The sequence below is a fragment of the Streptomyces sp. JH34 genome, assembly GCF_029428875.1.
Lineage (GTDB): Bacteria > Actinomycetota > Actinomycetes > Streptomycetales > Streptomycetaceae > Streptomyces.
The window spans coordinates 5694281-5750873 of record NZ_JAJSOO010000001.1 but is presented as its reverse complement, the minus strand read 5'-3'; the positions used below and the strand labels follow the sequence as shown (position 1 = coordinate 5750873).

Annotated in this window: 54 protein-coding genes (2 of these 54 cut by a window edge); 13 read left to right on the top strand and 41 right to left on the bottom strand. The window is 70.9% G+C overall.

Annotated elements, in window-relative coordinates; translation table 11 throughout:
• The 9 genes from LWJ43_RS25770 to LWJ43_RS25730 form a co-directional block, all read right to left on the bottom strand.
• Positions 1-345, bottom strand: the 5' portion of a protein-coding gene (locus LWJ43_RS25770) for a DUF6807 domain-containing protein (protein WP_277334582.1). Its footprint begins 480 nt before the window's first position; only the first 345 of its 825 coding nucleotides appear in the window; the start codon lies at positions 343-345; its stop codon lies off the left edge, out of view.
• On the bottom strand, positions 342-1514 hold the full coding sequence (locus LWJ43_RS25765) for a Gfo/Idh/MocA family protein (protein ID WP_277334581.1): 1173 nt from the start codon (positions 1512-1514) through the stop codon (positions 342-344). The genes LWJ43_RS25770 and LWJ43_RS25765 overlap by 4 nt, the downstream gene beginning before the upstream one ends.
• A gap of 73 nt (positions 1515-1587) precedes the next feature.
• Positions 1588-2505: a carbohydrate ABC transporter permease gene (locus tag LWJ43_RS25760; protein WP_277334580.1), complete on the bottom strand. Its 918-nt coding sequence runs from the start codon at positions 2503-2505 to the stop codon at positions 1588-1590.
• Complete coding sequence (locus LWJ43_RS25755; protein WP_277334579.1) at positions 2502-3440, bottom strand: carbohydrate ABC transporter permease; 939 nt, start codon at positions 3438-3440, stop codon at positions 2502-2504. Before LWJ43_RS25755 ends, LWJ43_RS25760 begins: the two co-directional genes overlap by 4 nt.
• A gap of 122 nt (positions 3441-3562) precedes the next feature.
• Entirely contained in the window at positions 3563-5308 is a 1746-nt protein-coding gene (gene araD, locus LWJ43_RS25750) for an L-arabinonate dehydratase (protein WP_277334578.1), read from the bottom strand.
• Positions 5305-6207: a dihydrodipicolinate synthase family protein gene (locus LWJ43_RS25745; protein ID WP_277335992.1), complete on the bottom strand. Its 903-nt coding sequence runs from the start codon at positions 6205-6207 to the stop codon at positions 5305-5307. The genes araD and LWJ43_RS25745 overlap by 4 nt, the downstream gene beginning before the upstream one ends.
• Positions 6208-6239: 32 nt before the next feature.
• Positions 6240-6896, bottom strand: a complete 657-nt coding sequence (locus LWJ43_RS25740; protein WP_277334577.1) for a GntR family transcriptional regulator — start codon at positions 6894-6896, stop codon at positions 6240-6242.
• 231 nt (positions 6897-7127) lie between these two features.
• Positions 7128-8312, bottom strand: a complete 1185-nt coding sequence (locus tag LWJ43_RS25735) for a hypothetical protein (RefSeq protein WP_277334576.1) — start codon at positions 8310-8312, stop codon at positions 7128-7130.
• Positions 8309-9268, bottom strand: coding sequence for a 5-dehydro-4-deoxyglucarate dehydratase (locus LWJ43_RS25730; RefSeq protein WP_277334575.1), 960 nt, complete (start codon positions 9266-9268; stop codon positions 8309-8311). The genes LWJ43_RS25735 and LWJ43_RS25730 overlap by 4 nt, the downstream gene beginning before the upstream one ends.
• 342 nt (positions 9269-9610) lie before the next feature.
• Here LWJ43_RS25730 and LWJ43_RS25725 point away from each other — a divergent pair, with 342 nt between their 5' ends.
• From LWJ43_RS25725 to LWJ43_RS25715, 3 genes are all read left to right on the top strand, one after another.
• Complete coding sequence (locus LWJ43_RS25725; protein WP_277334574.1) at positions 9611-10420, top strand: NAD-dependent epimerase/dehydratase family protein; 810 nt, start codon at positions 9611-9613, stop codon at positions 10418-10420.
• Positions 10421-10488: 68 nt separating this feature from the next.
• Positions 10489-10722, top strand: coding sequence for a hypothetical protein (locus tag LWJ43_RS25720; protein ID WP_277334573.1), 234 nt, complete (start codon positions 10489-10491; stop codon positions 10720-10722).
• A 64-nt stretch (positions 10723-10786) separates the two neighbouring features.
• Positions 10787-11992: a TerD family protein gene (locus LWJ43_RS25715; RefSeq protein ID WP_277334572.1), complete on the top strand. Its 1206-nt coding sequence runs from the start codon at positions 10787-10789 to the stop codon at positions 11990-11992.
• A 108-nt stretch (positions 11993-12100) separates the two neighbouring features.
• On the opposite strand, the gene LWJ43_RS25710 is transcribed toward LWJ43_RS25715, so the two are convergent.
• From LWJ43_RS25710 to LWJ43_RS25690, 5 genes are all read right to left on the bottom strand, one after another.
• Positions 12101-12331, bottom strand: coding sequence for a hypothetical protein (locus LWJ43_RS25710; RefSeq protein ID WP_014156926.1), 231 nt, complete (start codon positions 12329-12331; stop codon positions 12101-12103).
• Positions 12332-12410: 79 nt separating this feature from the next.
• Positions 12411-13991: a TROVE domain-containing protein gene (locus LWJ43_RS25705; RefSeq protein ID WP_277334571.1), complete on the bottom strand. Its 1581-nt coding sequence runs from the start codon at positions 13989-13991 to the stop codon at positions 12411-12413.
• A gap of 334 nt (positions 13992-14325) precedes the next feature.
• Positions 14326-15795, bottom strand: a complete 1470-nt coding sequence (locus tag LWJ43_RS25700) for an alkaline phosphatase PhoX (RefSeq protein ID WP_277334570.1) — start codon at positions 15793-15795, stop codon at positions 14326-14328.
• Between the two features lie 283 nt (positions 15796-16078).
• Positions 16079-17545 carry a hypothetical protein gene (locus LWJ43_RS25695; protein ID WP_277334569.1) on the bottom strand — a complete coding sequence of 489 codons (1467 nt, stop codon included), beginning with the start codon at positions 17543-17545 and terminating at the stop codon, positions 16079-16081.
• A gap of 296 nt (positions 17546-17841) precedes the next feature.
• A complete protein-coding gene (locus tag LWJ43_RS25690) occupies positions 17842-18480 on the bottom strand; it encodes a DUF4232 domain-containing protein (RefSeq protein ID WP_277334568.1) in 639 nt (212 codons plus the stop codon).
• A gap of 142 nt (positions 18481-18622) precedes the next feature.
• Here LWJ43_RS25690 and dapA point away from each other — a divergent pair, with 142 nt between their 5' ends.
• A complete protein-coding gene (dapA, locus tag LWJ43_RS25685; RefSeq protein WP_277334567.1) occupies positions 18623-19510 on the top strand; it encodes a 4-hydroxy-tetrahydrodipicolinate synthase in 888 nt (295 codons plus the stop codon).
• On the opposite strand, the gene dapD is transcribed toward dapA, so the two are convergent.
• From dapD to LWJ43_RS25670, 3 genes are all read right to left on the bottom strand, one after another.
• Positions 19507-20505 (bottom strand): 2,3,4,5-tetrahydropyridine-2,6-dicarboxylate N-succinyltransferase, encoded by a 999-nt coding sequence (gene dapD, locus LWJ43_RS25680; protein WP_277334566.1) that lies wholly within the window; start codon positions 20503-20505, stop codon positions 19507-19509. The two genes, dapA and dapD, sit on opposite strands and share 4 nt — an antisense overlap.
• Before the next feature lie 186 nt (positions 20506-20691).
• Positions 20692-21240 carry a TetR/AcrR family transcriptional regulator gene (locus tag LWJ43_RS25675; RefSeq protein ID WP_277334565.1) on the bottom strand — a complete coding sequence of 183 codons (549 nt, stop codon included), beginning with the start codon at positions 21238-21240 and terminating at the stop codon, positions 20692-20694.
• The gene (locus LWJ43_RS25670) at positions 21240-21560 is read right to left on the bottom strand and encodes a DMT family transporter (RefSeq protein WP_277334564.1); all 321 of its coding nucleotides are present in this window, start codon (positions 21558-21560) and stop codon (positions 21240-21242) included. The genes LWJ43_RS25675 and LWJ43_RS25670 overlap by 1 nt, the downstream gene beginning before the upstream one ends.
• Positions 21561-21715: 155 nt before the next feature.
• Between LWJ43_RS25670 and LWJ43_RS25665 the strand changes: the two genes are divergently transcribed.
• Positions 21716-22885 carry a DUF7847 domain-containing protein gene (locus tag LWJ43_RS25665; RefSeq protein WP_277334563.1) on the top strand — a complete coding sequence of 390 codons (1170 nt, stop codon included), beginning with the start codon at positions 21716-21718 and terminating at the stop codon, positions 22883-22885.
• A 77-nt stretch (positions 22886-22962) separates the two neighbouring features.
• Here LWJ43_RS25665 and LWJ43_RS25660 read toward each other — a convergent pair whose 3' ends face one another.
• The 10 genes from LWJ43_RS25660 to LWJ43_RS25615 form a co-directional block, all read right to left on the bottom strand.
• Positions 22963-23469: a hypothetical protein gene (locus tag LWJ43_RS25660; protein ID WP_277334562.1), complete on the bottom strand. Its 507-nt coding sequence runs from the start codon at positions 23467-23469 to the stop codon at positions 22963-22965.
• Between the two features lie 104 nt (positions 23470-23573).
• Positions 23574-24968 (bottom strand): hypothetical protein, encoded by a 1395-nt coding sequence (locus LWJ43_RS25655; protein ID WP_277334561.1) that lies wholly within the window; start codon positions 24966-24968, stop codon positions 23574-23576.
• Positions 24969-25184: 216 nt separating this feature from the next.
• Positions 25185-25523: a metal-sulfur cluster assembly factor gene (locus LWJ43_RS25650; RefSeq protein WP_014156915.1), complete on the bottom strand. Its 339-nt coding sequence runs from the start codon at positions 25521-25523 to the stop codon at positions 25185-25187.
• Positions 25520-25975: a Fe-S cluster assembly sulfur transfer protein SufU gene (sufU, locus tag LWJ43_RS25645; protein ID WP_277334560.1), complete on the bottom strand. Its 456-nt coding sequence runs from the start codon at positions 25973-25975 to the stop codon at positions 25520-25522. Before sufU ends, LWJ43_RS25650 begins: the two co-directional genes overlap by 4 nt.
• Before the next feature lie 18 nt (positions 25976-25993).
• Positions 25994-27262: a cysteine desulfurase gene (locus LWJ43_RS25640; protein WP_277334559.1), complete on the bottom strand. Its 1269-nt coding sequence runs from the start codon at positions 27260-27262 to the stop codon at positions 25994-25996.
• Positions 27259-28050 (bottom strand): Fe-S cluster assembly ATPase SufC, encoded by a 792-nt coding sequence (sufC, locus tag LWJ43_RS25635; protein WP_277334558.1) that lies wholly within the window; start codon positions 28048-28050, stop codon positions 27259-27261. The genes LWJ43_RS25640 and sufC overlap by 4 nt, the downstream gene beginning before the upstream one ends.
• Before the next feature lie 7 nt (positions 28051-28057).
• Complete coding sequence (locus LWJ43_RS25630; protein ID WP_014156911.1) at positions 28058-28375, bottom strand: bifunctional 3-phenylpropionate/cinnamic acid dioxygenase ferredoxin subunit; 318 nt, start codon at positions 28373-28375, stop codon at positions 28058-28060.
• Position 28376: 1 nt separating this feature from the next.
• The gene (sufD, locus tag LWJ43_RS25625; RefSeq protein WP_277334557.1) at positions 28377-29558 is read right to left on the bottom strand and encodes a Fe-S cluster assembly protein SufD; all 1182 of its coding nucleotides are present in this window, start codon (positions 29556-29558) and stop codon (positions 28377-28379) included.
• A gap of 60 nt (positions 29559-29618) precedes the next feature.
• Positions 29619-31040, bottom strand: coding sequence for a Fe-S cluster assembly protein SufB (gene sufB / locus LWJ43_RS25620; protein WP_277334556.1), 1422 nt, complete (start codon positions 31038-31040; stop codon positions 29619-29621).
• Positions 31037-31795, bottom strand: a complete 759-nt coding sequence (locus tag LWJ43_RS25615; RefSeq protein ID WP_277334555.1) for a helix-turn-helix transcriptional regulator — start codon at positions 31793-31795, stop codon at positions 31037-31039. Before LWJ43_RS25615 ends, sufB begins: the two co-directional genes overlap by 4 nt.
• A gap of 255 nt (positions 31796-32050) precedes the next feature.
• On the opposite strand from LWJ43_RS25615, the gene LWJ43_RS25610 reads away from it, so the two are divergent.
• From LWJ43_RS25610 to LWJ43_RS25600, 3 genes are all read left to right on the top strand, one after another.
• Positions 32051-32977, top strand: coding sequence for an ABC transporter ATP-binding protein (locus LWJ43_RS25610; protein ID WP_277334554.1), 927 nt, complete (start codon positions 32051-32053; stop codon positions 32975-32977).
• A complete protein-coding gene (locus LWJ43_RS25605) occupies positions 32974-33741 on the top strand; it encodes an ABC transporter permease (RefSeq protein WP_277334553.1) in 768 nt (255 codons plus the stop codon). Before LWJ43_RS25610 ends, LWJ43_RS25605 begins: the two co-directional genes overlap by 4 nt.
• 91 nt (positions 33742-33832) lie before the next feature.
• Positions 33833-34816 carry a COX15/CtaA family protein gene (locus LWJ43_RS25600; protein ID WP_277335991.1) on the top strand — a complete coding sequence of 328 codons (984 nt, stop codon included), beginning with the start codon at positions 33833-33835 and terminating at the stop codon, positions 34814-34816.
• A 90-nt stretch (positions 34817-34906) separates the two neighbouring features.
• Here the strand turns inward: LWJ43_RS25600 and LWJ43_RS25595 are convergent, their stop codons facing one another.
• Positions 34907-35272, bottom strand: coding sequence for a hypothetical protein (locus tag LWJ43_RS25595; protein WP_277334552.1), 366 nt, complete (start codon positions 35270-35272; stop codon positions 34907-34909).
• Positions 35273-35371: 99 nt separating this feature from the next.
• Positions 35372-36319 (bottom strand): heme o synthase, encoded by a 948-nt coding sequence (locus tag LWJ43_RS25590; protein WP_277334551.1) that lies wholly within the window; start codon positions 36317-36319, stop codon positions 35372-35374.
• A gap of 292 nt (positions 36320-36611) precedes the next feature.
• Between LWJ43_RS25590 and tkt the strand changes: the two genes are divergently transcribed.
• Genes tkt through pgl form a run of 5 tightly spaced genes read left to right on the top strand, consistent with a single transcriptional unit; the run spans position 36612 to position 43197 of the window.
• Positions 36612-38699: a transketolase gene (gene tkt / locus LWJ43_RS25585; RefSeq protein ID WP_277334550.1), complete on the top strand. Its 2088-nt coding sequence runs from the start codon at positions 36612-36614 to the stop codon at positions 38697-38699.
• 34 nt (positions 38700-38733) lie between these two features.
• Positions 38734-39852 carry a transaldolase gene (gene tal, locus LWJ43_RS25580; RefSeq protein WP_277334549.1) on the top strand — a complete coding sequence of 373 codons (1119 nt, stop codon included), beginning with the start codon at positions 38734-38736 and terminating at the stop codon, positions 39850-39852.
• Positions 39853-39857: 5 nt separating this feature from the next.
• Entirely contained in the window at positions 39858-41390 is a 1533-nt protein-coding gene (gene zwf / locus LWJ43_RS25575) for a glucose-6-phosphate dehydrogenase (RefSeq protein ID WP_277334548.1), read from the top strand.
• Entirely contained in the window at positions 41387-42418 is a 1032-nt protein-coding gene (opcA, locus tag LWJ43_RS25570) for a glucose-6-phosphate dehydrogenase assembly protein OpcA (RefSeq protein WP_277334547.1), read from the top strand. Before zwf ends, opcA begins: the two co-directional genes overlap by 4 nt.
• Positions 42415-43197, top strand: a complete 783-nt coding sequence (pgl, locus tag LWJ43_RS25565) for a 6-phosphogluconolactonase (RefSeq protein WP_277334546.1) — start codon at positions 42415-42417, stop codon at positions 43195-43197. The genes opcA and pgl overlap by 4 nt, the downstream gene beginning before the upstream one ends.
• A 67-nt stretch (positions 43198-43264) precedes the next feature.
• On the opposite strand, the gene LWJ43_RS25560 is transcribed toward pgl, so the two are convergent.
• The 12 genes from LWJ43_RS25560 to uvrC all read right to left on the bottom strand — a co-directional run.
• Positions 43265-44782 (bottom strand): PH domain-containing protein, encoded by a 1518-nt coding sequence (locus LWJ43_RS25560; protein WP_277334545.1) that lies wholly within the window; start codon positions 44780-44782, stop codon positions 43265-43267.
• Positions 44779-45282, bottom strand: a complete 504-nt coding sequence (locus tag LWJ43_RS25555) for a PH domain-containing protein (RefSeq protein ID WP_277334544.1) — start codon at positions 45280-45282, stop codon at positions 44779-44781. Before LWJ43_RS25555 ends, LWJ43_RS25560 begins: the two co-directional genes overlap by 4 nt.
• Before the next feature lie 3 nt (positions 45283-45285).
• Entirely contained in the window at positions 45286-46938 is a 1653-nt protein-coding gene (pgi, locus tag LWJ43_RS25550) for a glucose-6-phosphate isomerase (RefSeq protein WP_277335990.1), read from the bottom strand.
• Between the two features lie 155 nt (positions 46939-47093).
• Positions 47094-47429, bottom strand: a complete 336-nt coding sequence (locus LWJ43_RS25545) for an RNA polymerase-binding protein RbpA (protein ID WP_147962889.1) — start codon at positions 47427-47429, stop codon at positions 47094-47096.
• 109 nt (positions 47430-47538) lie between these two features.
• Positions 47539-47775, bottom strand: a complete 237-nt coding sequence (gene secG / locus LWJ43_RS25540) for a preprotein translocase subunit SecG (protein WP_031094498.1) — start codon at positions 47773-47775, stop codon at positions 47539-47541.
• A 137-nt stretch (positions 47776-47912) separates the two neighbouring features.
• Positions 47913-48689, bottom strand: a complete 777-nt coding sequence (tpiA, locus tag LWJ43_RS25535; RefSeq protein ID WP_277334543.1) for a triose-phosphate isomerase — start codon at positions 48687-48689, stop codon at positions 47913-47915.
• 6 nt (positions 48690-48695) lie between these two features.
• Positions 48696-49907, bottom strand: coding sequence for a phosphoglycerate kinase (locus LWJ43_RS25530; protein ID WP_277334542.1), 1212 nt, complete (start codon positions 49905-49907; stop codon positions 48696-48698).
• A 113-nt stretch (positions 49908-50020) separates the two neighbouring features.
• A complete protein-coding gene (gene gap, locus LWJ43_RS25525; protein ID WP_033303126.1) occupies positions 50021-51031 on the bottom strand; it encodes a type I glyceraldehyde-3-phosphate dehydrogenase in 1011 nt (336 codons plus the stop codon).
• A gap of 684 nt (positions 51032-51715) precedes the next feature.
• A complete protein-coding gene (gene whiA, locus LWJ43_RS25520) occupies positions 51716-52705 on the bottom strand; it encodes a DNA-binding protein WhiA (RefSeq protein WP_014156889.1) in 990 nt (329 codons plus the stop codon).
• The gene (locus LWJ43_RS25515) at positions 52696-53730 is read right to left on the bottom strand and encodes a gluconeogenesis factor YvcK family protein (RefSeq protein WP_277334541.1); all 1035 of its coding nucleotides are present in this window, start codon (positions 53728-53730) and stop codon (positions 52696-52698) included. The genes whiA and LWJ43_RS25515 overlap by 10 nt, the downstream gene beginning before the upstream one ends.
• Positions 53727-54692, bottom strand: coding sequence for an RNase adapter RapZ (gene rapZ, locus LWJ43_RS25510; protein ID WP_277334540.1), 966 nt, complete (start codon positions 54690-54692; stop codon positions 53727-53729). The genes LWJ43_RS25515 and rapZ overlap by 4 nt, the downstream gene beginning before the upstream one ends.
• Positions 54689-56593, bottom strand: partial view of an excinuclease ABC subunit UvrC gene (uvrC, locus tag LWJ43_RS25505; RefSeq protein ID WP_277334539.1) — the 3' portion only. 228 nt of this gene lie beyond the right edge of the window; 1905 of the gene's 2133 nt are visible here — the last part of the coding sequence; its start codon lies off the right edge, out of view; it ends in the stop codon at positions 54689-54691. The genes rapZ and uvrC overlap by 4 nt, the downstream gene beginning before the upstream one ends.

The window sequence follows — 56593 nt, the reverse complement described above, 5'->3', positions numbered from 1 at the left end:
CTCGCGCAGCAGCTCGGTGCCGTCGGCCTCCCAGCTGAGTTCCTCCACGAAGCCGTCCGGGTCGCGCAGCTTCCAGCCGAGGTGGCGCTGCGTGCCGTGGTTGTCGAGCTCGGTGGGGCCCTGGTCCCGGACGTAGGTGCGCCCGCCCCAGAAGTTGTGTCCGGCGACGTCGGGCACCGCGACGGAGGCGCCCAGGTGGTGGAGGTGGTCGGCCGGGCGTTCCTCGGTGACGGGTGTGCCGGCGAGGGTGGTGACGGGGTGCAGATAGGGCCGGCCGGCCGTCCCGGGCCGGTAGCCGTAGCGGCCGACGGGGCGTCCGGCGCAGCTGAGGAGTGCGGTGGTCATGGTGTGCTCACCTCGCTGGGGCGCGCCCAGGAGGCGCCTAGTTCGGAGAAGAGGGTGAGGGTGTCGGCCGCGGTGGCGACGGTCCCGTCGATGCCGTGCACGACGCGGCGTACGCCGTCGCCCCGGTCTGCGGGCCTGGTGTGCCAGGCGGTGGGGGGCAGCGCGGTCGGCTCGGGGGCCGTGCGCACCGCCTCCAGGACCCGCATGAACGCGCCGGTGCGCTCCGGTGGCACGAGGAGCGCGGTGCCGTGTTCCAGGTGGTCGACGAGGTTCTCCAGGAGGTCGGTCCGCCCGTGCACCGCCTCCTCGGGGCCGTGTCCGGCGCGCTGGACGAGGACCCGGTCCTGCTTGTACCAGAAGGTGATGCGGCCGCGGTCGCCGTGGACGATGACGTACGGCTCGCCGGCCTCCTCGGCGCACAGGGTGACGGCGGCGGTGACCGGCAGACCGCCGGTCGTGGTGATCCGGACGCAGCTGGTGTCGTCGGACTCGATGTCGTGGGCCCTGAACAGCTCGGTCTCGATGGACTGCACGTCCTCGGCCCTTCCCCGGCCGGCGAGTTCGAGTGCGGTGGCCACGGCGTGTGCGAGGGGGTTGGTGAGCACCCCGTCGACCACGTCGGTCCCGTTCATCCTGCGGCGCCCGGCCCAGGGCGCCCGCCGGAAGTAGGCGTCGTCGCGGACCCAGGCTCCGGCCGCGCCGACGCCCCGGACGGAGCCGATCGCGCCGGATTCCATGAGGTCCCTGACCGCCGCGACGGCGTGGGAGCCGAAGGACTGGAAGCCGACCTGGCAGGCGACGCCCGCCTCGCGCACCCCGTCCGCCATGCGGGCGTAGTCGTCCCAGGTGGCGGCGGGCGGCTTCTCCAGGAGCAGGTGGACGCCCCGGGCTGCCGCCGTCAGGGCCAGCGTGGTGTGCGTCGGGATGGGGGTGCAGATGATGGCGGCTCGCGCGCCTGTGGAGTCGAGGAGGGCTCCGAAGTCGGAGGACTGCTCCGGCATCTCCCCGGCGAACAGGTCCAGTTCGGCGTCGGTCAGCGGGTTCAGTTCACAGATTCCGGCCAGCCTGACGAGGCCCTGGTGCTGGAGTCGCCGGACGTTGGCGAGGTGCCAGCGGCCGTGGCCGCGGGCTCCGGCCAGGACGACGGGTACGGGGGTGGTCGCGCTCATCGGCCGGCCCTCCCCGCTCCGGACCGGCGGGCCGCGTCGGCGGCGCGGGGGCTCGGCTTCCGGGTCATGTCCGTCATCCCTTCACGGCGCCGGCGCTGAAGCCGGTGATGAGCCACTTCTGGATGAAGGCGAAGACGATCACCACGGGTACGGCGGCGATGACACCGCCCGCGGCCAGTGCCCCCAGGTCGACGCTGTCGGCGCCGATCAGGGTGTTGAGGCCGACCGGGATCGTCTGCTTGTCCTGTTCGCTGAGGAACATCAGCGCGAACAGGAAGTGGTTCCAGCTGTGGACGAAGGCGAACGAGCCGACCGCGATGAGTCCGGGGCGCAGGAGCGGCAGGACGACGGCGCAGAAGGCCTTGAAGCGCGAGCAGCCGTCCACCCAGGCGGCCTCCTCCAGGGAGACCGGCACGTTCTTGATGAATCCGCTGATCAGGATGATCGACAGGGGGAGCTGGAAGACGGTCTCCGCGATGACGACGCTCCCCAGGGAGTTGATCATCTGGAGGTTCTTGAAGATCTCGAAGAGCGGCACGAGCATCAGGGCGCCCGGGATGAACTGCGAGCAGAGCAGGGCCAGCATGAAGGCGCCCTTGATCTTGAAGTCGAAGCGGGCCAGCGCGTAGCCGCCGGCTAGCGCGACCAGGGTCGTGGCGATCAGCGTCGCGACGCCCACGATCATGCTGTTCTGGAAGAAGAGGGCGAAGCTGCGCTCGTTCCAGACCTTGGAGAAGTGGTCCCCCGTCATCGGCCAGGGCACCAGCGAGGTGGAGCCGGCGGGCCGTACGGCGAAGAGGAACATCCAGTAGAACGGGATGAGCGTGAAGAGCAGGTAGACGCCGAGCGGCACGTAGATCTGCCAGCGCGGTACGTCGTCGAAGGCACGCTCGCGCTTCGCGCGGCGGTGCGAGGAGGGCGGCGGGGCGGCGCTGCCCCGGGACGGGCCCGGCGTACGGGCGTCCTTCTTCTCCACGAGTGCGGCGGTCACTTGTTGTCGCCTCCGAACTTGCTCAGGCGCAGATAGACGATCGAGCAGAAGAGGAGGATCACGAAGGCGACGGTGGTGAGCGCGGACGCGTATCCGAAGTCGTGACCCTCGATGCCTGTGTTGGCGACGTAGAGCGGGAGGGTGGTGGTCTCGCCCGCGGGTCCGCCGCCTGTGAGGGTGTACAGCAGGTCGACGTTGTTGAACTCCCAGACCCCGCGCAGCAGGGTGGCCAGGATGATCGCGTCGCGCAGGTGCGGGAGTGTGATGTGGAAGAACTGGCGCAGCCGGCCGGCTCCGTCCACCGACGCCGCCTCGTACAGCTCCTTGGAGACGGACTGCAGGTCGGCGAGGATGAGGATCGCGAAGAAGGGGACACCGCGCCAGAGTTCGGAGACGGTCGCCGCCCAGAAGACGGTCCCCGTGTCGGAGAGCACCGAGGTGCCGTACTCACCGATCCCGGCGTCCGCGAGGTAGCGGCTGAAGCCGGTCGAGGAGTTGTAGAGCAGGATCCAGATGGTGCTGGTCAGCACACCGGAGACAGCCCAGGGCGAGAAGACCATGGCGCGGGATATGCCGCGGCCGATGAAGGTCTGGTTGACGATCAGCGCGAGGGCGAGGCCGAGGGCGAGCTGAAGGGTGACCTGGGTGAAGACCCACTGGGCGCTGAAGCCGAGCGTCGGCCAGAACTGCTCGTCCTCGGTGAAGATCCGGGTGAAGTTGTCCAGGCCCGCGAAGCCGTTCCGCCACGGCTTGGTGACGTTGTAGTTCTGCAGGCTGTAGTAGAAGACGCTGACCACCGGATAGGCGATGAAGCCCAGCATCAGCAGGCCCGCGGGTGCGATCAGCAGATACGGCAGGCGGCGGGGGGTGGCCGAGCGGCGCTTGGAGGCCTTGCCCTTGGGGGGCGGTGTGGCCACGGCTGCGGATTGGGCCATGACGCGTCTCCGTTCTCTGGAAAAGTGCTGGATGTGCCGTTCTTTCGGTGCATGGTGCAAGCGCTTACCGCATGCCGTTCGGTATTCCGGACGGGGCGGTGCGCTGAATCCTTTTCGCCCGGTCAGCCCGCGTACGGGTCGGGCACCTCTCCCTGTCGGGCGAGGAACGTGAAGTCGCAGCCGGTGTCGGCCTGGGTGATCTGGTCCTGGTAGAGCGCCCCGTAGCCGCGCCCGTAGCGGGCGGGCGGTTCGGTCCACCCGGCCCTGCGCAGCTCCAGCTCCTCGTCGGACACCTCGATGTGGAGGAGCCGCGCCTCGACGTCCAGCGTGATCAGGTCACCGGTGCGGACCAGTGCGAGCGGGCCGCCGACGAAGGACTCGGGTGCGATGTGCAGGACGCAGGCCCCGTAACTGGTGCCGCTCATGCGGGCGTCGGAGAGCCGGACCATGTCCCGTACGCCCTGCTTCAGCAGGTAGTCCGGGATCGGCAGCATGCCGTACTCGGGCATGCCGGGGCCGCCCTTGGGGCCGGCGTTGCGGAGCACCAGCACATGGTCCGGGGTGAGGGCCAGGGCCGGGTCGTTGATGGTGCGCTGCATCTCCTTGTAGTCGTCGAAGACGACCGCGGGTCCGGTGTGGCGCAGCAGGTGCGGTTCGGCGGCGATGTGCTTGATGACGGCGCCGTCCGGGCAGAGGTTGCCGCGCAGGACCGCGACACCGCCCTCCTCAGCCAGTGGGTTGTCGCGCTCCCGGATGACGTCGGAGTTGTGGACGAGCGCCCCTTCGAGCTGTTCGCGCATCGTTTCGTGCGTGACGGTGGGCCGGTCGAGGTGGAGCACGTCGGTGAGCCGGGCCAGGAATCCGGGCAGCCCGCCGGCGAAGTGGAAGTCCTCCATCAGGTACTTCCCACCGGGGCGGAGGTTGGCGAGGACGGGCACGGTGCGGGCGATGCGGTCGAAGTCGTCCAGGGTGAGCGTCACCCCGGAGCGGCCCGCCATCGCGATCAGGTGGATGACGGCGTTGGTGGAGCCGCCGAGCGCGAGGACGGTCGCGACGGCGTCCTCGTAGGCGTCCGCCGTGAGGATCTGCGACAGCTTCAGCTGCTGCCACACCAGTTCGACGATCCGGATCCCGGACTGTGCCGCCATCCGGTCGTGACCGGAGTCCACCGCAGGGATGGAGGAGGCTCCCGGCACCGTGACGCCGAGCGCCTCGGCGGCGGCCGTCAGGGTCGAGGCGGTGCCCATCGTCATGCAGTGGCCCGGTGAGCGGGCGAGCCCGTTCTCCAGCTCGCCCATCTCGCAGTCGCCGATCAGCCCGGCCCGCTTGTCGTCCCAGTACTTCCACATGTCCGTGCCGGAGCCCAGGACCTCGTCGCGCCAGTGGCCCGGCAGCATCGGCCCCGCGGGCACGAAGACCGTCGGCAGGTCGACGGAGGCGGCGCCCATCAGGAGCGCGGGCGTCGACTTGTCGCAGCCGCCGAGCAGCACGGCGCCGTCGACGGGGTAGGAGCGCAGCAGCTCCTCCGTCTCCATCGCCAGCATGTTGCGGTAGAGCATCGGGGTCGGCTTCTGGAAGGTCTCCGAGAGCGTGGAGACCGGGAACTCCAGCGGGAAGCCGCCCGCCTGCCAGACGCCCCGCTTGACCGCCTGCGCGCGCTCGCGCAGATGGACGTGGCAGGGGTTGATGTCGGACCAGGTGTTGAGGATCGCGACGACCGGCTTGCCCAGGTGTTCCTCGGGGAGGTAGCCGAGCTGCCGGGTCCGGGCGCGGTGGCTGAACGAGCGGAGGCCGTCCGTACCCCACCACTGGTGGCTGCGCAGCTCCTCGGGAGCGACGCGGCGCCCCTGCGTTCCGGTGCCGGTCACATCGACCACCCGGCGACCAGGCCGGCGACCTCTGCGCGCTGGTCCTCGGGGAGCTCCCGGCTCGGCGCGCGTACGTCGCGGCGGCAGAGGCCGAGGGAGGCCAGGGCCTCCTTGACGACCGTCACGTTGTTGGCGGACTGCCGGTCGGCGCGCAGGTCCTCGAAGCGGCGGATCTGCTCCCAGACCTTCATCGCCGCGAGGTAGTCGCCGGCGCGCAGGGCCTCCAGCATGGCGAGTGAGACACCGGGGGCGACGTTGACGAGTCCGGAGGTGAAACCGGTGGCGCCGGTGGCGAAGTAGGAGGGCGCGTAGAGCTCGGCGAGCCCCGCGACCCAGACGAACCTCTCCAGGCCGGCGTCCCGGGCGAACGCGCCGAAGCGGGCGGCGTCCGGGACGGCGTACTTCACACCGATGACGTTGGGGCAGCTGTCCGCGAGTTCGGCGAGGCGCTCGCCGGCGAGCAGCGGGTTGCGGACGTAGGGGACGACGCCGAGCCCGGGGACGGCCTCGGCGATGGCCCGGTGGTAGTCGACCCAGCCGTCCTGCGAGACGTAGGGGTGCACCGGCTGGTGCACCATCACCATCTCGGCCCCGGCCTCCCCGGCGTGCTCGGCGGCGGCCACGGCGGTCGGCACGTCGTGGCCGACCCCGACCAGGACCGTGGCACGGCCGCGGGCCTCCTCGACGGTCAGCTCGGTGACGGTGCGCCGCTCGTCGGGGGTGAGCGCGTAGAACTCACCGGTGTTGCCGTTCGGGGTGACGATGCGGACGCCGCCGTCCAGCAGCCGTCGCAGCAGGGCGCGGTGCGCCGGGACGTCGATGCTCCCGTCCTCGGCGAACGGGGTCACCGGGATCGCCACTACGTCTGCGAGGGCCGCCTTCAGCGGGGAGAGGTCCATGCGGACTGGCCTTTCGTCGAGGTGCTGGTGGTTCACGCCGTGTCACCCCCGTCTTCGTCGTCGGGGAAGGCACGGCGTACGAACGATGCGATGTGGTCGTGCAGGGCCGCCGCGGCGGCCGTGGCGTCGTCGGCGAGGGCGAGCCGCAGGATCTCCCGGTGTTCGGCCGCCTCGCGCTCCCAGGACGGGATCGCCGACCAGGCGACGGTCGACACGAGTGCGGCCTGGTCGCGGATCTCGTCGAGCATCCGGGCGAGCAGCGGGTTGCCGCAGGGCAGGTACAGCGCCCGGTGGAAGTCCCGGTTGGCGAGCGACCTGTCCGCCTTGTCGATCGCCGAGTCGGCGCGCTCCAGGGCCTCCTGGGCCGCCTCCAGCGAGACCTTGCGGGTGATGGAGCGACGCAGCGCCTCCGGCTCGAGGAGCAGGCGCACGTCGTACACCTCCCGGGCCATGGTCGCGTCGACGAGCCGCACGGTGGCACCCTTGTACTGGCTCATGACCACGAGCCCGGTTCCCGCGAGCGTCTTCAGCGCCTCGCGTACGGGCGTCTTCGACACCCCGAACTGGGCGGCGAGCTCGGTCTCCACGAGCGCCTGTCCGGGTCTCAGCTGCGCGGTGAGGATCGCGTGCTTGATCGCCTCCAGCACGTACTGGGTCCTGGACGGAATCGGGGCAGGCGCAAAGGTCATGGGTGAAGAGCTCTCGCATCTCGCGTATCGCGTCTCATATATGACGTACGAAGTACGACGCGATGAAGCTAGAGCGGTGGGAATGTTTCGTCAACGCTTCTGGCAAAAGAAGTTCGGCGAACACCGGGCCGGTGTGCCGCCGGGGCGGGCCCGCGCACCCCGAACGCGGCCGGCGCAGGCCCCCGGCGAGGGGCCGGGGACCTGCGCTTCGATGGTGGGAACTGCCCGGGATCAGCCGCCGCGGACCCCGGAGAGAGCCTTCGTGACGGCGCTCAGGTCCGGCCCGGAGGCCAGGCCCGCGTGGTAGAGGCGCAGTTGGTTCGCACCGAGCGAGGCGGCGTGCGAGGCGTCCCGCTCCAGGGTGCCGGGGCTGCCGCCCATGCCGCTCACCACGTTGAAGTTCGCGGCCACCACCCCGGGGAGACCCGCGAACGGCCCGAGCACCGCCTCGCGTGCCGCGTCCGCGCCGGTGCAGGGCAGTACGACGCCGTCGGCCGTGGACAGGATGTGGGCGGGGTCCGTCCCCACGTTGGCACCGGTGCGGTGGACGGCGGGGTCGGCGTGCAGCAGGACCTGGAAGTCCGGTCCCGCCGCCGCGGCCCGCACGGCGGCGACAGCGGCCTCCTGGAGGCCCCCGGCCACCTGGCGGCGCCACCGCAGGGTGGCGTCGGCGAGACCGGCGCCGAGCAGCTTCCGCACCCCGGCCCAGCCCTGCTCACCGGATCCGGAGGCGGACCAGACCGGCTCCAGGGCGCGGCGCACGGCGGCGCGCAGCTCCTCGGCGGCGAGCCCCGTCGAGTCGTAGCCGGCCCGGCAGTCGGAGCAGAAGCAGAGGGACATCAGATACTGCGCCGCGTCCCCGAGGGCGACCCCGGAGGTCTTGTCGTGGGCGTGCAGATGGGCGAAGCCGTACCAGCCGCACGACTCCAGCTCGGTACCGGACGTCCCGGGGCGCGCGGCGGCCTCGGCCGCCAGGTCCACCAGGTACTCCCGCACGGCAGGCCGGGCGATGCACGGCGCCCACGGGTAGCGGTCGCCGTAGGCGTTGACGACGGAGGTGTCCGGATGCTCGGCGCCCATGCGGGAGTTGTGCGCGAGGACCACCCAGGAGTGCACCTGGAGACCGGCGCCCGCCAGGGCCTCGGCCGCCTCGGCGTACGGGTCGTCCCCCGCCACCCAGGACTGGGCGTAGGGGCGCAGCTCCCGCCCCGCCCAGCGCGTGGCGTCGGGCGGGTAGAGCACCGCGGCGTGTTCCGCGGTGACGATCCGGCGGCCGGGGTGGCGCGGGGTCAGTGCCCGGGTGGAGTGGTAGGCGGAGGCGAGCGTCACCTGCTGGACGCCGGTGTCCGCGAGGCGGGCCGCGGCGTCCGGGTCCCCCACGACGTCCCAGGGGTACAGGAAGGCGGAGGCCTTCACCTGGCCTCCCCCGCGCGGTACTTGTCCAGCACCGCACGGCCGCTCGCGATGACCGAGGTGAGCTCCTCGACGTGCTCCGCCGGGGGCTCGGTGAGCGGGGTGCGCACCGGACCTACCTCCAGGCCCTCCAGCCGGACGGCCGCCTTCACGAGCGACACGGCGTAGCCGTGGCCCTTGGCCCGCAGTTCGACGAGCGGCCGGTAGAAGTGGTCGAGCAGCGCGTTGACCAGGTCGTCGTCGCCGGACTCCAGCGCCCGGTAGAAGGCCAGGGCGATGTCGGGGGCGAAGGCGAAGACGGCGGAGGAGTAGAGCGTGACGCCGATGCCCCGGTAGGCGAGCCCGGTGAGCTCCGCGGTGGGCAGCCCGTTGAAGTACAGGAAGTCCCCGCCGGGCAGCGCGCCGCGCACGGCGCTGACGGTGCGCTGCATGAGGTCGAGGTCGCCGAGGCCGTCCTTGAGGCCGATGATCCCGGGGGTCCGGGCCAGGGCCACCACGGTCTCCGGGGTGAAGACGGCGTTGTCCCGCTGGTAGACGACCGTCTCCAGCGAGGTTGCTGCGGCGAGGGCGGTGTAGTGGGCCAGCAGCCCTTCCTGGCCGGCGACGACGAGGTAGGGCGGCATGGCGAGGAGCCCGTCCGCCCCCGCCGCCTCGGCGAGCTCGGCGTACCGGATCGCGAGCGCCGTGCCGTAGCCGGCGCCGGCGACGACGGGCACCCGTCCCGCGGCCTCCTCGACGGCCGCCCGGACGACGAGCCGGTACTCCTCGGGGTCCAGCGCGTGGAACTCGCCGGTGCCGCAGCAGGCGAACACGGCGGCGGCACCGGCGTCGATGCCCTTGCGCACGTGCGCGCGGAAGACGTCGAGGGCGACGGCGCCGTCCGGCCCGTAGGCGGTGACGGGGAAGAAGAGCGGCCCGGCTCCAGTGGTGAGTCGGGCGGCAAGGGGGGCTGAGGTCACGGGCGCTCCCTGAGCAGATCCAGGCGTGCACAATTATGATCGGTGTCCATATTTCTGAACGCTGCCACGCTAAGGCAGCCGCGCGGCGCCGGTCAAGACACGAACACCCGACCCCGCGGCGAACCGGTCGGCACGCAGCGACACTTGACGCGGTCCGCCACCTCTTCCTAGCGTGTCCACGCATGTGAATGCCGTCCATGAATTTGAGGCATCGGGCGGTCGTGCGACCGCTGCGTGCCACGCGTACCTTGCTGTCCGTACGTCAGGCCCCACGCGGCTCAGACCCGCACCGTCCACGCACGCCGCGCCCGCGCCCTGCGCCCGCACCGAGGAGATCCACGTATGCCAGCTCCCCGCACCGTCCTTCTCACCGGCGCCGCCGGCGGCCTCGGCACCCTGATGCGGGGACTGCTCCCCGCGTACGGCTACGACCTCCGGCTCCTCGACGTCGCCCCCATCGAGGGCGAGCCGGACGCGGTCACCGCGGACCTCGGCGACAGGGCCGCGCTGCGGGAAGCCGTGCGGGGCGTCGACGCGGTGATCCATCTGGCGGGCATCTCCCTCGAATCCTCGTTCGACAAGATTCTGCGCTCCAACATCGAGGGCACGTACAACCTCTACGAGGCGGCGCGCGAGGAGGGCGTCCGGCGGATCGTCTTCGCCTCCTCCAACCACGCCATCGGCTACACCCCGCGTCCGCTCGCCGGTGACCCGCTGATCCCCGTCGAGACCCCCCGCCGCCCCGACACCTTCTACGGCCTGTCGAAGTCCTTCGGCGAGGACCTCGCCCAGCTCTACTGGGACAAGCACGGCGTGGAGACCGTCTCGGTGCGCATCGGCTCCTGCTTCATGGAGCCGACGTCGGTGCGGATGCTGTCCGTCTGGATGAGCCCCGGCGACGGAGCGCGCCTCTTCCACGCGGCCCTCACCGCCGAGGACGTGCGGCACACCGTGGTCTACGGCTCGTCCGACAACACCCGCCTGTGGTGGGACCTGACGACGGCCCGCTCCCTCGGCTACGACCCGCAGGACGACTCCGAGCAGTACGCGGACAAGCTCGTCGCCGAGCACGGCGAACTGGACCCGGAGAACCCCGACCACGCCCACCTCGGCGGCCACTTCGTCACGAACCCGCCGATCTGGCCCCACTGAGGGGTCCGTACGGGGTCCCGCCCGGAAATCCGCGCGACGTGGCGCGGCGGGACGGGCACCATACCGCCATGCCGAAGCCTTCCGGATTCCAGTACGAGCAGCACGGTGACGCGAGCGTCACCCTCACCCACCACGGCCGCCCCGCGGGCACCCTGCGCGGCGGCCGGGCGGAGAAGTTCCTGGCGGAGGTGGTCTCCGGCGACGCCCAGCTCGTCATGGCCCGCTGGACGGGCGCCTACCGGCACGGCAACGAGCGCACCGCCCGCGAGCACCCCCGCAACCGGGCCCGGGGCGGGCGCTGAGCCGTACGGAGCAAACCGCCGAAGGTAAGGGAACGGCAAAGCCGGGTCGTTCGTTACCCCGTGCATGACCGCAATGACCCCCGGCTCGAACATCCCTCTCTCCGCCGCCCGCGTGGCGGTGGACGTCGCCGCCCCGGTGCGGCTCGACGTCTCGGGCCTGCTGCTCACCGCCGACGGCAAGGTGCGCTCCGACGACGACTTCATCTTCTACAACCAGCCCTCGGGCCCCGGCGTGACCTACCGCTCGGGCGGCGGGTCCGCGCCCGACGCGATCGTCGTGGACACCACGGCGGTCCCCCCGGGCATCGAGAAGATCGTGGTCACGGCGAGCCCCGACGCCGCGGGCCAGACCTTCCAGGGCGTCGAGCCCACCGCCACCGTGCGCAACGCGGACGACGGCACCGCGCTCGCCACCTTCACCCCGCCGCAGCTGGGCGGCGAGACGGCACTGCTGGTCATCGAGATCTACCTGCGCAACGGCGCCTGGAAGGCCCGCGCGGTCGGCCAGGGCTACGCGAACGGCCTGGCCGGCATCGCCACGGACTTCGGCGTCTCGGTGGAGGAGCCCGCCGCGGCCGCCCCGCCCGCACCCGTGGCCCCACCCGTCGCCCCCCCGGCACCGGTGGCCGCTCCCGTGGACCCCCGGATCGCTCCCCCGGTCCCCGCGGCCCCGCCCGCCCCGGCGGGCTCCGGCAAGATCAATCTGGACAAGGGCCGGGTCAGCCTCCAGAAGAACCAGACGGTGTCCCTGGTCAAGGGCGGCAGGCCGCTGCTCTCGCAGGTGAAGATGGGTCTCGGCTGGGAGCCCGCGTTCCGGGGCAAGGACATCGACCTCGACGCCTCGGTGATCGCCTTCGGCCCCGACCGCAGCCACCTGGACAGCTGCTACTTCGGCAAGCTCTCCATCCTGAACGGCGCGGTCAAGCACTCCGGCGACAACCTCACCGGCGAGGGCGCGGGCGACGACGAGGTGATCGTCGTCGACCTCGGCCGGATCCCCGCCGACGCGACCGGTCTGGTCTTCACGGTCAACTCCTTCACCGGGCAGAAGTTCACCGAGGTCGCCAAGGCCTACTGCCGGCTGATCGACGCGGCCACCGGCGAGGAGCTGGTCCGTTTCGACCTGACCGGCGCCGAGCCGCAGACCGGCGTGATGATGGCCAAGCTGATCAAGCAGTTCTCCGGCGAGTGGGAAATGACCGGAATGGGTGAGTTCGTGAAGTCGCGGACCGTCCGCGGCATGGTCAAGCCTGCCGCGAAGGCCCTCTAGCACCCCACCGGCCCCGGAACGGCTTCCGGGGCACCCGACGGGTTTCCCCTCAGGTGCCCCGGATCCGGAGAGTCTCCGGTGGGACGCGTTGCGTGCTCGTCCGCTCCCTCAGAGCTTGGTCAGCTTGGAGTACGGGCTCAGAATCCTCCCCTGGCGCCCGGAGAAGTCGATGAGCACTGCGTCGTTGTCGCCCTCGACAGCAAGGACTCGTCCGAGTCCGAACTGGTCGTGCGACACCCTGTCGCCCACATCGAAGCACTCGACCGGTGGGGCCGCCTGGGCCGGGCGGTTGAAGGGACTGGAAGGCAGGTGACGCCGGGAACCGGCTGACTGTTTCATTACGGTCGAGTATGCGCCCTGTAAGCGCCGGACGCCATGCCCGACCGCTCCGGAGCGGTCAGTAGTACCGCATTCGTAATCAGCGGATCCAGGGCCAGTCCGCGCTCCTGCCCGCTTCCAGCAAGGGCACCATGCGGAACGCCGCGTCGGAAAGCCCCCCGAAGGTGTGGCGGTTCTCGCTTCCCGACGGCGCGTGCCCGACCCGGTACCCGGCGAGGTTCCAGGTGTAGACGGGCACGGTCGGCGGGATGCCCTCGGTCGCGTCGCCGTAGTACGTGAACGAGGCCTGCTCGTCGGTGACGATCAGTACCCGGTCGTGCGCGCGGTAGTGCTTGCGTACCGCCTGCACCGTGTTGGTACCCCCCAGGTTGCCGAAGCGCTCCAGGATCTTCAGCACGGACTCACCCCTGCGGTACTCCACCGCCGAGCTGCTCGTGCCGAACTCCACCAGGTCGGCGTCCGCGGCCCGCAGCGCCAGCGCCGCGCCGAAGACAGCCGCCGCGTCGGCCCGGTTCAGCCGGGAGCGGTCGGACAGCGGCGACCACATCGAGCCGGAGCGGTCGACCAGGATCAGCGTGCGGCCCGGCAGCGCCGGGACGTTCCCCAGGGAGTGCCCCAGCGCCTGCTCCAGCGGGTAGGCCCACCGCAGCGACGGCGCGTGCTGGTACGCCGCGAGGTAGCGGAAGGGGAACTGACGTGAGGCGGCCACGGCCTCCGGGTCGCTGATCCGCGCCGCCACTCCTGCCGCGACCTCGTCCGGGACCCCCGCCTCGTCGAAGTTGCGCAGGTTGCGCACGAGCGCCATCGCGCCCATGGACGGGATCACGGCCTCCCAGGCCGCGGCGTCCATCGGCCCCTGGAGCCAGCCGGCCAGCGCCTCCCAGGTCATGCCGGCCTCGGCCAGCCGCTCCGCGCCGCCGGGCCCGGTGATCACCGCACGACGCTCCGCGGCCGGCACGGCCATGAGGGCCCGGTGGGCGGTCAGTGTGCGGTTCGACGCGGGTGCCTCGGCGTTCTCGGGGTGGTGCCTGCGGTCCAGCGCGTACCGGAACAGATCGCCCTGCCAGGGCTTGGCGGGATCCGGGGCGGCGTGCACCAGGTTGAGTACGTCACCGAAGCGGTAGCCCTTGGTCGCCGTGTCGTACTTCAGCAGCGCCTTGCCGTTCCAGAGCCGCCGCACCGCGTCGGCGATCCCGCGCTTGACCGGCTTGGGCACGGCGCGGCCGTACCGCGAGGTCCAGTACCCGAGCAGCTCGCCGGGCTCGTCCGCGCGCAGCAGCACGGAGTCCACGACCTGCCGGCCGGACGGGCCGTCCACCGCGCCCGCGTCGAGCCGCGCCTTCACGTACTCGGCGGCGCCGACGACCGACGCGGTGCGCATCCGCCCCTCGCGGCGCAGCCAGCGCAGCAGCCCTGCCGTCCACTCCGGGTCCTCTACGGCGAGGGTCCGCACCAGCGCGGCGAAGCGCGTGTCGCGCTCCTCCGCGTCCTCGTGGAAGGTCTCCTGCGACACGAAGTCGGCCACCGCGAGCAGGAACAGCTCGGAGCGGGTGTCGCGGAGGTGTCCCGTGGCGCCCTGGTGGTTGCGGGCGGTGTGCCCGGTCGACCTCACGGGCGAGGTGACGTGGGGACGGGTGAGCCGGGTGTTGAAGCGTGCCATGTGAATTCCCCCGAATTCATGGGAGAGGACACAGCGGAGGAGGGGTGCCCGAGATCAGGAGTCGGCGGCGGTGCTATTCCGATGCTCTGTCCGGTTGAGCTACCGGCCGTGGCCGGGCGGGACTCGAACCCGCAACACTCGGATCAAAGAAGTATCCGTCGCCTGCGCACCGGGCACCCCGGCGCATGTGCCTCCCGAGATCAGGACGGCTGCGGCGTATTTCGGGAAAGGAAGTAGCCGCTGCCTTCGCACCGGGAGGTGCATGGCCATGACTCTAGGAGGACGCACGCGCGGCGCGCGAGGGAATTTCCCGCCCGCGCCGCGTGTGCGGATGTCAGTGCTTGTCCGGCTGACGCTTCCACGGGCCGGTGATGGCGAGCATGATGCCCGGCGTCTGGATGTTGGCGAACAGCGTCTTTCCGTCGGGCGAGAAGGTGACCCCGGTGAATTCGCTGTAGGAGGGGTCCTCCTCCGTGCCGCCGTTCAGCTCGTTGCGCGCGATCGGGTAGGTGCGGCCGCTGTCGGTCGCGCCGAAGAGGTGCTGGACGCCTTCGCCGTCCTCGGCGATGACCAGACCGCCGTAGGGGGACACGGTGATGTTGTCCGGGCCGTCGAAGGCGCCGTCCTTCGAGGGGTCGGCGTTGACGCCGAGCAGCACCTTCAGGGTCAGCGTGCGGCGCTTGGGGTCGTAGAACCAGACCTGGCCGTCGTGCGCGACCGGGCTCTCGCCACGCGCGAAGGAGGAGACGATGTAGGCGCCGCCGTCGCCCCACCACATCCCTTCGAGCTTGCGGGCGCGGGTGACCTGCCCCTCGGTGAACTGCTTGCGGACGGAGACCGTCCTCGCGTCACGGTCGGGTACGTCGACCCAGTCCACGCCGTAGACGGTGCCGATCTCCGTCGCCCGGGACAGGTCGTCGACGAACGCGCCCTTCTTGTCGAAGCACTTGGTGGCCTGCAGGACACCGGCGTCGTCGGCCAGGGTGCGCAGCTTGCCGCGCCCGTGCTTGAAGCCGTGCGGCGGGACCCAGCGGTAGAGCAGGCCGTTGGGGCCGGACGCGTCCTCGGTCAGGTAGGCGTGGCCGCGCTTCGGGTCGATGACGACGGCCTCGTGGGCGTACCGCCCGAACGCCTTGATCGGGCGCGGGTCGCGGTTGGCGCGCTTGTCGTAGGGGTCGACCTCGAAGACGTAGCCGTGGTCCTTGAGGAGGCCGTTCTTGCCGGCCTTGTCCTCGGTCTCCTCACAGGTGAGCCAGGTGCCCCACTCGGTGCTGCCGCCCGCGCAGTTGGTCGAGGTGCCCGCGATGCCGACCCACTCGGCGGTGCGGCCGTCGCGGCGCGTCTCCACGACCGTGCAGCCGCCGGCCGCGACCGGGTCGTACACGAGGCCGTCGGTGAGCGGGACGGGGTGCTCCCAGCCGGCCCGGGTGCCGCTCAGCTCGTGGTTGTTGACCAGGAGGGTGACTCCACGGGCCCCTTCGAAGGCGGCGGTGCCGTCGTGGTTGGAGGGGGTCGGCTCGCCGGTCTCCAGCTTGGTGACACCGCTGTGGGTGAGGACGCGGTACGAGAATCCGGCGGGCAGCGCGAGGATGCCCTTCGGGTCGGGCAGCAGCGGGCCGTAGCCCAGCTCCTTGCCGTGCCCGTGGCCCTTGCCGTCGTCGTGCCCGTGCCCGTCGCCGTGTCGCGCGTCATCGGCTGCCAGGGCGCCGGGGGCCGTGGCCAGGGTGCCGACGGCGCCGGTCAGGGCTATGCCGGCGCCGGTGAGGGCGGACTGTCTGCTGAATTCCCTGCGCGTGATCGACATCGCGGACTCCTGCTGGTGCGTGGCCGGGTGGTTGGCGCGATCACGCTCCCTCCCCCGCACCAACAGGAGTTGAACGACGTGCGACGTCGAGCGGGCCTGCACATCAAACCGTGCCGCGTTCGGGGACGAAGCGGGACACCCGGTGCGGCCCGGGTCGGCCGTCCTGGCCGAAAACCCTCCCGCCGGACGGCCCGCACGCCTCCAGGTGCTCAGGCCCTCACGCCCACCACGGGATGCCCGGTGGTCCGGAGCGGGCGCGCCTGTGACTCCGTGCGGCCGCGGCTCAGCCCTTCGCGCGCGAGCGGGCCTTGAAGGCGGACTTGCGGGCCGCCTTCGCGATCTTCCGGTCCCGGTGCAGCCGCCCCACGGCCTCCAGCACCTCCGCCGTCGCGGGGTGCTCGACCCTCCACGCCTGGTCGAAGAAGCCGCTGTGCTGGCCGGAGAGCCCCTCGACCAGCTCCTGGAGCTCGTCCAGATCGTCGTCGGCGTCCAGTTGCGCGGCGATCGTGTCGACGGCGAGCCAGAAGATCATCTGCTCCGGGGGCGCCGGTACGTCCGCCGCGCCACGCTCCGCGAGCCAGACCCGCGCCAGTCCGCCGAGCTCGGGGTCACCGAGCACGGCGCGCACGGCGGGCTCGGCCTCCGGCCCGACCAGCGCGAGGGCCTGCTGGCAGTGGAGCCTGCGCAGAGGTGCGCGCCCGTCGGCGCCGCGTGCCGCGCCCAGGAGTTCCGCCGCGGCCGCCTCCGCCCCTTCAGCCCCGCGCCGGCCGAGCCAGAGGCCGACCTCGGTGCGCGCGGCCTCCTCGGGGTAGTACGCGATGCCGTCGAGGAGGACGTCGGCGCCCTTGTCCGCGAGGTCACCGACGGCGGGGGCGTCCACGCCCGCCTCCAGCATCCGCTCCCGGATGCCGTAGAGACCGAGCGGGGTCAGCCTCACCATGCCGTAGCGGGTGACGTCCTCGTCGTCGGCGGGCGGCGTCGCCTCCTCGCCCTCCTCGGTCAGCAACGCCTCGTCCACCGGCCGGTATTCGACGATCCCGATGGGGGCGAGGACCCGGAACTGGTCGTCCAGCCGCATCATGACCTCGGACACCTGTTCCAGGACGTCGTCGGTGGGCTCGCCCATGTCCTCGGGCACCACCATGGACGCGGCGAGAGCGGGCAGCGGCACGGGGCCGTCCGCGGGGCCGGCCTCCGAGAGCGTCAGCAGATAGAGGTTGCCGAGCACTCCGTCGAGGAACTCGGCCTCCTCCTCGGGGTCCCAGTCCAGGGCGTCGAAGTCGACGCTGCCGTCCTCGCGGACGAGGTCGGCGAAGTCGTCGAAGGCCGGTGCGGTGGCGTCCGCGTGCACCGCATCCAGGCCGTCGAGCCAGATCGCGAGGACGTCCTGCGGCGATCCGGAGGTCAGCAGGCCCAGGTTCTCCCCTGCCGTGACGGTGCCCTCCGCGTCGCCCTCGGCGTCCTCGTCCTCCGGGTCCTCGACGTCGAGGAGCCCCGTGTCGACGGCGAGGCGCCACGCCTCGCTGGCGTACGCCGCGCCGTCCTCGTCGTCGCCGAGGCCCAGGTGCTCGGCTGCCGCGGGCAGTTGCGCCTCGGCGAGCTCTCCCCCGGCGCCCACCCGGGTCGCGGGGCCGGCCCAGCGGGCGAGGCGGACGGCCCGGGCGAGCAGCGGAGCGGCCAGCGCGTCCCGTGCCAGCTCGGCCTCGGTGTGCAGCCGCACCGGCGGCAGGGAGGGGCGCTCTGCGGACATCAGGGGGTTCTCCTCGGGGCGTGCGCGGGATGTGGGCAAAGGGCCGGCCCTGTCTGTACGGGTCCTCGGCCGCGGCTCCAGCGTAGACGTATTTCGTCCCGTGCCGCCCGGTTCCACCCCAGGTCCGCGCAGAGGCCGGGGGCGGACGTCCAGCGGCGCACGGTCCCGCTCTCCGGGCGCGGACCCGGTCTCCCGCCGGGTGTCGGTGATCCGGCGCCCCCTCCGGGCGCGGCAGGGGCGTCGGCGTGCGCCCGAGCGGCCCCCGGTACGTCAAGCGCGGTCGAGGCCACGGCCGTTCATCCGGTTGCGGCCGTCCGCCACGCCGTCGTGTTCAGTTCGTCCATCAGCCGGACGTCGTGTTCCTCCAGCGGGAAGACCCGTGCCCCGGCGTCCGGCGCGGCCGCGATCTCCAGGGCGTCGCCCTCGATGAGGTCGCCGCCCTCCTCGGTGGAGACCCAGGCCAGTATCGATGTGACCTTCCCGCCGGGGTCGAGCACGACCTCCTCGGGCCCCTCGTCGTTGCCGAACATCGATCCTCCCGCGTTCACGGGGACGGGGATGCGCTCACCGTCGTCACCCAGCGCCCGGACCGACGGGTAGCCGTGGACGCGGTACGGCCGCTTCCCGCAGTTGGTGAGCGTGAGCGTGACGGCGCGGTGGAACATCGCGGCCTCGACGGGCCCCATGTCCACGACGGCGCCGGATGCCGGACAGCCACCGGCCGGCACCGAGGGGCTCGGCGCACCCTGGGCGGGGGCGTCCGTCGTGACCCCTGGAGCAGGGGCCGGGGCGGGGCCTGCCGTCCGCTCCTCAGCCGCCCGGCTCCGTTCCGGCTCCCCCTCACCCGCCGGGACGAGGAATCCGGCACAGCCGGACAACGTCAGTGCCGCGGCCGCCGTGAGCACGGCCGCCGGGACCGTCTTCCGCACGCGCATTCCGTGTACCCCACCCCTGGAACGGTCCGTCGCCGATCTGTTCGATCATGCCAGACAGCGGGTTCACCGTTCAGCATCCGTTGCCACTCACCCCAAGCAGATCTAAGTGGACCCGCGCGGACCGGGGGCGGAGACTGCGGACATGACTTCGCACACCGCCGGGCCCTTCGGCCGCGCACTCTGCGCCATGATCACGCCGTTCACCGCCACAGGTGGTCTGGATCTGGACGCCGCCCGCCGACATGCCGCCGGCCTCGTCGCGGACGGCTGCGACGGCCTCGTGCTCAGCGGCACCACAGGCGAGTCGCCGACCACGACGGACGAGGAGAAGACCGCGCTGCTGCGCGCGGTCCGGGAGGAGGTCGGCGCCTCGGTCCCGCTGATCGCGGGGGTGGGAAGCTCCGACACCCGGCACACGGTCCGGCTCGCGCAGGAGGCCGAGGCGGCGGGCGCGGACGGCCTGCTGGTGGTGACCCCGTACTACAGCCGCCCGCCGCAGGCCGCCGTGGAGGCGCACTTCCTCAAGGTCGCGGAGGCGACCGGCATCGGGCTGATGCTGTACGACATCCCGGGCCGCACCGGCACGCGCGTCGAACCGGCGACGCTGCTGCGTCTGGCGCGCCACCCGCGCGTCCTGGCGGTCAAGGACTGTTCGTACGACCTGCTCGCGGCCACCGGGGTGATGGCGCGGACCTCGCTGGCGTACTACTCGGGCTGCGAGGAACTGAACCTCCCGATGTACGCGATCGGCGGGGCGGGTTACGTCAGCACGGTCGCCAACGCGGTCCCCCGTCAGATGCGGGCCGTGCTGGACGCGTTCGACGCCGGTGACACCGCGGAGGCGGCACGCCTCAACGGGCTGGTCGCCCCGCTGGTCGAGGCCATGATGGCCGCCGGGCTGCCCGGCACGGTCACCGCGAAGGCGCTGCTGGGCGCGGGCCCGGTCCGTGAACCGCTGCAGCCCGCCGGCCGTGAGGCGGCCGCCGGGCTGCGTGGGCTGTACGAGGAACTCCTCGCCGCTACCGACTAGTCGTTGCTGTGCAGGACGTCGTTGAGCCCGTCCCACACCGCGTTGTTCGGCCGGGCCTCGACGGCGCCGGAGACCGAGTTGCGGCGGAAGAGGATGTTCGAGGCGCCGGACAGCTCGCGCGCCTTGACGATCTGCCCGTCCGGCATCGTGACCCGGGTGCCTGCCGTGACGTACAGCCCGGCCTCGACGACGCACTCGTCGCCGAGCGCGATCCCGATGCCGGCCTCGGCGCCGATCAGGCAGCGCTTCCCGATGGCGATGCGCTCCTTGCCGCCGCCGGACAGCGTGCCCATGGTGGAGGCGCCGCCGCCGATGTCGGACCCGTCGCCGATGACGACGCCCGCGGAGATGCGGCCCTCGACCATGGAGGTGCCGAGGGTGCCCGCGTTGAAGTTGACGAAGCCCTCGTGCATCACGGTCGTGCCGGAGGCGAGGTGCGCCCCGAGCCTGACCCGGTCGGCGTCCGCGATCCGCACGCCCTTGGGCGCGACGTAGTCCGTCATCCGGGGGAACTTGTCCACGGAGGTGACCTGGAGGTGCAGGCCCTCGGCGCGGGCGTTCAGCCGGACCTTCTCCAGGTCGTCCACGGCCACCGGACCGAGCGACGTCCAGGCGACGTTGGCGAGGAAGCCGAAGATGCCGTCGAGGTTCTGGCCGTGCGGCTGGACGAGACGGTGCGAGAGCAGGTGCAGCCGCAGGTAGGTGTCGTGCGCGTCCAGCGGCTTGTCGTCCAGCGAGGAGATGACCGTGGACACGGCGACGACCTCCACCCCGCGGCGCGCGTCCACGCCGATGGCCTTGGCGGCACCCTCGCCGAGGCGGTTCACCGCCTCCTCGGGGCTCAGACGCTGCGTGCCGGCCGGCCCGGGCTCGGCGGCGAGCTCGGGGGCGGGGAACCAGGTGTCGAGGACGGTGCCGTCACCGGCGATGGTGGCGAGGCCGGCGGCGACGGCGCCGGTGGTGCGGGCGGAGCCCTGGGAAGTCGAGTCGGTCATGCACAGAACCTAACCGTCCGAGCCCCGCGCGGGCGAACCGGTCCCGGGTGCCGGAGCGTGTCCGTCCGTCTCCCGCCGGCCCGGCTGCCGCCCGGGGCCCCGGGCGTCGCCGTCACCCGGCCGTGCGGCGCCGTGCCGGGCCACGCCCCGAGGGAGCCCGCACGCCGGGGCGCCGTCCGACCGCGCTCAGCCGGCCGGCCCCTCGGCGATCCTGGCGAGCATCTCCCTGGTGTACTCCGGGTCGAACTCGCCCCCGGTCAGGAGCGCCTGGAGGCAGATCCCGTCCACCAGCGCCGTGAGCGCCCGTGCGGTCGCCGGGTCGGTGCGGTGGGCGATCGGCGCGACCAGCGCGTCGGCCCACTCGCCGGCGACCGGCCGCAGGGCGGGCCGTCGCAGCGCCGCGAGATACAGCTCGTACTCCAGCTCCATCGGCCCGCGCCCACCCGAGAACCACTCCCCCAGCAGCCGGGTCAGCGCGTCGGCGAGGGGGACGGCCGGGTCGGAGAGATGGGGCCCCTCCCGGACCATCCGGGCGAAGTTCTCGTTGCACCGGCGGAGCGCGGCGACCAGCAGTTCGTCCAGCGACGCGAAGTGATACGTCGTCGAGCCGAGCGGCACATCGGCCTCAGCGGCCACGGTGCGGTGACTGAGGCCGGCGATGCCCTTGGCGCCGACGACGCGGATGGCGGCCTCGATGATGCGCTCGCGCCGCTCGGGATCGTGCCTGCGGGCCATCAGTGGGCCCCTCCGAGATTGAGGACCACGACCCCGGCGATGATCAGCGCGATGCCGGCCAGCTTGGCGAGGCCCGCGGGCTCGCCCATCCAGAGAACCCCGATGGCGGCGACGGCGGCGGTGCCCACCCCCGCCCAGATGGCATAGGCGGTGCCGATCGAGAGCGTCTTGAGCGTCTGGGCGAGCAGCGTGAACGCCAGGATGTAGCCCACGACCGTGACGAGCGAGGGCCACAGCCGGGTGAAGCCCTCGCTGTACTTCATGGCCGTCGTCGCGGCCACCTCCGCCGCGATGGCCGCGGCCAGCAGTCCGTATCCCATGTGTACAAGCGTACACAACGATGTGTACGGACGTACACATCCGTGCGCGCCCCCATCCCGCCCGGACCGGACGGATCGCGCCGGAGCCGGGAAGCTACGGTGTCCGCACCGGTACGGCTTGATGACGACCGGACGATACGAACAACGGAGCAGTGGTGGCGCAGGACGCAGGGTGGGGCGGGGGCGCCTACGGGGGCGCGCAGCACGGTGGACATCCCTTCGGGGGGCCGCCCGGGTGGGGCGGCTGGGTGCCGCCGCCGAAGCCGGGGGTGATACCCCTCGCCCCGCTGGGGCTCGGGGACGTGCTGGGCGGGGCGTTCTCGACGATGGGCAGGTACTGGAAGCAGCTGTTCGGCATGGCCGCTGCGCTCTACGGCGGCGCCGCTCTCCTGATGGCGGCGGCGGTGGCCGTCGCCTACTCCGCCGTCTCCGACCATCTGCACCGGGTGGTGGCCCTCGACCACGACGAGACGGCCGCGTCCGCGGACGTCGTTCCGCTCGTGACCGCGGGCATCGTTCTCTGGTTGCTGAGCATCGTCGTCATCGCCGTCGTCTCCGGCCTGATGTACGCGGCGGTCCCCACGGTGCTGCAGGAGGCGGTACTCGGCAGGCCGATCGCGTTCGCGGCGGTGTGGCGCAGGGCCTGGGCCCGCGTCGCCCCCGTGATCGGCGCTCTGATCCTCACGTCGCTCGTGGCGATCGTGCCCGTCCTGCTCGTCATGGTCGCCTTCTTCGGGCTGATCGTCGGTGTCCTCACCATGGACAGCGGCAGCGGCAGCGGCGCCGCCATCGCCGCGTCGCTGGGCATCGTCGGCGCCCTGGCGACCGGGCCGCTGGCGGTCTGGCTCTGGATAAAGGTCTGCCTGGCACCGGCGACCGTGGTCTTCGAGGGCCAGGGTCCCGTCGCCGCGCTGCGCCGCTCCGCCCAGCTGGTGAAGGGCGACTGGTGGCGCGTCTTCGGCATCACCCTGCTGGCCGGGCTGATGGCGGCCGTGGCCGGCTACGTCATCCAGATCCCGTTCACGTTCCTCGGCCTGTTCCCCGGCATGATCGGGACGGCGTCGCTGGACGAGGACCCGAGCCCCGCGGCAGTGGTGGTGGCGATGAGCGGCTACCTGATCGCGACCATGCTGGGGATGACGCTGAGCCAGATCATCTCCACGACGTTCCCGCAACTGGTGACCGGCCTGCTCTACGTCGACCGGCGGATCCGGACGGAGAACCTCGGCCCGGTACTGGCCGAGGCCGCGGGCGTACCCCCGCAGGGCTTCCCCCACCAGGGGCCCGTCCCGCCGCCGTACGGGGGCGGGACACCGCAGTGGTGACCCGTCCGGTAGCCGGGGGGTGACGCCGGAGGCCCGCCGCACCATGAGGGCGGGCCTCCGGCTGCCTCGCCGTCCCGTCATCCGCGAGGCACCACTTCACCCGGCCCCCTCCGGGGCGCCGCGTCCGCGCAGCGTGCGTCGGGGACCTCCCGAACGGACACACGCGGGGCACCTTCGCCGAGGGAACGCACCTCGAAGGCGTGGCAGGCCTCCACCGTCACCGCGCTCACGAAGATGAAGGCCCGCGGCGGCCCGAGGCCCGACAGCCCCGCGACGACCGTGACCGAGCCGCCGCGCCTCTCGATCTCCGCGACCCCGTTCGTCCCCGCCACCGCGGGGAACAACGCATCGGTCTCCGCGTCCGTCAGCATGCCGTCCGCCCCTGCCGACACCAGGCGCTCCCGGTGCCTCTCGACGTTCTCCCGCAGGTCCGCGCGCGCCGCGTCCTCGTCCCGGCCGGGCTGCGTCGCCAGCCAGATCCAGGCTCCCCCGACGGCTGCCAACGCCAGGGCGCACAGCGTCAGGCACCCGTTGAAGAGGCAGCCGCCTGCCGTGCCGGTCCGGACGCCTGGTCTTCTCCCCATGGGCGCAGTCTGCGCCGGCGGCGCGCCCCGGGCCGCCGATGACCTCAGATCGTTGCAGGAGGACGGCCCGGGCACCGCGTCACCGCGGGACCGGTACACCCCGGTCAGCCGCCCACCGTGAACCAGGTGGCGCGGGACTTCTTCCACTCGGCGTGGTCCAGGTCCTTCGCCTCGGTGCCGTCCCCGTAGAGATCGGCCGCCCCCGCGTCGGTGATCACCTGCGCACGTGTCCCCGTGACCGTCAGGTCCGGCACCGACACGACGGCCTCCCAGCCGCCCGGGTCGGTGGTGGGCAGGTCGGTCCGCTTCACCGGCGCGTGTCCGGCGACGCCGTCCCAGCTGTAGAGGGCATAGGGGGCGGAGTTGTCGTCGGCCGCCCAGGAGCCGGCCACGATCAGGTACTGGCCGGCGGCGTTCTTCCGGATGTCACGGACGGTCAGCCCTCCGAGGTCGAGCTCGACCGGTGTGCCGATGACGGCCTTCGCCCCGCTGCCGGCCACCTTGTCGAAGTTGGTCACGGGCACGAGCAGCGCCTTGCCGCCCGCCTTCGGCGGAACGAGGGGTGCGCGGAAGCCGATGTAGGCGGTGGTCGTCGAGCCGGGCGCGAACTCCAGGCCCTCGACGTTGAATCCGTCGATCTGCTTGGGCGCCTGGCCGTCCTCGGTGCCCGCGGCGAAGCCGTAGCGGTCGCCGTTCGCCTCGTCCCAGGCGACCAGGTCGTCGCGGAGCTTCCTGTACGAACCGCCGACCGTCAGCTGGGTGGCGGCGCCGGAGCCGGTCACCGTCGTGGTGAAGACCGTGTTGCGGGCGGACTTGTACTCGCCGTCCTTGTTGTTGCCCAGCGACCCCGTCCAGTAGACGGTGTTCCCGACCCGGGCCGCCCCCTCGATGTCGATCTCCTTGCTCAGTCCGAGCTTCGAGCCGACGTCCCAGGTCCGCACGGGCGCGCCGGAGACCGCGAGGTCGTACAGGCGCAGGGTGTTGGACTCGTCGTCCGCCACCACCGCGTAGCCGCCGCCGACGTCGACGGCCGCCGAGGCGTCCGACGACCCGGTCAGGTAGCGGGTGCCGGCGGAGTTCTGCACCGCGGCCGACGCGGCGTAGTGCAGCACCTCGGTCGCGGTCTTCCCGCCGAGCCCGGTGACCTTCAGGGTGAGGTCGGTGTACCCGCGGGCGTGCGCGGCGACGGAGACCTGACGGGTGGCCCCGGTGCCGGTGACGGTCACGTCGGAGACCGCGGCCACGGACGACCTGGAGCTGGCCGATGCGGTCACGGTGAGCGCCGAGACGTCCGCGCCGCTCTGCGCGACGGTCACGGCGACCAGCGGGTCACCGGTCGCCCCCACGGCGCCGGACAGGTAAGCGGCCGACAGTGCGATCGTCGGGGTCCCGTAACTCGCCGCGTGCGCGGGCACGTTGCCGCCCAGCGCGGCCAGTACGAGGATCCCGGCGGCGGCGAAGGCCGCCCGGCGGTTCCGGAGCGGAAGCTGATGCAGCACGGGGTGCCTCTCGTCGGCGTGGTGTCGAGGAGCAGGCTCCGTCCCCGGCGCCAACGGCGGGCACACGGCACGGGTACGGCGGACGAACAGCACGGGACGCCCGTGCGGTCCGGCGCGGACTCGCCGTCCCCGCCGGTGCGCGGAACGGCGAAACGGCCGTGGCCGCCAGGAGGACTGGCGGCCACGGCCGTTCACGCGGGTGGAGCGGGAGGTCGATCAGACGTTGAAGCCGAGCGCGCGGAGCTGCTCACGGCCGTCGTCGGTGATCTTGTCCGGGCCCCACGGCGGCATCCAGACCCAGTTGATCCGGAGCTCGTTGACGATGCCGTCGGTCGCGGACTTCGCCTGGTCCTCGATGACGTCGGTCAGCGGGCAGGCCGCGGACGTCAGCGTCATGTCGAGGGTGGCGATGTTGGCGTCGTCGATGTGGATGCCGTAGATCAGGCCCAGGTTGACGACGTCGATCCCCAGCTCGGGGTCGACCACGTCGTACAGCGCCTCGCGGACCTCCTCCTCGGAGGCCGGCTTGGTCGTGAGAGTCTCGTTCTCGCTCATGCGGTCTTCCCTTCGGACAGCGCCTGCGCCGTCGCGTCCTTCCACGCCATCCAGCTCAGCAGCGCGCACTTGACCCGGGCCGGGTACTTGGAGACGCCGGCGAACGCGACCGCGTCCTCCAGCACCTCCTCCATCGCGTCGTCCGGCTCCAGCTGACCCTTGGACTGCATCAGTTCCAGGAAGGTCTCCTGGATCTTCCGCGCCTCGCCGAGCTCCTTGCCGACCAGCAGCTCGTTGAGCACGGAGGCGCTGGCCTGGCTGATGGAGCAGCCCTGACCCTCGTAACTGACGTCGGCGACGGTCTCGCCGTCGTACTTCACGCGGAGCGTGATCTCGTCGCCGCACGTCGGGTTGACGTGGTGCACCTCGGCGTCGCCGTCCCGCAGGCCACGCCCGTGGGGGTGCTTGTAGTGGTCCAGGATCACTTCCTGGTACATGGAATCAAGCTTCACCAGTCAACCCTCTGCCGTCTAACCGAAAAAGTTCCGCACGTGCTCCAGCCCGTCCACCAGTGCGTCGACCTCGGCCGGCGTGGAGTACAGGTAGAACGACGCTCGCGTCGTCGCAGGAATTCCGTACCGCAGGCAGACCGGCCGTGCGCAGTGGTGTCCGACCCGGACGGCGATGCCCTGCTCGTCGAGCACCTGCCCCACGTCGTGGGGGTGGATGTCACCGAGCGTGAAGGAGATCGTCGCCCCGCGGTCCTCGGCCGTCGCAGGACCGATGATCCTCAGGTCGGGGACCTCCAGGAGCCGGCGCACCGCGTACTCGGTGATGGCCTGCTCGTGGCGGTGGATGTTCTCCATGCCGATGGCCGAGAGGTAGTCCACGGCCGCGCCGAGGCCGACGGCCTGCGCGATCGGGGGCGTACCGGCCTCGAACTTGTGGGGCGCCGGCGCGTACGTCGACGAGTGCATCGACACGGTCTCGATCATCTCGCCGCCGCCGAGGAAGGGCGGCAGGTCCTCCAGGAGTTCCTGCCGTCCCCAGAGCACGCCGATGCCGGTGGGGCCGACCATCTTGTGGCCGGTGAAGGCCACGAAGTCGGCCTGCAGCGCCTGCACGTCGAGCACCATGTGCGGGGCGGCCTGCGAGGCGTCGATGCAGACCAGCGCGCCGACCTGCTGGGCACGGCGGATGATCTTCTCCACCGGGTTGATCGTGCCCATGATGTTGGAGACCAGGGTGAAGGAGACGATCTTCGTCTTCTCCGTGATGATCTCGTCGATGTTCGACAGGTCGAGCCTGCCGTCGTCCGTGATGCCGAACCACTTCAGCTTCGCGCCGGTGCGCTGCGAGAGCAGCTGCCACGGCACGATGTTGGAGTGGTGCTCCATCTCCGTGGTGACGATCTCGGTGTCGCTGTCGACCCGGTAGGGCTCATCCGCCCAGCCGAGCATGTTCGCGACGAGGTTGAGCGACTCCGAGGCGTTCTTGGTGAAGATCACCTCGTTGCGGCTGGGTGCGTTGATGAAGGCGGCGACCTTGTCGCGGGCGCCTTCGTACAGCGCGGTGGCCTCCTCCGCGATGGTGTACACACCGCGGTGGACGTTGGCGTTGTGCCGCTCGTAGTACTCACTGAGGGCATCGAGCACCTGGCGCGGCTTCTGCGAGGTCGCCGCGCTGTCCAGGTACACGACCTTCTTGCCGTCGTGGACCGTGCGGTCCAGGATCGGGAAGTCCTTGCGGATCGCCTCGGTGTCGAGGAGGCCGGAGAGCCCCTGTCGGGCGTCAGTCACGCGACCGTACCTCCTGAGTTCGCTCCGCTCACGGGGCCACCCTTCACATATGCCTCGTAGCCCTCGTTCTCCAGCTTGTCGGCCAGCTCGGCGCCGCCGGACTCGGCGATGCGGCCGTTGGCGAAGACGTGCACGAAGTCGGGCTTGATGTAGCGGAGGATCCGCGTGTAGTGGGTGATCAGCAGGGTGCCGACCTCGCCGCCCTCACGGACCCGGTTGACGCCCTCGGAGACGACGCGCAGGGCGTCGACGTCCAGGCCGGAGTCGGTCTCGTCGAGGATCGCGACCTTCGGCTTGAGGAGCTCCAGCTGGAGGATCTCGTGGCGCTTCTTCTCGCCGCCGGAGAAGCCCTCGTTGACGTTGCGCTCGGCGAAGGCGGGGTCCATCTGGAGCCCGGCCATCGTCTCCTTGACCTCCTTGACCCACGTACGCAGCTTGGGGGCCTCGCCGCGGACGGCGGTGGCGGAGGTGCGCAGGAAGTTGGAGACCGAGACACCGGGGATCTCGACCGGGTACTGCATGGCGAGGAACAGGCCGGCGCGGGCCCGCTCGTCGACGGACATCTCCAGGACGTCCTCGCCGTCCAGGGTCACCGTGCCACTCGTGATCGTGTACTTGGGGTGACCAGCGAGCGAGTAGGCGAGGGTGGACTTGCCGGACCCGTTCGGGCCCATGATGGCGTGCGTCTCGCCCTGCTTCACGGTCAGGTCGACGCCCTTGAGGATCTCCTTCGTGGCGTTGTCGGCCTCGACGGAGACGTGCAGGTCGCGGATTTCAAGCGTTGCCATGGGTGACTCAGGACTCCTGGGTGACGGAGACGAGCACATCGTCCCCTTCGATCTTTACGGGGTATACGGGGACGGGGCGCGTCGCGGGAAGACCGGACGGCTTGCCGGTGCGGAGGTCGAAGCTCGATCCGTGCAGCCAGCACTCGATCGCGCAGTCCTCCACCTCGCCCTCCGACAGCGAGACGTTCGCGTGCGAGCAGATGTCGTTGATCGCGAACACCTCGCCCTCGGTGCGGACGACGGAGACCGGCGTGCCGTCGAGCTCCACCCTCTTCGGGGTGTCGTCCTCCAGCTCGCTCAGCGCACAGGCTTTGACGAAGGCCATCTCAGACCGACGCCTTCAGCTCGGCCTCGATCTTGTCGAGGAGCCGGTCCTCGACGTCCGGCAGGCCGATCTGCTGGACCAGCTCGGCGAAGAAGCCGCGCACGACGAGCCGGCGGGCCTCCTCGGCCGGGATACCGCGGGACTGCAGGTAGAACAGCTGCTCGTCGTCGAACCGCCCGGTGGCCGAGGCGTGTCCGGCGCCGACGATCTCGCCGGTCTCGATCTCCAGGTTCGGTACGGAGTCGACCCGGGCACCGTCGGTGAGGACCAGGTTGCGGTTCATCTCGTAGGTGTCGGTGCCCTCGGCCGCGGCCTGGATGAGCACGTCACCGATCCACACGGCGTGGGCGTCCTCGCCCTGGAGCGCGCCCTTGTACACCGCGTTGGACTTGCAGTGCGGCGTGTTGTGGTCGACCAGGAGGCGGTGCTCCTGGTGCTGGCCCTTGTCGGTGAAGTAGAGGCCGAAGAGCTCGGCCTCCCCGCCGGGGGCGGCGTAGGCGACCCGCGGGTGGAGACGGACGAGGTCCCCGCCGAACGTCACGATGATCGACTTGAACGAGGCGTCGCGGCCGACCAGCGCGTTGTGCTGGCCGACGTGCACGGCCGTGTCGTCCCAGTCCTGGACGGAGACGACGGTCAGCTTGGCACCGTCGCCCAGGACGTAGTCGACGTTGGCCGCGAGCACGGCGTCACCGGTGTGGTCGATGACGACGACTGCCTCGGCGAAGGCTTCCAGCTCGATGACCTGGTGGCCGTAGGCCACGCCGCCCTCGCCGTGCACGGTGATCCGGACCGGCTCGCTGAGCACGGCCTCCTTGGCGACCGTGACGACCGAGGCGTGCTGGAAGGACGAGTACGCCTGGGCGGCGACCCGGTCCACCGGGGTGCCCGCCCTGCCGAGCCGCGCGTCGTCGCGTCCGACGGTCTCGACCGTGACGCCGGAGGGCGCCTCGACGACGACCTTGACCCCGTCACCGGTGGCGACGGCGGTGCCGTCGTGCAGACCGCGCAGGCGGTCCAGCGGCGTGAACCGCCACTCCTCCTCACGGCCGTGCGGGACCGGGAAGTCCGCGACGTCGAAGGAGGGGGGCGCGCTCATGCGCGTGGCGACGGTGGACTCGGCCGCCACCGCGATGGACCCGGCGGTGGTGGAGCCCGCAGGGATGTTCTGAGCCTCAGCCATGGCTGTCGTAGTGCTCGCTTTCTCAGTCAAGAACTCTTCGGGACGCGGTCGGCGGGCGTACTAGCCGACCGAGCCCTCCATCTGCAGCTCGATCAGCCGGTTGAGCTCGAGGGCGTACTCCATCGGCAGCTCCTTGGCGATCGGCTCGACGAAGCCGCGCACGATCATCGCCATGGCCTCGAACTCCGTCATGCCGCGGCTCATCAGGTAGAAGAGCTGGTCCTCGGAGACCTTGGAGACGGTCGCCTCGTGCCCCATCGACACGTCGTCCTCGCGGACGTCCACGTAGGGGTAGGTGTCGGAGCGGGAGATCGTGTCCACGAGGAGCGCGTCGCACAGCACGTTGGACTTGGCGCCCGGCGCACCCTCGCCGATCTCGATGAGACCGCGGTAGGAGGTGCGGCCGCCGCCTCGCGCCACCGACTTGGAGACGATGTTGGAGGAGGTGTTCGGAGCCATGTGGACCATCTTGGCGCCGGCGTCCTGGTGCTGGCCCTCGCCCGCGAAGGCGATGGACAGGGTCTCGCCCTTGGCGTGCTCGCCCATCAGGTAGACGGCCGGGTACTTCATGGTGACCTTGGAGCCGATGTTGCCGTCGACCCACTCCATGGTCGCGCCCTCGTAGGCCACGGCGCGCTTGGTGACCAGGTTGTAGACGTTGTTCGACCAGTTCTGGATGGTCGTGTAGCGGCAGCGGCCGCCCTTCTTCACGATGATCTCGACGACCGCGGAGTGCAGCGAGTCCGAGGAGTAGATCGGCGCGGTGCAGCCCTCGACGTAGTGGACGTAGGCGTCCTCGTCGACGATGATCAGCGTCCGCTCGAACTGGCCCATGTTCTCCGTGTTGATACGGAAGTAGGCCTGGAGCGGGATCTCGACGTGCACGCCCTTCGGCACGTAGATGAAGGAGCCGCCGGACCACACGGCGGAGTTCAGCGAGGCGAACTTGTTGTCACCGACGGGGATGACGGTGCCGAAGTACTCCTTGAAGAGCTCCGGGTGCTCCTTCAGCGCGGTGTCGGTGTCCATGAAGATGACACCCTGCGCCTCGAGCTCCTCGTTGATCTGGTGGTAGACCACCTCGGACTCGTACTGCGCGGCGACACCGGCGACGAGGCGCTGCTTCTCCGCCTCGGGGATGCCGAGCTTGTCGTACGTGTTCTTGATGTCCTCGGGCAGGTCCTCCCAGGACTCCGCCTGCTTCTCGGTGGACCGGACGAAGTACTTGATGTTGTCGAAGTCGATCCCCGACAGGTCCGAGCCCCAGTTCGGCATCGGCTTCTTGTCGAACAGCTTCAGGCCCTTGAGCCTGAGCTTGAGCATCCACTCGGGCTCGTTCTTCTTGTCCGAGATGTCGCGGACGACAGCTTCGGACAGGCCGCGCTTCGCCGCCGCGCCTGCCGCGTCGGAGTCGGCCCAGCCGAATTCGTACGTGCCCAGGCCATCGAGCTCAGGGTGGGCAGTCTCCGTAGGGAGCGTCATGCGGGGTTCCTCCCGGCCGTACTTGCAGATGCTGAATGAGTGGTCTGTGGAGCCTGTGGAGCCTGTGGTGCCGTGGGGCTGCCGCGCGGAACGAACGTCGTGCACACACCGTCGCCGTGGGCGAGGGTGGCGAGACGCTGCACATGGGTCCCGAGCAGACTGGAGAAGAATTCCGTCTCCGCCTCGCACAGCTGCGGGAACTGCTCGGCTACGTGCGCGACCGGGCAGTGGTGCTGGCACAACTGCTCACCCTGCTGGGAGCCCGGCGCGCTGCGCGCCGTAGCAGCGTACCCGTCGGCCGACAAGGCCCTGGCCAGGGCCTGGGTGCGGGCCTCGGGGTCCGCGGCCTCGATCACGGCCCGGTACGTCTCGGACTGGGAGGCCATCCTGGCGCGGGCGAAGGCGACGAGCGCCTCGTCCCCGGCGGTGTCGGCGATCCAGCGGAGCGCGTCGGCGGCGAGCTTGTCGTAGGACTGGTCGAACGCGTCCCGGCCGCAGTCGGTGAGCGCGAAGACCTTGGCCGGACGGCCACGGGTCCGCGTCCCGTACACCCGCTGCTCGCGGGCCTCGACCACGTCGTCGGAGACGAGGGCGTCGAGGTGACGGCGCACGGCTGCCTGGGTCAGGCCGACGCGCTTCGCCAGATCGGCGACGGTGGACGGGCCGTGGTCCAGGATGGAGCGCGCGACCCTGTTGCGCGTCGAGCGCTCACCGGTCGCGAGTTCCTCCTGAGGAGCCTCGCCAGCGTATTTCACAACGCCATTGTTGCGTAATTCCTTCGGGCCTGACAACCCGCCCCTGAACCGGGCGCGGTGCCCTTCATCACTAAGGCAGACCTAAGTTGACCTGCGGAAACGGATGATCACGGCGTCGCGCCGCAGGTGGGCGCCGTCCCGGCCGCCCCGGGGCGAGCCGCTCCCGGGCTCCGGGGGAACGCTCCGGATGCGTCCGGGCACAGCGGGGAACCCGGCGCGCCGGACGCGTTTCGGGCCCGCCTAGACTTGCCCGCCATGAGCAGTGAGCCCGTCGTACAGGCCAGGGGCCTCGTCAAGCGGTACGGCACCAAGAAGGCGGTCGACGGCCTCGACCTGGAGGTCTCGGCGGGCGCGGTGACCGCGGTCCTCGGACCCAACGGCGCCGGCAAGACCACCACGGTCGAGACCTGCGAGGGCTACCGGCGGCCGGACGGCGGTACCGTCCGGGTCCTCGGTCTGGACCCGGTCGCGGACGCCGCCGCACTCCGTCCCCGTATCGGCGTGATGCTGCAGTCCGGCGGTGTCTACCCCGGCGCCCGCGCCGACGAGATGCTGCGCCACATGGCCAAGCTCCACGCCCACCCGCTGGACGTCGGCGCGCTCGTCGAGCGGCTCGGACTCGGCGGCTGCGGCCGGACCACCTACCGCCGGCTCTCCGGCGGGCAGCAGCAGCGCCTCGCCCTCGCCATGGCCGTCGTCGGCCGCCCCGAGCTGGTCTTCCTGGACGAGCCGACGGCGGGCCTCGACCCGCAGGCCCGCCGCGCGACCTGGGACCTGATCCGGGAGCTGCGCGCCGACGGGGTGTCGATCGTCCTCACCACGCACTTCATGGACGAGGCCGAGCAGCTCGCCGACGACGTCGCCGTCATCGACGCGGGGCAGGTCATCGCCCAGGGCAGCCCCGATCAGCTCTGCCGCGGCGGCGCCGAGAACACCCTGCGCTTCACCGGCCGCCCCGGCCTGGACCTCGGCTCGCTCCTGAAGGCGCTGCCCGACGGCAGCGAGGCGGTGGAGCTGACCAGCGGCGCGTACCGCATCACCGGGCAGATCGACCCGGAGCTGCTGGCGACCGTCACCTCATGGTGCGCCCAGCACGGCGTGATGCCCGACGGCATCGCGGTGGAGCGGCACACCCTCGAGGACGTCTTCCTGGAACTGACCGGCAAGGAGCTGCGCGCATGAGCGCCGGTACGTACACCCCGCGCCCCGGCGCCGCCCCGCTTTCCCGCATGATCGCGGCGCAGGCCGCGCTGGAGACGCGGATGCTCCTGCGCAACGGCGAGCAGCTGCTGCTCACCGTGGTCATCCCGGCTCTGCTGCTCGTCCTGTTCAGCGCGGTCGACGTCGTCGACACGGGCGCGGGTGAGCCGGTCGACTTCCTGACGCCGGGCGTCCTGGCGCTCGCGGTGATGTCCACGGCCTTCACGGGCCAGGCCATCGCGACCGGGTTCGAACGGCGCTACGGCGTCCTCAAGCGGCTGGGCGCCTCGCCCCTGCCCCGCTGGGGCCTGATGACGGCCAAGACCCTCTCGGTGCTGGTCACGGAGGTGCTGCAGGTCGTCCTGCTGACGGTGATCGCCTTCGCGCTGGGCTGGTCGCCGCAGGGGAACCCGTTCTCCGTCCTGCTGCTGCTGGTCCTGGGCACCGTGGCCTTCTCCGGGCTGGGGCTGCTGATGGCGGGGACGCTGAAGGCCGAGGCGACGCTGGCCGCCGCCAACCTGGTCTTCCTGCTGCTGCTGGTCGGCGGCGGCGTCGTCGTGCCGCTGGACAGGTTCCCGGAGGCGGCACAGTCGGTCCTGGGCCTGCTGCCGATCTCGGCGCTCTCCGACGGGCTCAGGGACGTCCTGCAGCACGGCGCCGCGATGCCGTGGGGCGACGCGGCGGTCCTGGCCGTCTGGGCGGTGCTGGGGCTGGGTGCGGCGGCGCGGTTCTTCCGCTGGGAGTGAGGCCCCTCCCGGGGCGCCGTCCCGGGACAATGTCCGGGCTCACCCGGGAATGCCCACCCCTCGTGAAAACTTGCACAAGCCGTTCCTTACGATAGGGCGCGTGGAAACCCCCATCTCCTACATCGCCAAGCGCTGGACCCCGTCGGCGAAGACGGCCAAGCGAGCGGCGCTCGCCGCGGTGGTGATGAGCGTCTTCATCATCGTCACGGGCGGTGCGGTCCGGCTGACCGGATCGGGCCTGGGCTGCGACACCTGGCCCAAGTGCACCGACGACAGCCTCTTCGCCACCCCCGAGCAGGGTCTGCACGGTGCCATCGAGTTCGGCAACCGGATGCTGACCTACGTCCTGTCGGCCGCGGTCGGCTGGGCGATCATCGCGGCGCGCTCCCTGAAGCCCCGCAGGCGCGGTCTCACGCGCCTCGCCTGGTCACAGTTCTGGCTGGTGATGGGGAACGCCGTCATCGGCGGGATCACCGTGTGGGCCGGACTCAACCCGTGGTCGGTGGCCGGGCACTTCCTGCTCGCCAACTGCCTGCTCACCGTCGCCGTGGTCACCTGGGTGCGGATCGGCGAGGGCGACGGCACACCGCGCCCGCGCGCCCCGCGCCCGGTGCGGCAGCTGTCCTGGGCCGTCGTCGCCACCACGGTCCTGCTGATGGTGCTCGGCACCACGGTGACCGGCTCCGGCAAGCACGCCGGCGACAGCAGCGACCTGCCCCGCATGCCGTGGGACTGGACCGCCGCCGCGCACATCCACGCCATCGCCGCCTGGGTCGTCTGCGCCCTGGCCGTCGCGGTGTTCTTCGCCCTGCGCGTCGTGGACGCCCCCGCCGACACCCGGGCCCGCGCCCGTGACCTGCTGCTGGTGCTGCTGGCACAGGGCGCCGTCGGCTATGTGCAGTACTTCAGCGACGTACCCGAGATCCTGGTCGGGATCCACATGCTCGGCTCGTCCCTGATGTGGATCGCGGTGCTGCGCCTGCTGCTGTCGCTGCGCGAGCGCCCAGTGGGCGACGCCGGCGGCGTCCCCGCCCCGGCGGGCGGGCAGCGGCCGGAGCACGCCGCGGCCGTCTGACGGCCCGCACGGACACACGAGAGCCGCTGTCACCCCGGGCCCCTCAGGGGCGGGTGACAGCGGCTCTTCGTCGTACCGGTACCGGGTGCGTCAGCCCTTGTCGTTGGAGGGGCCGCCGACCTGGATGCCCGCCATCCGGGACCATTCGTACGGACCCGTGCGCACCTTGGCCGCGAACTCGCCGTCGAAGTCCTCGTGGACCGTGATTCCGGCCTTGCGCGTGGCGTCCTCGGCGATCGCGTAGGAGGGTGCGACGAGGTCGCCCCAGCCGCCGTCCTCACCGACCAGGACGATGCGGGTGCCCATCTGCCCGAGGTGGGCAAGCTGCCCCTCCGCACCGCCGTGCGCCTTGGCGAAGGCGTTGATCTGCTTGGCGAGCTTCGCAGCCCTGCGCTCGGCGCGGGCCGCGTGCTTGTCGTCCGTCTGCTGGGTCTGAGGCTCTGCCGTCTCTGCCATGGTCAGGATGCTACCGACGGGTAGATCGACTGGCGACGGGCGGGGGGCGTGGCGTCGGCCACGTCCCCCGCCCGTCGGCGGAGCGTCCGCGCGTGCGGACTACCTCAGGAAGGGGTCCACCGCGACGGCGACGAAGAGGAGCGAGACATAGGTGATGGACCAGTGGAACAGCCGCATCTCCTTGAGCTTGGCTCCGGTGACGCCGGACTTGGCCCTGTTCTGCAGGCCGTGGGCCTCCCAGAGCCAGAAGCCGCCGGTCAGTACGGCCACCAGGGTGTAGAACCACCCGGTGTAGCCCAGGGGGGTCAGCAGCAGCGAGACGCCGACCATCACCCAGCTGTAGATCACGATCTGGCGGGCGACCACCTGGTTGGAGGCGACGACCGGGAGCATCGGGACACCGACCCGGGCGTAGTCGTCCTTGACCTTCATCGACAGCGGCCAGTAGTGCGGCGGCGTCCAGAAGAAGATCACCGCGAAAAGAATGACCGCGGCCCAGCTCATGGAATTGGTCACCGCGGACCAGCCGATGAGCACCGGCATACAGCCGGCGATTCCGCCCCAGACGATGTTCTGCGAGGTGCGGCGCTTCAACAGCATCGTGTAGACGACGACGTAGAACAGAAGTGCGCCCAGTGCGAGTGCCGCGGAGAGCCAGTTGACGAGCAGTCCGAACCACACCGTGGAAATCACCGCGAGGGCGATTCCGAAGGCAAGGCACTCACGGGGGCTCACCATGCCGGTGACCAGCGGGCGCTGAGACGTACGGTCCATCAGCGCGTCGATGTCACGGTCGATATACATGTTGAGCGCATTGGCACCGCCCGCGGAGAGATATCCGCCGATGGTGGTGGTCACTACGAGCCAAAGATCGGGCACGCCCTGAGCGGCGAGGAACATCACCGGAACGGTGGTGATCAGCAGCAGCTCGATGATGCGCGGCTTGGTAAGAGCCACGAATGCCTTGATTCGGGCCCCGAACGGGCGCTGGCCCACTGGGCTCGGAGTCAAGGCGACCCCTGCGGGTCGGGACTCGACGGCCGTCACGCACACCCCTGACAGAGAAATCCCAGCAAGCTCCGGGCGGGAAGGCCCGGTAAAGACTTGCGCGAACCAGACCACTGTAGACGTTGGGCATACGCCGCCCTTCGCGGGGGTGGGGTCGTGTTGGGGTGGCGCAGAAGTGAACGGCGGCGCTCATACGGGAGGCGAACTCCGCAGGTCGCCCGCACTGTGGAAAGGGCAGAAGTAGGGCCTTGCGACGGGGGTAGGCTCGACAATGCCCGGTGCGGTAACCAGTCACCGGTTTACGAACAGTGGAGAGGAGCCCTGACTCAGGGTGAGCACCAAGCCGACCACCACAGACCTCCAGTGGACCGAATTGGACCAGCGGGCCGTGGACACCGTCCGTGTCCTGGCCGCGGACGCCGTACAGAAAGTCGGAAACGGCCACCCGGGTACGGCGATGAGCCTCGCTCCTGCCGCGTACACCCTCTTCCAGAAGGTGATGCGTCACGACCCGGCGGACGCGGACTGGACCGGACGCGACCGGTTCGTACTGTCCGCGGGCCACTCCAGCCTGACGCTGTACATCCAGCTCTACCTCGCCGGGTACGGCCTGGAGCTGGACGACCTCAAGGCGTTCCGCACCTGGGGCTCCAAGACCCCCGGCCACCCGGAGTACGGCCACACCACCGGTGTCGAGACGACGACCGGCCCGCTGGGCCAGGGTGTCGCCAACGCCGTGGGCATGGCGATGGCCGCCCGCTACGAGCGTGGTCTCTTCGACCCGCAGGCCGCCGCCGGCACCTCCCCGTTCGACCACACCATCTGGGTCATCGCCGGTGACGGCTGCCTCCAGGAGGGCATCTCGGCCGAGGCGTCCTCGCTGGCCGGCCACCAGAAGCTCGGCAACCTGGTGCTGCTGTGGGACGACAACCACATCTCGATCGAGGGCGACACGGAGACCGCGGTCTCCGAGGACACCCTGAAGCGTTACGAGTCCTACGGCTGGCACGTCCAGCGCGTGGACCAGCTGCCCAGCGGCGACCTCGACCCCGAGGGCCTCCACCGCGCGCTGCTGGCCGCCAAGGCCGAGACCGGGCGCCCGTCGTTCATCGCGGCCCGCTCGATCATCGCCTGGCCCGCCCCGAACGCCCAGAACACCGAGGCCGCGCACGGCTCGGCTCTCGGCGACGACGAGATCGCCGCCACCAAGCGGGTGCTCGGCTTCGACCCGGAGAAGACCTTCGAGGTCTCCGACGAGGTCATCTCCCACACCCGTGGGGCACTTGACCGCGGCCGCGAGGCCAAGGCCGAGTGGGAGAAGGGCTTCGCCGCGTGGCGCACCGCCAACCCGGAGCGCGCGGCCGACTTCGACCGCATCGCCGCGGGCGAGCTGCCCGCGGGCTGGGAGGACGAGCTCCCCGTCTTCGAGGCCGGCCACGGTGTCGCCACCCGTGCCGCCTCCGGCAAGGTCCTCCAGGCGCTCGGCGGTGTCATTCCCGAGCTGTGGGGCGGCTCCGCCGACCTCGCGGGCTCGAACAACACCACGATCGACAAGACGTCGTCGTTCCTCCCGGTGGGCAACCCGCTGCCCGAGGCCGACCCGTACGGCCGGACGATCCACTTCGGCATCCGCGAGCACTCCATGGCCGCGGCCATGAACGGCATCGCGCTGCACGGCAACACGCGCATCTACGGCGGCACCTTCCTGGTGTTCTCCGACTACATGCGCAACGCCGTCCGCCTGTCCGCGCTGATGCACCTCCCGGTGACGTACGTGTGGACGCACGACTCCATCGGTCTCGGCGAGGACGGCCCGACCCACCAGCCGGTCGAGCACCTGGCCTCGCTGCGCGCGATCCCGGGCCTCAACGTCGTCCGTCCGGCGGACGCCAACGAGACGACCATCGCCTGGCGCGAGATCCTCAAGCGCGGCAGGAAGGACTTCGGCAAGAGCGCCCCGCACGGTCTGGCGCTGTCCCGTCAGGGCCTGCCGACCTACGCGGCGAACGAGAACGCGGCCAAGGGCGGCTACGTGCTCTTCGACGCCGAGGGCGGCGAGGCCCAGGCCGTTCTGATCGCCACGGGTTCCGAGGTCCAGCTGGCCGTCGAGGCGCGGGACGAGCTCCAGGCGGCCGGTGTGCCGACCCGTGTGGTCTCGATGCCGTGTGTCGAGTGGTTCGAGGAGCAGGACCAGGCGTACAAGGACAGCGTGCTGCCGCCGTCCGTGAAGGCCCGGGTCGCCGTCGAGGCGGGCATCGGTCTCACCTGGCACCGGTACGTGGGCGACGCCGGCCGGATCGTCTCGCTGGAGCACTTCGGTGCCTCGGCCGACGCCAAGGTCCTCTTCCGCGAGTTCGGCTTCACCGTCGAGCACGTGGCGGAAGCCGCCCGGGAATCTCTCGCCGCCGCCGCGCGCTGACGCCGTTACACGACAAGTAGGAGATGCAATTCTCATGACAGACGCACTCAAGCGCCTCTCCGACGAGGGCGTGGCGATCTGGCTCGACGACCTGTCCCGCACACGGATCACCTCCGGCAACCTCGCCGAGCTGATCGACCAGAGTCACGTCGTGGGTGTCACGACCAACCCGTCGATCTTCCAGAAGGCGATCTCGCAGGGCCACGGTTACGACCAGCAGCTCACGGACCTCGCCACCCGCAAGGTCACGGTCGACGAGGCCATCCGCATGATCACGACGGCGGACGTCCGTGACGCCGCCGACATCCTGCGCCCCGTCTTCGACGCCACCGACGGCCAGGACGGCCGGGTCTCCATCGAGGTCGACCCGCGCCTGGCCCACCACACCGCGGCCACCGTCGCCGAGGCCAAGCAGCTGGCCTGGCTGGTGGACCGGCCGAACACGCTCATCAAGATCCCGGCGACCAAGGCCGGCCTGCCGGCGATCACCGAGGTCATCGGCAAGGGCATCAGCGTCAACGTCACGCTGATCTTCTCGCTGGAGCGCTACCGCGAGGTCATGGACGCCTACCTGGCGGGCCTGGAGAAGGCGAAGGCCGCGGGCCTGGACCTCTCCAAGATCCACTCCGTGGCGTCCTTCTTCGTGTCGCGCGTGGACACCGAGATCGACAAGCGCCTGGACGCGGTCGGCACCGACGAGGCGAAGTCCGCGAAGGGCAAGTCCGCCCTCGCCAACGCCCGTCTGGCCTACGAGGCGTACGAGGAGGTCTTCGCGAGCGACCGCTGGGCCGCCCTGGACAAGGCGCAGGCCAACAAGCAGCGTCCGCTCTGGGCCTCGACCGGCGTGAAGGACCCGTCCCTCAAGGACACCCTGTACGTCGACGACCTGGTCGCGCCGAACACGGTCAACACCATGCCGGAGGCGACGCTGGAGGCCGTGGCCGACCACGGGGAGATCACCGGCAACACCGTCGCCGGCCGATACGACCAGGCCCGTGCCGACCTCGACGCGATCAAGAAGCTCGGTGTCGGCTACGACGAAGTCGTCCAGCTCCTGGAGGACGAGGGCGTCGAGAAGTTCGAGGCCGCCTGGATCGACCTGCTCAACTCGACCGAGGCCGAGCTCAAGCGCCTCGCTCCTTCGGAGGGCTGACCACCTTGTCTGGTGTTCCCGGAGCCAACCCGCTCCGTGACGCACAGGACCGACGGCTCCCGCGTATCGCGGGGCCGTCGGGCCTGGTGATCTTTGGCGTCACGGGCGATTTGTCCCGCAAAAAGCTGATGCCCGCTGTCTACGACCTGGCCAATCGCGGCCTGCTGCCGCCGGGCTTCTCGCTCATCGGCTTCGCGCGCCGCGACTGGGAGGACGAGGACTTCGCCCAGGTCGTCCACGACGCCGTGAAAGAGCATTCCCGCACCCCGTTCCGCGAAGAGGTCTGGCAGCAGCTCAGCCAGGGCATGCGCTTCGTCCAGGGCAACTTCGACGACGACGACGCGTTCGAGACCCTCAGGACCACGATCGAGGAGCTCGACAAGGCACAGGGCACGGGCGGCAACTTCGCCTTCTACCTGTCCGTGCCGCCGAAGTTCTTCCCCAAGGTCGTCCAGCAGCTCAAGAAGCACGGGCTGGCCGACCAGGGCGAGGGCAGCTGGCGACGGGCCGTCATCGAGAAGCCGTTCGGTCATGACCTGGGGAGCGCGCAGGAGCTCAACCAGCTCGTGCACGACGTGTTCCCGCCGAACGAGGTCTTCCGTATCGACCACTACCTCGGCAAGGAGACGGTCCAGAACATCCTGGCCCTCCGTTTCGCGAACACGATGTGGGAGCCGATCTGGAACCGGTCGTACGTCGACCACGTCCAGATCACGATGGCCGAGGACATCGGCATCGGCGGCCGTGCCGGTTACTACGACGGCATCGGCGCGGCCCGTGACGTCATCCAGAACCACCTGCTCCAGCTGCTGGCGCTGACGGCGATGGAGGAGCCCGGCTCCTTCCACCCCAAGGCTCTGGTCGCCGAGAAGCTGAAGGTGCTCACGGCGGTCGAGCTGCCCGAGGACCTCGGCAAGCACACGGTGCGCGGTCAGTACACGCACGCGTGGCAGGGCGGTCAGGAGGTGCCCGGCTACCTCGAGGAGGAGGGGATCGACCCCAAGTCGAAGACGGACACCTTCGCCGCGATCAAGCTGACGATCAACAACCGCCGATGGGCCGGGGTGCCCTTCTACCTCCGTACCGGGAAGCGGCTCGGCCGCCGGGTCACGGAGATCGCGGTCGTCTTCAAGCGCGCCCCGTATCTGCCCTTCGAGTCCGGCGCGACGGAGGAGCTGGGCGGGAACGCCCTGGTCATCCGGGTGCAGCCGGACGAGGGGGTCACGGTCAGGTTCGGCTCCAAGGTCCCCGGCACGTCCATGGAGGTGCGGGACGTCACGATGGACTTCGCCTACGGCGAGTCCTTCACGGAGTCCAGCCCCGAGGCGTACGAGCGGCTCATCCTCGACGTCCTGCTCGGCGACGCCAACCTCTTCCCGCGCCACCAGGAGGTCGAGCTCTCCTGGAACATCCTCGACCCGATCGAGGAGTACTGGGACAAGCACGGCAAGCCCGCCCGGTACGCGGCCGGCACCTGGGGTCCGGCCGAGGCCGACGACATGCTCGCACGCGACGGACGGAGCTGGCGCCGGCCATGAAGATCGATCTCACGGAAACCACGTCCAGCAAGATCAACCAGGCCCTCATCTCGGCCCGCCGGGACATCGGCTCCCCCGCCGTCGGCATGGTGCTCACCCTCGTCATCGTCACGGACGAGGAGAACGCCTACGACGCCCTCAAGGCGGCGAACGACTCCTCGCGCGAGCACCCCTCGCGGATCATCGTGGTGATCAAGAGGGTCAGCCGTTCGCCGCGGTCGCGCCGCGACGCCCGGCTCGACGCCGAGATCCGGGTCGGCTCCGACGCCGGCTCGGGTGAGACCGTCGTCCTGCGCCTGCACGGTGAGCTGGCCAACCACGCCCAGTCCGTCGTCCTGCCGCTGCTGCTGCCGGACGCACCGGTGGTGGCCTGGTGGCCCGAGGACGCTCCGGCCGATCCGGCCAAGGACCCGCTGGGCGCGCTCGCCCAGCGCCGCATCACCGACACGTACTCCGCCGAGCACCCGCTCGACGAGCTGTCGGTGCGCGCGGCGACGTACCGGCCCGGGGACACCGACCTGGCCTGGACACGCATCACGCCGTGGCGCTCGATGCTGGCGGCGGCGCTCGACCAGCAGCCCGCCCAGGTCATCTCGGCGACGGTCGAGGGCGAGTCCGACAACCCGAGCTGCGAGCTGCTCGCGATGTGGCTCGCGGACCGGCTCGGGGTCCCGGTGGAGCGCACCCTCTCCGGTGGTCCCGGTCTGACGGCCGTGCGGCTGGAGACCAAGAACGGCGTGATCGTCCTGGACCGGCCCGACGGTTCGCTGGCGACGCTCTGCATGGCCGGCCAGCCGGACCGCGCGGTCGCGCTGAAGCGGCGGGAGACCGCCGAGCTCCTCGCGGAGGAACTGCGCCGGCTGGACCCGGACAACATCTACGAGGCCACGGTGAAGTTCGGCGTGGAGCGCCTCGGCGGTCCCACGGAGGCGTCGTCCGTCGGTACGGGGCACAAGCGGCAGGAGCCCACGGGCGCCGCCGCCCCTGCCGCGAAGAAGGCGGCGGCCAAGAGGGCGGCGTCCAAGTGAGTGCGCCGCAGCTCGTCGTGCACCGCGACAAGGAGCTGATGGCACAGGCCGCGGCGGCCAGGCTGATCACGAAGATCGTGGACGCCCAGGCCGCCCGCGGCTCCGCCTCGGTGGTCCTCACCGGCGGGCGCAACGGCAACGGCCTGCTGGCCGCGCTGGCCGGCTCGCCCGCCCGGGACGCGATCGACTGGTCGCGGCTCGACCTGTGGTGGGGCGACGAGCGGTTCCTGCCCGAGGGCGATCCGGAACGCAATGTCACGCAGGCCCGTGAGGCCCTGCTGGACAAGGTGGAGCTGGACCCCTCCCGGGTCCACGCGATGCCCGCGTCCGACGGTCCCTACGGCGGGGACGCGGACTCCGCCGCCGCGGGGTACGCGGCGGAACTCGCCGCCGCGGCGGGGCCGGAGGACCACGGGCCGGTCCCGACGTTCGACGTGCTGATGCTGGGCGTCGGCCCGGACACCCATGTCGCGTCGCTCTTCCCGGAGCTGCCCGCGGTGCGGGAGACCGAGCGCACCGTGGTCGGTGTGCACGGCGCCCCCAAGCCGCCGCCCACCCGCGTCTCGCTCACCCTGCCCGCCATCCGGGCGGCGCGTGAGGTGTGGCTGCTGGCCGCGGGTGAGGACAAGGCGGAGGCCGCGGAGATCGCGCTGTCCGGGGCCGGGGAGATCCAGGCACCGGCGGCCGGTGCCTACGGCCGCAGCCGCACGCTGTGGCTGCTGGACGCTGCGGCGGCCTCGAAGCTGCCGCGCGCGCTGTACCCGCCCGCGTCGGCGTAGTACGTCACGGCACGAAGGCCGGTCCCGCTCGATCGAGCGGGGCCGGCCTTCGTCGCGTCCCGCGCCGTCACCGGCCGGGGTGCGCGGTGCGCTCCAGGAAAGGCTCCAGCAGCCCCGGTACGGCCTCAGCGGCGAAGGTGAGGCCCTCGGCGGCGTCGGCGTCGTACACCGTGTACGCGCCCCCTCCGGCGGCGGTGGTGGCCGTGACGCTCAGCAGCCCGGCACGCCACTGGAAGACCGACTGCCTGACCGTCCAGCCGATCACCCCGGCCCGCTCCAGGGCGGCGGTGGAACGCCGGACCGTACCGGAGCGGGTGACCAGGTAACGGCCGGAGAGCGCGTGCCCGAGGCCGCGGTAGGCGTCGAGGGCGAGCGCCACCGCGAGTGGGACGGACACCACCGCGCAGCCGAGCGCGATCCACAGCAGTACGGGCGTGAACAGTGTCCCGAGGACGGCCAGGACCAGGACCGGGCCGACGGACGCGGCGATCGCCCGGCGCAGTCTGCGGCCCCGTGCGGCGGGCGGATGACGGACGAGCGGGGCAGCGGTCGGGGTGGCCGTCTCGCGCAGGACGTCGGCCGCGACGGAGTCGGCCCGTTCACGGGGAGCGACCGGGAGCAGGGTGTTGTGGTCGGCGTCCCTGGCCTCGTGGTCCTTGGCGAGGCCGGTGGTGATGGCGTCGAGCCGGGCCGCGCCGAGCAGCCGGACACCCAGCGGCTCGACCAGGTCGACGCCGCGTAGACGGGCCTCCTCGACGGATATGGACCGGGAGGTGAACAGTCCGCGCCGCACCCTGAGGGTGCCGCCCGGCTCACGCTCCAGGCGGTAGTTCCACCACATCTCGGTCCAGAGGCCGAACGCCCCGACGACGCCCGCGACGAGGGCGGCCAGGACCAGGGTGACGATCGTCCAGAGCAGCGGGGTGTCCCGGAAGCGGTCGGCGACCCACGCGATGACCTCGCCCTGGGCTCCCACCCAGTCGCTGATCTGCAGCACGGCCCCGGCGGCGGCGCCGCCGAGCATCGGGGCGACGAAGGAGACCGGGGCGTAGCGGATCCAGCGGGGGTCCAGGGCGGCCAGTTCACCCTCGCGGTGGACGCCGGGCGGCACGGTGGACGCGCGTTCCAGCAGGAGGCGGCGCAGGCGTTCGCCCTCGGCCCGCGTGACCGGGTCCAGTTCGAGGGTGGAGTCGCCGCCCTGTTCGCCGGTGCCGATCCTGACGGTGACCAGACCGAGGACGCGAAGCAGCGGATGGGCGGTGAGGTCGACGGTGCGGATGCGTTCCCGGGCCAGGGAGCGGCGCTTGACGACGAGCAGACCGGTGTGGAGGTCCACGCGCTCCTCGCCGACGCGGTAGCGGGTGCGGTGCCAGCGCACGCGGTCGACGCCCGCCGCCGCCCCGATGACGAGGGCCGCGCCGGCGAACATCTGGAGCACGGCGGCCGGGAGGCTGGACCACCGGGTGAGCCCGAGCGTGACGGGGACGGCCGCTCCCGCGACGACGCCCGCCACGACGAGGGCGCTGACCAGGACCGTACGGGGGTCGAGGCGCCGCCAGTCGCCGGCCGGGGCGGCGGTGCTCATGTGGCGTCGCCGGGGGTGTCGCGGGTGATGCGGGTGAGCTGCCGTGCCAGGTCGGCGGCGACCTCGTGGTCCAGGCCCTCGATCCGTACCGCGCCCTTGGCGGAGGCGGTGGTGACCGTGACCGTGGAAAGCCCGAAGAGCTGCTCCAGCGGGCCCCGTACGGTGTCCACGGTCTGGATCCGGGACATCGGCGCGATCCGCCACTCCTGCCGGAAGAAGCCGGTCCGGACGTAGACCGCGTCCTCGGTGATCTCCCAGCGGTGCGTGCGGAACCACCACACGGGGAGGAGGACGGCGGCCGCCGTGCCCGCCGCGGCCAGGACCGCGGCGGGCAGGAGCAGCCAGGGACGGGCGGCCTCGATCAGTGCGCCCAGCACCGCGAGCGACACGACGGGCACGGCAGCGGCCAGCAGCCACTGGGTGCGCCACCAGCCGACGGCCCGCCGGTCCAGCGTGTTACGCGGCGGCCTGAGACGTATCTTCCCCTCCGCCGTGGACACGGCTCAGCGGCCCCGCAGCGAGCGGTACGCCGACACGAGCGCGGCGGTCGAACTGTCCAGCTGTCCGCCCCCGGTGCCCTGGGTCAGGACCGGCTCGATCTTCTTGGCGAGGACCTTGCCGAGCTCGACGCCCCACTGGTCGAAGGAGTCGATGTTCCAGACGGCGCCCTGGACGAAGACCTTGTGCTCGTACAGCGCGATCAGCTGGCCGAGGACCGAGGGGGTGAGCCGCTCGGCGAGGATCGTGGTCGTCGGGTGGTTGCCGCGGAACGTCTTGTGCGGGACGAGGTCCTCGGCGACACCTTCCGCACGCACCTCGTCGGGCGTCTTGCCGAAGGCGAGGGCCTGCGTCTGGGCGAAGAAGTTGGCCATCAGCAGGTCGTGCTGGGCGATCAGCCCGGGCAGCAGGTCGTGGACCGGTGCGGCGAAGCCGATGAAGTCGGCGGGGATGACCTTCGTGCCCTGGTGGATCAGCTGGTAGTAGGCGTGCTGCCCGTTGGTGCCGGGAGTACCCCAGACGACCGGCCCGGTCTGCCACTCGACCGGGTTGCCGTCCCGGTCCACGGACTTGCCGTTGGACTCCATGTCCAGCTGCTGCAGGTACGCGGTGAACTTGGACAGATAGTGGCTGTAGGGCAGCACCGCGTGGGACTGCGCGTCGAAGAACGCGCCGTACCAGACACCCAGCAGGCCGAGCAGCAGCGGGACGTTCTCCTCGGCGGGCGCGGTGCGGAAGTGCTCGTCGACGAGGTGGAACCCGTCGAGCATCTCGCGGAACCGGTCCGGGCCGATGGCGATCATCAGCGAGAGGCCGATCGCCGAGTCGTAGGAGTAACGGCCGCCGACCCAGTCCCAGAACTCGAACATGTTGGCCGTGTCGATGCCGAAGTCCGTGACCTTCTCGGCGTTGGTCGAGAGCGCCACGAAGTGCTTGGCGACGGCTTCCTGACCGGCTTTCAGCTCGGTGAGGAGCCAGTCGCGGGCGGAGGTGGCGTTGGTGATGGTCTCGATGGTGGTGAACGTCTTGGACGCGACGACGAACAGCGTCTCGGCCGGGTCCAGGTCGCGCACGGCCTCGTGGAGGTCGGCGCCGTCGACGTTCGACACGAAGCGGACCGTGAGCGAGCGGTCCGTGAAGGAGCGCAGCACCTCGTAGGCCATGGCGGGACCCAGGTCGGAACCGCCGATGCCGATGTTCACGATGTTCTTGACCGGCTTGCCGGTGTGACCGGTCCACTCCCCGGCCCTGACCCGGTCGGCGAAGGCCGCCATCTTGTCCAGGACGGCGTGCACGGCCGGCACCACGTTCTCGCCGTCGACCTCGATCACGGCGTCGCGCGGGGCGCGCAGCGCGGTGTGCAGGACGGCGCGGTCCTCGGTGGTGTTGATCTTCTCGCCGCGGAACATCGCGTCCCGCAGGCCGGCCACTCCGGTGGCGTCCGCGAGGTCACGCAACAGACGGAGGGTCTCGTCGGTGACCAGGTGCTTGGAGTAGTCGATGTGGAGGTCGCCGACCCGGAGGGTGTACGCCGTCCCGCGGTCCGGCGCGTCGGCGAACAGCCGGCGCAGGTGGGTGTCGCCGAACTCCTCACGGTGCTTGCCGAGTGCCGCCCACTGGGGCGTCTGGTTCAGCTTGGTTCGGCCTTGTGCGTTCATCCCGGACATCGCCCACTTCATCTCGTACCTGCAACCTTCCCCGCTGCCCCTCCAACCTAATTGATCTGGAGGGTGCGTAGGGGCAACGGCGGGCTGCGAGGGGGCGTACGAATTCCGGCCGGGCACCCAGGGGGTGGCCGGCCGGTGAACAACTTCTAGATCTCGCCGCGGAGTTTCGCGAGGGCTTCGGCAAGGATCGCTTCGCCGTCCGCGTCGCTGCGCCGCTCGCGCACGTACGCCAGGTGCGTCTTGTACGGCTCGGTGCGCGGCGGGGCCGGCGGACTGTCCTGGTCCTGGCCGGCCGGGAAGCCGCAGCGCGGGCAGTCCCAGGTCTCCGGCACCTGCGCGTCATGGGCGAAGCTCGGCTGCGTCTCGTGCCCGTTCGAGCACCAGAAGGAGATGCGGAGGCGCGGCGCGGACTCGCCTCGCTCGGCCTCCCCCATCGGCCCCGCTCCGACCCGGCTTCCCCGGATCGCGTTGCCACTTGCCACGGTCGTAACTCCCTGCGTGATGGTGCTCGAAGATGCCCCAGTCTACGTAAGGCCCAACGCGCGTCCAGTGAAAGGAGTTACACCGTCACCGGGAATCGCGGACGACGGGTCAGCTGTCCAGCTTGATGAGCAGAGCGAGGACGACAATGCACGCGAACCATCCCAGACCGACCACGACGGTGATGCGGTCGAGGTTCCGCTCGGCGACCGACGAGCCGCCCACGGACGACTGCATTCCACCACCGAACATGTCGGACAGGCCGCCGCCCTTTCCCTTGTGCATCAGCACCAGCAGCATCAGCAGCAGGCTGAAGACGATCAGGGCGATCTCGAACGCCAAAACCACGGCTGGTCCCTACTTTCCGGAATTCCTAGGACTGCATGTACGAACAGCGGGGGCCCGGGGGTACACCCCCCTCGGCCCCCGCAAGGGTACGACGGATCCGCGCCACCGCATACTCACCGGCCGCGGAGGCGGCGATCCTACTGGTCGCGGAAGCGGACGATCTTGACGAACTCGTCGGCGTCCAGCGCGGCGCCGCCGATCAGGGCACCGTCCACGTCGGGCTGCGCCATGATGGCCGCGACGTTGCCCGACTTCACCGAGCCGCCGTACTGGATGCGGACGGCGTCGGCCAGCTCCTGCGTGTACAGCTCGGCCAGCCTGCGGCGGATCGCGCCGCAGACCTCCTGGGCGTCCTCGGGGGTGGCGACCTCGCCGGTCCCGATGGCCCAGACCGGCTCGTAGGCGATCACGACGGACTCGGCCTGCTCGGCCGGGATGTCCTTCAGCGCGCCGTCGAGCTGCGCCAGCGTGTAGGCCACCTGGTCACCGGCCTTGCGGATGTCCAGGCCCTCGCCGACGCAGAGGATCGGGGTCAGGCCGTGCTTGTAGGCGGCCTTCACCTTGGCGTTGCAGATCTCGTCGTTCTCGCCGTGGTACTGGCGGCGCTCGCTGTGACCGACGGCGACGAAGGTGCACTTCAGCTTGGCGAGCATCGGGCCGGAGATCTCACCGGTGTACGCACCGGAGTCCTGCGCGGACAGGTCCTGGGCGCCGTACTTGATCTTCAGCTTGTCGCCGTCGACCAGCGTCTGCACGGAGCGCAGGTCGGTGAAGGGCGGCAGGACGGCGACCTCGACGGCGTCGTAGTCCTTGTCGGCCAGTGCGAAAGCGAGCTTCTGGACGTGTGCGATGGCCTCGAGGTGGTTGAGGTTCATCTTCCAGTTGCCCGCCATGAGCGGGGTGCGGGTGGTCATTGAGGGTCAGTCCTCCAGTGCGGCGAGTCCGGGAAGCGTCTTGCCTTCGAGGTATTCGAGGCTGGCGCCGCCACCGGTCGAGATGTGGCCGAATGCGTTCTCGTCGAAGCCCAGGATGCGCACGGCGGCCGCGGAGTCCCCGCCGCCGACGACGCTGAAGGCCTGGGAGTCGACGAGTGCCTGGGCGACGGCCTTGGTGCCCTGCGCGTAGTCGGGGTGCTCGAAGACGCCCATCGGGCCGTTCCAGAAGACGGTGGCCGCGTCGGCGAGCTTCGCAGCGTACAGCTCGCGGGTCGCGGGCCCGATGTCGAGGCCCTCCTGGTCGGCCGGGATGGCGTCGGCGGCGACCGTGGTGGGGTTCGCCGGGGCCTTGCTCTTCAGGTCCGGGAACTCGTGGGCGACGAGGACGTCGACGGGGAGCACGAACTCCACACCGAGCTCCTCGGCCCGCTTGAGGTACCCCTGGACGGCCGGGACCTGGTCCTCCTGGAGGAGCGAGATGCCCACCTCGTGACCCTGGGCCTTGAGGAAGGTGTACGCCATGCCGCCGCCGATCAGGATGCGGTCGGCCTTCTCCAGCAGGTGGTCGATGACGCCGAGCTTGTCGGAGACCTTGGCACCGCCGAGGACCACGGCGTAGGGGCGCGCGACGTCCTCGGTGAGCTTCTTCAGGACGCCGACCTCGGTGGCGATCAGACCGCCTGCGGCGTGCGGCAGCCGCGCCGGAAGGTCGAAGACCGAGGCGTGCTTGCGGTGGACGGCGCCGAAGCCGTCCCCGACGTAGACGTCGGCGAGCTCGGCGAGCTGATCGGCGAAGGCGCCGCGCTCGGCGTCGTCCTTCGACGTCTCACCGGCGTTGAAGCGGAGGTTCTCGATGACGGCGACCTGGCCGTCGGTGAGGGCCGCGACCGTGGCACGGGCGGACTCGCCGACGGTGTCGGTCGCGAAGGCGACCTCGGATCCGAGGAGCTCGCCCAGGCGCGCGGCGGCGGGGGCCAGCGAGAAGGCCGGGTCCGGGGCTCCCTTCGGCCGGCCGAGGTGCGAGGCGACGACGACCCGCGCGCCGGCAGCGGCGAGCGCGGAGACCGTCGGGCGGACGGCGCGGATGCGGCCGTCGTCGGTGATCGTGGTGCCGTCCAGCGGCACGTTGAGGTCGGCGCGGACGAATACCCGCTTGCCCGCGACCCCTTCGGCGAGAAGTTCGTCGATCGTCTTCATCTGTTCCCAATACTCCTTGGAAGGACGGATGAGCATGCGAGGGGGCTCGAACGGCGCCGCGTCGCGCCGTCCGAGCCCCTCACATCACACCTGGATGCCTGCCGATCCTAGGATCAGAGCTGGCCGCCGACGAAGACGGTCAGGTCGACGAGGCGGTTGGAGTAACCCCACTCGTTGTCGTACCAGCCGAGGATCTTCACCGAGTTGCCCTCCTGGACCATGGTCAGGGAGGAGTCGAAGGTGCAGGACGACGGGTCGCCGACGATGTCCGAGGAGACGATCGGGTCCTCGGTGTACGTCAGGAAACCCTTGAGGTCGCCGTCGTCGGAAGCCTTCTTGAACGCGGCGTTGACCTCGTCCTTGGTGACCTCGCGCTGCAGGGTCACGACGAGGTCGGTGGCGGAGCCGGTCGGGACCGGGACGCGCATCGCGATGCCGTCGAGCTTGCCCTTGAGCTGCGGGAGGACCAGGGCGGTCGCCTTGGCGGCGCCCGTCGTGGTCGGGATGATGTTCTCGGCGGCGGCGCGGGCGCGACGCAGGTCCGAGTGCGGGAAGTCCAGGATGCGCTGGTCGTTCGTGTACGCGTGGACCGTCGTCATCAGGCCCTTGACGATGCCGAAGTTCTCGTCGAGAACCTTGGCCATCGGCGCCACACAGTTGGTGGTGCAGGAGGCGTTGGAGATGACGTGGTGGTTGGCCGCGTCGTACTTGTCCTGGTTGACGCCCATCACGATGGTGATGTCCTCGTCCTTGGCCGGAGCCGAGATGAGGACCTTCTTGGCGCCACCGGCGATGTGCTTCTCGGCGTCGGCCTTCTTGGTGAAGATGCCGGTCGACTCGATGACGATGTCGACGCCCAGCTCACCCCAGGGGATGTCGGCCGGGTTGCGCTCGGAGAGCACCTTGATGGTGTGACCGTCGACGGTGATGGTGTCGGCGGTGTGGCTGACCTCTGCCTTGAGACGACCCAGAATGGTGTCGTACTTCAGCAGGTGAGCCGTGGTCGCAGTGTCACCCAGGTCGTTGACAGCCACGATCTCGATGTCCGCACCCTGCTCCAGCAGCGCGCGGAAGTAGTTACGACCGATGCGGCCAAAGCCGTTGATGCCTACGCGGATCGTCACGAACCGATCTCCTCGTTAGGAACGCCGGTTTCGATGCCGGCGAGTTTTATAGGGATGTCCCCGACCGCCTCCGACCCTACCTCTCCGAAGCCTCAGGAGTGACATCGAGAGCAGTGGTGCGAAGAGGGATCTCCTTACTCCCGAGTAGGAGCAAGGGATTCCGGCCGGACGGGAAACCTCGCGAACAACGGCCGCGACGCGGTCACGAAGCGTCAACGCCCCCCGAAGCCTGTCCCCTTGCGGCTGAAGGGCGGACCATGACGGCCCATGGCGCGACATCACCGGGAGTCACCGCGGCAGGAGCGGTCCTGCGGTTCCGGCGGGCCGGGCGGCGGCCCGTGCACATCACGGGAGCGCACCCGCGAGTCCGCCGCTCAATTGGGCGGCCTGCTACTCAACCGATAAAGAACCCCGGTTTACCTGCGCACTTCCGGAGTACCCGCATGACGAACCGCGTAGCCCGCCGCTCAATTGGGCGGGGCCGCACTCAATCGACTATGCGGGTGGCACATATTCCCGTCATACGGATCGCCCACCGCACCATTTCGAAAATACCCTTCGGCTGATTCTCGCGTGGTTCACACCCCGGACGGCCGGAAACGGCGGTCGGCCGCAGCCTTCCCCGCCCGGCGAACGGAACCGCCCCGGCCGCCGGGGAAAGCGGCCGGGGCAGTCCGGTGGCGGTCAGCCCACGAGGCCGTCGGCCAGCTCCTCGCCGAGGGTCGATTCCGTGCCCGGGATACCGAGGTCCTGGGCACGCTTGTCGGCCATGGCCAGCAGGCGCCGGATACGGCCGGCGACCGCGTCCTTGGTCAGCGGCGGGTCGGCGAGCGCCCCTAGCTCCTCCAGGGAGGCCTGCTTGTGCTCCATGCGCAGCCGTCCGGCCGCCGCGAGGTGCTCCGGGACCTCCTCGCCCAGGATCTCCAGCGCGCGCCCCACCCGGGCGCCCGCGGCGACCGCGGCGCGGGCGGAGCGGCGGAGGTTGGCGTCGTCGAAGTTGGCGAGCCGGTTGGCCGTGGCACGGACCTCGCGCCGCATGCGGCGCTCCTCCCAGGCCAGCACCGCGTCGTGGGCTCCCAGCCGGGTCAGCAGCGCCCCGATCGCGTCACCGTCACGCACGACGACGCGGTCCACGCCCCGCACCTCGCGGGCCTTGGCCGCGATGGAGAGCCTGCGGGCCGCGCCGACCAGGGCCAGGGCGGCCTCCGGGCCGGGGCAGGTCACCTCCAGTGACGAGGAACGGCCGGGCTCGGTGAGCGAACCGTGGGCGAGGAAGGCTCCGCGCCAGGCGGCCTCCGCGTCGCAGGTGGCCCCCGAGACCACCTGCGGGGGCAGCCCGCGGATGGGACGGCCGCGGCCGTCCACCAGACCGGTCTGACGGGCCAGCTGGTCCCCTCCCGCCACCACCCGCACGACGAATCGGGAACCCCGGCGCAGACCGCCGGGGGCCATCACGATCAGCTCCGAGCTGTGCCCGAAGATCTCCAGGATGTCCCGCTTGAGCCGGCGTGCCGCGTTCCCCGTGTCCAGCTCGGCCTCGATCACGATGCGGCCGCTCACCAGGTGCAGCCCGCCCGCGAACCGGAGGATCGCCGAGACCTCTGCCTTTCTGCAGCAGGTCCGTGTCACGGGAAGCCGAGAGATTTCGTCCTTCACCGCTGGCGTCATCGCCATGGGCCGATCCTTCCATGCATCCGGAAAATACGGTCGTACGCGGCGGCCAACAGCTCCGGATCATGAATCGGAACGCCGTCGGGTGAGGCCACGGGGGCCAGCTCGACCGCGGCTCCGAGCCGCTGGGCGGCGTCGGCGAGGGACTCACGGTCAGGCACGGCGGCCTCATCGGCCAGCACCACGTCCATGGCGAGTTTAGGGGCGTGTCGTCCCAAAACCTCCAAATGACGCTGCGGTGAGAAGCCTTCTGTTTCACCGGGCTGCGGTGCGAGGTTCAGCGAGAGGACCTTGCGGGCCTTCGTCGTCACCAGTGCGTCGAGCAGCTCGGGCACCAGTAGATGCGGAATCACGGAGGAGAACCAGGACCCCGGACCGAGAACCACCCAATCGGCGTCGAGCACCGCGGCCACCGCCTCGGGGACGGCGGGCGGATCGGCCGGTACGACGTGGACGGACTGCACCTCGCCGGGGGTCAGCGCCACCGTCGCCTGTCCGCGCACGGTGACCGTGTCCTCCGGGCGCTGGGGGTCGTGGCCCGTCACCAGCGCCTGCAGCTCCAGGGGGACGGCGGACATCGGCAGCACCCTGCCGTGTGCCCCGAGCAGCTTGCCGACCAGGTCGAGGGCCTGCACATGGTCGCCCAGCTGTTCCCAGAGCGCGACGATGAGCAGATTGCCCACCGCGTGCTCGTGCAGGTCCCCCTTGGACTCGAAGCGGTGCTGGATGACCTGGGCCCAGGTCTGGCCCCAGTCGTCGTCCCCGCACAGTGCGGCCAGCGCCTTGCGGAGGTCGCCCGGAGGAAGGACGCCGAGCTCCTCGCGCAGCCGGCCGCTGGAACCGCCGTCGTCGGCGACGGTCACCACGGCCGTCAGATCGCCGGTGATCCGGCGCAGCGCCGTGAGCGAGGCCGAGAGCCCCATGCCGCCGCCGAGGGCGACGACCTTGGGCTGTGCGCCGCGCTTGCGGCGGGAGAGCGCGGCCGTGGCCCTGCTCAGCCGGCGCTGACGCAGATTGCGACTGGTCACTCGCGCCCCATGTCCCGGTGGACGAGGACGGTCTCGATCCCTTCGGTGGCCAGCCGGGTGGCCAGCTTCTCCGACATGGCGACGGAACGGTGCTTACCGCCCGTGCACCCGACGGCGATGGTCACGTAACGCTTGCCCTCGCGGCGGTAGCCCGCGGCGATGAGCTGCAGGAGTTCCGTGTACTGGTTGAGGAACTCCTTGGCGCCCGGCTGGTCGAAGACGTAGTCGGAGACCTCCTCGTTGAGCCCGGTGAAGGGGCGGAGCTCCGGAACCCAGTGCGGGTTGGGCAGGAACCGGCAGTCGACGACGAGGTCGGCGTCGACCGGCAGTCCGTACTTGAAGCCGAACGACATCACCGTCGCCCGCAGCTCCGGTTCCTCGTCACCGGCGAACTGCGCGTCCATCTTGGCGCGCAGCTCGTGGACGTTGAGGCTGGAGGTGTCGATGACGAGGTCGGCGTCGCCGCGCAGCTCACGCAGCAGGTCGCGCTCGGCCGCGATTCCGTCGACGATACGGCCGTCGCCCTGGAGCGGGTGCGGGCGGCGAACCGATTCGAAGCGGCGTACGAGGGCGTCGTCGGAGGACTCCAGGAAGACGATCCGCCGGGTGACGTGCTTGGCCTCCAGGTCCGCGAGGGACTCCCGGAGGTTGTCGAAGAAGCGGCGGCCCCGCACGTCGACGACGACGGCGATGCGGGCGACGTTGCCCTGGGACCGGGCGCCGAGCTCCACCATCGTGGGGATCAGCGCGGGCGGCAGGTTGTCGACGACGAACCAGCCGAGGTCCTCCAGACACTTGGCGGCGGTGCTGCGCCCGGCGCCCGACATTCCGGAGATGATCACCAGCTCGGGAATGGCGGGCGTCGCGGCCTCGGCCTTCTGCGTGGTGCTTCCCGTACTCACGTCTGCTGCTCCGTCTGCTCGGCCGCGGTCGTCCCGGCGTTCATGCGCGTGCTCTGTCATGTCCTGTCGCCCCCGTCGTCGTCTTCAATGATCTCTCCTGTGGCGGTGTTCACGGCAGGTGCGGCCGGGGCGGCGGCCGCGAAGGCCACGGCCACCGATTCGGCGGTCCTGCGCCCTATCCCCGGCACTTCGCAGATCTCGTCGATTGTCGCCTGCCGCAGCTTCTTGACGGAGCCGAAATGCTTGATCAGCGCCTGCTTGCGGGTCTCGCCGAGGCCCGGCACGTCGTCCAGGGGGCTGCTGCGGATGCGCTTGGCCCGCTTGGCCCGCTGGTAGGTGATGGCGAAGCGGTGGGCCTCGTCCCGGATGCGCTGGAGGAGGTAGAGGCCCTCGCTCGAGCGTGGCAGGACCACCGGATCGTCGTCGTCGGGCAGCCAGACCTCCTCGAGGCGCTTGGCGAGACCGCAGACGGCGATGTCGTCGATGCCCAGCTCGTCCAGGGCACGCTTGGCCGCGGCGACCTGGGGCTGCCCTCCGTCGACGACGACGAGCTGCGGGGGGTAGGCGAACCGCTTGGGACGGCCGTCGTCCTCGCGGGGCTCCTCCCGGACGGAGACGGGCTCCGGTGCCGCGGGCTCCGCCGTCCCGGCAGGGGGCGGGGTGGATCCGTGCGCGGGAGGCCGCGCCCCGTCCGCCGTGGGCCCGTCCGGCCCGGGCGGGGTGGTCGCGTGCGCGGGCGCGGGAACGGGCCCGGTGGGTGCCGGGCTGTCCTCCCACTCCCCCGTCCGTTCCTTCTCCTGGAGGTAGCGCTTGAAGCGGCGGCCGATGACTTCGTGCATGGACCGGACGTCGTCCTGGCCCTCGAATCCCTTGATCTGGAAGCGGCGGTACTCGCTCTTGCGCGCGAGGCCGTCCTCGAAGACCACCATCGACGCGACCACGTCGTCACCCTGGAGGTGCGAGATGTCGAAGCACTCGACGCGCAGCGGTGCGGTGTCGAGGCCGAGTGCCTCGGCGATCTCCTCCAGGGCCCGGGAACGCGTCGTGAGGTCGGACGCTCGCCTGGTCTTGTGCAGCCCGAGGGCCTGCTGGGCGTTGCGCTGGACCGTGCCCATCAGGTCCTTCTTGTCGCCCCGCTGCGGGATGCGCAGGCTGACCTGCGCCCCCCTGCGGTCCGCGAGCCACTGGGACACGGCATCAGGGTCCTCGGGGAGCGCCGGGACCAGCACCTCCTTGGGGACGGAGTCGCCCGACTCCTCGCCGTACAACTGCTGGAGCGCGTGTTCCACCAGGCCCGAGGTGTCGACGGCCTCGACCTTGTCGGTGACCCAGCCGCGCTGGCCGCGCACCCGTCCGCCGCGGACGTGGAAGATCTGGACGGCTGCCTCGAGTTCGTCCTCGGCGACGGCGATCAGGTCGGCGTCCGTGGCGTCGGCGAGAACGACGGCGCTCTTCTCCATGGCGCGCTTGAGCGCCTCCGCGTCGTCGCGCAGCCGGGCCGCGCGCTCGTACTCCATCTCCTCGGCCGCCTGCGTCATGTCCTTCTCGAGACGGCGGATGTACGTCCCGGTCCGGCCCGTCATGAAGGAGCAGAAGTCCTCGGCCAGCTCCCGGTGTTCCTCGGGCGTGACGCGTCCGACGCAGGGGGCGGAGCACTTGCCGATGTAACCGAGGAGACAGGGGCGGCCGGTGCGCTCGGCGTTCTTGAACACACCGGCGGAGCAGGTGCGCACGGGGAAGACCCTGAGCATCAGGTCGACCGTCTCACGGATCGCCCAGGCGTGGCCGTACGGACCGAAGTAGCGCACGCCCTTCTTCTTGGCGCCGCGCATGACCTGGACGCGCGGGAACTCCTCGTTGAGCGTGACCGCGAGGTAGGGATAGCTCTTGTCGTCTCGGTACTTGACGTTGAACCGGGGGTCGAACTCCTTGATCCAGGAGTACTCCAGCTGAAGCGCCTC

Excerpts from the sequence above, each read along its gene's own strand:
- LWJ43_RS25670 (WP_277334564.1), bottom strand. The coding sequence starts at position 21,560 with ATGGGATACGGACTGCTGGCCGCGGCCATCGCGGCGGAGGTGGCCGCG.
- LWJ43_RS25765 (WP_277334581.1), bottom strand. The coding sequence starts at position 1,514 with ATGAGCGCGACCACCCCCGTACCCGTCGTCCTGGCCGGAGCCCGCGGC.
- LWJ43_RS25700 (WP_277334570.1), bottom strand. The coding sequence starts at position 15,795 with ATGTCGATCACGCGCAGGGAATTCAGCAGACAGTCCGCCCTCACCGGC.
- LWJ43_RS25530 (WP_277334542.1), bottom strand. The coding sequence starts at position 49,907 with ATGAAGACGATCGACGAACTTCTCGCCGAAGGGGTCGCGGGCAAGCGG.
- LWJ43_RS25710 (WP_014156926.1), bottom strand. The coding sequence starts at position 12,331 with ATGAAACAGTCAGCCGGTTCCCGGCGTCACCTGCCTTCCAGTCCCTTC.
- LWJ43_RS25740 (WP_277334577.1), bottom strand. The coding sequence starts at position 6,896 with ATGACCTTTGCGCCTGCCCCGATTCCGTCCAGGACCCAGTACGTGCTG.
- LWJ43_RS25675 (WP_277334565.1), bottom strand. The coding sequence starts at position 21,240 with ATGGCCCGCAGGCACGATCCCGAGCGGCGCGAGCGCATCATCGAGGCC.
- LWJ43_RS25695 (WP_277334569.1), bottom strand. The coding sequence starts at position 17,545 with ATGTCCGCAGAGCGCCCCTCCCTGCCGCCGGTGCGGCTGCACACCGAG.
- LWJ43_RS25650 (WP_014156915.1), bottom strand. The coding sequence starts at position 25,523 with ATGAGCGAGAACGAGACTCTCACGACCAAGCCGGCCTCCGAGGAGGAG.
- dapD (WP_277334566.1), bottom strand. The coding sequence starts at position 20,505 with ATGACCGACTCGACTTCCCAGGGCTCCGCCCGCACCACCGGCGCCGTC.
- LWJ43_RS25560 (WP_277334545.1), bottom strand. The coding sequence starts at position 44,782 with ATGAGCACCGCCGCCCCGGCCGGCGACTGGCGGCGCCTCGACCCCCGT.
- dapA (WP_277334567.1), top strand. The coding sequence starts at position 18,623 with ATGACTTCGCACACCGCCGGGCCCTTCGGCCGCGCACTCTGCGCCATG.
- tpiA (WP_277334543.1), bottom strand. The coding sequence starts at position 48,689 with ATGACCACCCGCACCCCGCTCATGGCGGGCAACTGGAAGATGAACCTC.
- LWJ43_RS25690 (WP_277334568.1), bottom strand. The coding sequence starts at position 18,480 with ATGCGCGTGCGGAAGACGGTCCCGGCGGCCGTGCTCACGGCGGCCGCG.
- pgi (WP_277335990.1), bottom strand. The coding sequence starts at position 46,938 with ATGAACGCACAAGGCCGAACCAAGCTGAACCAGACGCCCCAGTGGGCG.
- LWJ43_RS25720 (WP_277334573.1), top strand. The coding sequence starts at position 10,489 with ATGCCGAAGCCTTCCGGATTCCAGTACGAGCAGCACGGTGACGCGAGC.
- rapZ (WP_277334540.1), bottom strand. The coding sequence starts at position 54,692 with ATGACAGAGCACGCGCATGAACGCCGGGACGACCGCGGCCGAGCAGAC.
- sufD (WP_277334557.1), bottom strand. The coding sequence starts at position 29,558 with ATGGCTGAGGCTCAGAACATCCCTGCGGGCTCCACCACCGCCGGGTCC.
- whiA (WP_014156889.1), bottom strand. The coding sequence starts at position 52,705 with ATGGCGATGACGCCAGCGGTGAAGGACGAAATCTCTCGGCTTCCCGTG.
- LWJ43_RS25705 (WP_277334571.1), bottom strand. The coding sequence starts at position 13,991 with ATGGCACGCTTCAACACCCGGCTCACCCGTCCCCACGTCACCTCGCCC.
- LWJ43_RS25715 (WP_277334572.1), top strand. The coding sequence starts at position 10,787 with ATGACCGCAATGACCCCCGGCTCGAACATCCCTCTCTCCGCCGCCCGC.
- sufC (WP_277334558.1), bottom strand. The coding sequence starts at position 28,050 with ATGGCAACGCTTGAAATCCGCGACCTGCACGTCTCCGTCGAGGCCGAC.
- LWJ43_RS25755 (WP_277334579.1), bottom strand. The coding sequence starts at position 3,440 with ATGGCCCAATCCGCAGCCGTGGCCACACCGCCCCCCAAGGGCAAGGCC.
- LWJ43_RS25595 (WP_277334552.1), bottom strand. The coding sequence starts at position 35,272 with ATGGCAGAGACGGCAGAGCCTCAGACCCAGCAGACGGACGACAAGCAC.
- opcA (WP_277334547.1), top strand. The coding sequence starts at position 41,387 with ATGAAGATCGATCTCACGGAAACCACGTCCAGCAAGATCAACCAGGCC.
- LWJ43_RS25660 (WP_277334562.1), bottom strand. The coding sequence starts at position 23,469 with ATGGGGAGAAGACCAGGCGTCCGGACCGGCACGGCAGGCGGCTGCCTC.
- sufB (WP_277334556.1), bottom strand. The coding sequence starts at position 31,040 with ATGACGCTCCCTACGGAGACTGCCCACCCTGAGCTCGATGGCCTGGGC.
- LWJ43_RS25610 (WP_277334554.1), top strand. The coding sequence starts at position 32,051 with ATGAGCAGTGAGCCCGTCGTACAGGCCAGGGGCCTCGTCAAGCGGTAC.
- LWJ43_RS25725 (WP_277334574.1), top strand. The coding sequence starts at position 9,611 with ATGCCAGCTCCCCGCACCGTCCTTCTCACCGGCGCCGCCGGCGGCCTC.
- LWJ43_RS25745 (WP_277335992.1), bottom strand. The coding sequence starts at position 6,207 with ATGGACCTCTCCCCGCTGAAGGCGGCCCTCGCAGACGTAGTGGCGATC.
- LWJ43_RS25630 (WP_014156911.1), bottom strand. The coding sequence starts at position 28,375 with ATGGCCTTCGTCAAAGCCTGTGCGCTGAGCGAGCTGGAGGACGACACC.
- LWJ43_RS25605 (WP_277334553.1), top strand. The coding sequence starts at position 32,974 with ATGAGCGCCGGTACGTACACCCCGCGCCCCGGCGCCGCCCCGCTTTCC.
- tal (WP_277334549.1), top strand. The coding sequence starts at position 38,734 with ATGACAGACGCACTCAAGCGCCTCTCCGACGAGGGCGTGGCGATCTGG.